This is a genomic window from Oceanospirillum sediminis (genome assembly GCF_014164585.1).
Lineage (GTDB): Bacteria > Pseudomonadota > Gammaproteobacteria > Pseudomonadales > Halomonadaceae > Oceanospirillum > Oceanospirillum sediminis.
Map to the genome: position 1 here is coordinate 1 of NZ_JACJFM010000005.1, position 57671 is coordinate 57671.

At 46.9% G+C, this 57671-nt stretch carries 53 protein-coding genes and 1 pseudogene (1 of these 54 running past the window's edge); 26 read left to right on the top strand and 28 right to left on the bottom strand.

Features of this window, described 5'->3' with window-relative positions:
• Positions 1 to 378: transposase (locus H4O21_RS05355; protein WP_182807819.1), on the top strand; the 378-nt coding region annotated here is incomplete at its 5' end.
• Positions 379 to 494: 116 nt separating this feature from the next.
• Here H4O21_RS05355 and H4O21_RS05360 read toward each other — a convergent pair.
• Positions 495 to 701, bottom strand: a pseudogene (locus tag H4O21_RS05360) (transposase); the annotation flags it as partial.
• A 470-nt stretch (positions 702 to 1171) separates the two neighbouring features.
• Between H4O21_RS05360 and H4O21_RS05365 the strand changes: the two are divergent.
• Positions 1172 to 1660 carry a thioesterase family protein gene (locus tag H4O21_RS05365; RefSeq protein WP_182807820.1) on the top strand — a complete coding sequence of 163 codons (489 nt, stop codon included), beginning with the start codon at positions 1172 to 1174 and terminating at the stop codon, positions 1658 to 1660.
• 28 nt (positions 1661 to 1688) lie between these two features.
• Here H4O21_RS05365 and H4O21_RS05370 read toward each other — a convergent pair whose 3' ends face one another.
• Positions 1689 to 2573, bottom strand: a complete 885-nt coding sequence (locus H4O21_RS05370; RefSeq protein ID WP_182807821.1) for a LysR family transcriptional regulator — start codon at positions 2571 to 2573, stop codon at positions 1689 to 1691.
• Positions 2574 to 2676: 103 nt separating this feature from the next.
• Here H4O21_RS05370 and H4O21_RS05375 point away from each other — a divergent pair, with 103 nt between their 5' ends.
• The gene (locus H4O21_RS05375; protein ID WP_182807822.1) at positions 2677 to 3261 is read left to right on the top strand and encodes a 2-hydroxychromene-2-carboxylate isomerase; all 585 of its coding nucleotides are present in this window, start codon (positions 2677 to 2679) and stop codon (positions 3259 to 3261) included.
• A gap of 137 nt (positions 3262 to 3398) precedes the next feature.
• On the opposite strand, the gene H4O21_RS05380 is transcribed toward H4O21_RS05375, so the two are convergent.
• A complete protein-coding gene (locus H4O21_RS05380) occupies positions 3399 to 4538 on the bottom strand; it encodes a glycerate kinase (RefSeq protein ID WP_182807823.1) in 1140 nt (379 codons plus the stop codon).
• A gap of 172 nt (positions 4539 to 4710) precedes the next feature.
• Positions 4711 to 5394 (bottom strand): hypothetical protein, encoded by a 684-nt coding sequence (locus H4O21_RS05385; RefSeq protein ID WP_182807824.1) that lies wholly within the window; start codon positions 5392 to 5394, stop codon positions 4711 to 4713.
• A 185-nt stretch (positions 5395 to 5579) separates the two neighbouring features.
• Here H4O21_RS05385 and H4O21_RS05390 point away from each other — a divergent pair, with 185 nt between their 5' ends.
• Positions 5580 to 6281 (top strand): MOSC domain-containing protein, encoded by a 702-nt coding sequence (locus tag H4O21_RS05390; RefSeq protein ID WP_182807993.1) that lies wholly within the window; start codon positions 5580 to 5582, stop codon positions 6279 to 6281.
• Positions 6282 to 6310: 29 nt separating this feature from the next.
• Here the strand turns inward: H4O21_RS05390 and gcvA are convergent, their stop codons facing one another.
• Positions 6311 to 7201, bottom strand: a complete 891-nt coding sequence (gene gcvA, locus H4O21_RS05395; protein WP_182807994.1) for a transcriptional regulator GcvA — start codon at positions 7199 to 7201, stop codon at positions 6311 to 6313.
• A 128-nt stretch (positions 7202 to 7329) separates the two neighbouring features.
• On the opposite strand from gcvA, the gene H4O21_RS05400 reads away from it, so the two are divergent.
• Positions 7330 to 7515 carry a hypothetical protein gene (locus H4O21_RS05400; RefSeq protein WP_182807825.1) on the top strand — a complete coding sequence of 62 codons (186 nt, stop codon included), beginning with the start codon at positions 7330 to 7332 and terminating at the stop codon, positions 7513 to 7515.
• Positions 7516 to 8316: 801 nt separating this feature from the next.
• Positions 8317 to 8616, top strand: coding sequence for a DUF6482 family protein (locus H4O21_RS05405; RefSeq protein ID WP_182807826.1), 300 nt, complete (start codon positions 8317 to 8319; stop codon positions 8614 to 8616).
• A gap of 20 nt (positions 8617 to 8636) precedes the next feature.
• Here the strand turns inward: H4O21_RS05405 and H4O21_RS05410 are convergent, their stop codons facing one another.
• Positions 8637 to 9524 carry an HDOD domain-containing protein gene (locus H4O21_RS05410; RefSeq protein WP_182807827.1) on the bottom strand — a complete coding sequence of 296 codons (888 nt, stop codon included), beginning with the start codon at positions 9522 to 9524 and terminating at the stop codon, positions 8637 to 8639.
• 391 nt (positions 9525 to 9915) lie between these two features.
• Between H4O21_RS05410 and H4O21_RS05415 the strand changes: the two genes are divergently transcribed.
• The 3 genes from H4O21_RS05415 (at position 9916) to H4O21_RS05425 (ending at position 13050) form a co-directional block, all read left to right on the top strand.
• Entirely contained in the window at positions 9916 to 11007 is a 1092-nt protein-coding gene (locus tag H4O21_RS05415; RefSeq protein WP_220495521.1) for a TRAP transporter substrate-binding protein, read from the top strand.
• 198 nt (positions 11008 to 11205) lie between these two features.
• Positions 11206 to 11757, top strand: coding sequence for a TRAP transporter small permease subunit (locus tag H4O21_RS05420; protein ID WP_220495522.1), 552 nt, complete (start codon positions 11206 to 11208; stop codon positions 11755 to 11757).
• Positions 11758 to 11766: 9 nt separating this feature from the next.
• Positions 11767 to 13050 (top strand): TRAP transporter large permease, encoded by a 1284-nt coding sequence (locus H4O21_RS05425; RefSeq protein ID WP_182807828.1) that lies wholly within the window; start codon positions 11767 to 11769, stop codon positions 13048 to 13050.
• A gap of 161 nt (positions 13051 to 13211) precedes the next feature.
• Here the strand turns inward: H4O21_RS05425 and H4O21_RS05430 are convergent, their stop codons facing one another.
• Complete coding sequence (locus tag H4O21_RS05430) at positions 13212 to 14564, bottom strand: MATE family efflux transporter (protein ID WP_182807829.1); 1353 nt, start codon at positions 14562 to 14564, stop codon at positions 13212 to 13214.
• A 66-nt stretch (positions 14565 to 14630) separates the two neighbouring features.
• Complete coding sequence (locus H4O21_RS05435; protein WP_182807830.1) at positions 14631 to 15041, bottom strand: MarR family winged helix-turn-helix transcriptional regulator; 411 nt, start codon at positions 15039 to 15041, stop codon at positions 14631 to 14633.
• Between the two features lie 319 nt (positions 15042 to 15360).
• On the opposite strand from H4O21_RS05435, the gene H4O21_RS05440 reads away from it, so the two are divergent.
• From H4O21_RS05440 to H4O21_RS05450, 3 genes are all read left to right on the top strand, one after another.
• Entirely contained in the window at positions 15361 to 16752 is a 1392-nt protein-coding gene (locus H4O21_RS05440) for a cache domain-containing protein (protein WP_182807831.1), read from the top strand.
• Between the two features lie 42 nt (positions 16753 to 16794).
• Positions 16795 to 17427 carry a response regulator gene (locus H4O21_RS05445; protein ID WP_220495523.1) on the top strand — a complete coding sequence of 211 codons (633 nt, stop codon included), beginning with the start codon at positions 16795 to 16797 and terminating at the stop codon, positions 17425 to 17427.
• A 537-nt stretch (positions 17428 to 17964) separates the two neighbouring features.
• The gene (locus tag H4O21_RS05450; protein ID WP_182807832.1) at positions 17965 to 18399 is read left to right on the top strand and encodes a GNAT family N-acetyltransferase; all 435 of its coding nucleotides are present in this window, start codon (positions 17965 to 17967) and stop codon (positions 18397 to 18399) included.
• 18 nt (positions 18400 to 18417) lie between these two features.
• Here H4O21_RS05450 and H4O21_RS05455 read toward each other — a convergent pair whose 3' ends face one another.
• The 3 genes from H4O21_RS05455 to bamJ all read right to left on the bottom strand — a co-directional run bounded on the left by H4O21_RS05455 (position 18418) and on the right by bamJ (position 21805).
• Complete coding sequence (locus tag H4O21_RS05455) at positions 18418 to 19704, bottom strand: cytochrome P450 (RefSeq protein WP_182807833.1); 1287 nt, start codon at positions 19702 to 19704, stop codon at positions 18418 to 18420.
• A gap of 175 nt (positions 19705 to 19879) precedes the next feature.
• Entirely contained in the window at positions 19880 to 20809 is a 930-nt protein-coding gene (locus tag H4O21_RS05460) for a DMT family transporter (protein ID WP_220495524.1), read from the bottom strand.
• A 348-nt stretch (positions 20810 to 21157) separates the two neighbouring features.
• Positions 21158 to 21805 carry a BamJ family beta-barrel-assembly machinery protein gene (bamJ, locus tag H4O21_RS05465; protein ID WP_440590221.1) on the bottom strand — a complete coding sequence of 216 codons (648 nt, stop codon included), beginning with the start codon at positions 21803 to 21805 and terminating at the stop codon, positions 21158 to 21160.
• A 395-nt stretch (positions 21806 to 22200) separates the two neighbouring features.
• On the opposite strand from bamJ, the gene H4O21_RS05470 reads away from it, so the two are divergent.
• The 4 genes from H4O21_RS05470 (at position 22201) to H4O21_RS05485 (ending at position 27913) form a co-directional block, all read left to right on the top strand.
• Positions 22201 to 23391 (top strand): thiamine pyrophosphate-dependent dehydrogenase E1 component subunit alpha, encoded by a 1191-nt coding sequence (locus tag H4O21_RS05470; protein WP_182807834.1) that lies wholly within the window; start codon positions 22201 to 22203, stop codon positions 23389 to 23391.
• Entirely contained in the window at positions 23384 to 24361 is a 978-nt protein-coding gene (locus H4O21_RS05475) for an alpha-ketoacid dehydrogenase subunit beta (protein WP_182807835.1), read from the top strand. The genes H4O21_RS05470 and H4O21_RS05475 overlap by 8 nt, the downstream gene beginning before the upstream one ends.
• 18 nt (positions 24362 to 24379) lie before the next feature.
• Entirely contained in the window at positions 24380 to 26002 is a 1623-nt protein-coding gene (locus H4O21_RS05480; RefSeq protein WP_182807836.1) for a dihydrolipoyllysine-residue acetyltransferase, read from the top strand.
• 72 nt (positions 26003 to 26074) lie between these two features.
• On the top strand, positions 26075 to 27913 hold the full coding sequence (locus H4O21_RS05485) for a protein kinase domain-containing protein (protein ID WP_182807837.1): 1839 nt from the start codon (positions 26075 to 26077) through the stop codon (positions 27911 to 27913).
• 143 nt (positions 27914 to 28056) lie between these two features.
• Here the strand turns inward: H4O21_RS05485 and H4O21_RS05490 are convergent, their stop codons facing one another.
• The 4 genes from H4O21_RS05490 to H4O21_RS05505 all read right to left on the bottom strand — a co-directional run bounded on the left by H4O21_RS05490 (position 28057) and on the right by H4O21_RS05505 (position 32350).
• Positions 28057 to 28518, bottom strand: a complete 462-nt coding sequence (locus H4O21_RS05490; RefSeq protein WP_182807838.1) for a hypothetical protein — start codon at positions 28516 to 28518, stop codon at positions 28057 to 28059.
• Between the two features lie 377 nt (positions 28519 to 28895).
• Positions 28896 to 29606 (bottom strand): hypothetical protein, encoded by a 711-nt coding sequence (locus H4O21_RS05495; RefSeq protein WP_182807839.1) that lies wholly within the window; start codon positions 29604 to 29606, stop codon positions 28896 to 28898.
• Between the two features lie 273 nt (positions 29607 to 29879).
• A complete protein-coding gene (locus H4O21_RS05500) occupies positions 29880 to 30965 on the bottom strand; it encodes a DUF3080 family protein (RefSeq protein WP_182807840.1) in 1086 nt (361 codons plus the stop codon).
• Positions 30935 to 32350 carry an MATE family efflux transporter gene (locus H4O21_RS05505; protein ID WP_182807841.1) on the bottom strand — a complete coding sequence of 472 codons (1416 nt, stop codon included), beginning with the start codon at positions 32348 to 32350 and terminating at the stop codon, positions 30935 to 30937. The genes H4O21_RS05500 and H4O21_RS05505 overlap by 31 nt, the downstream gene beginning before the upstream one ends.
• Positions 32351 to 32546: 196 nt before the next feature.
• On the opposite strand from H4O21_RS05505, the gene H4O21_RS05510 reads away from it, so the two are divergent.
• From H4O21_RS05510 to H4O21_RS05520, 3 genes are all read left to right on the top strand, one after another.
• A complete protein-coding gene (locus H4O21_RS05510) occupies positions 32547 to 33122 on the top strand; it encodes an elongation factor P hydroxylase (RefSeq protein WP_182807842.1) in 576 nt (191 codons plus the stop codon).
• Between the two features lie 139 nt (positions 33123 to 33261).
• Positions 33262 to 34290 (top strand): Fe(3+) ABC transporter substrate-binding protein, encoded by a 1029-nt coding sequence (locus H4O21_RS05515; protein WP_220495525.1) that lies wholly within the window; start codon positions 33262 to 33264, stop codon positions 34288 to 34290.
• Positions 34291 to 34403: 113 nt separating this feature from the next.
• Complete coding sequence (locus H4O21_RS05520; RefSeq protein WP_182807843.1) at positions 34404 to 36134, top strand: ABC transporter permease; 1731 nt, start codon at positions 34404 to 34406, stop codon at positions 36132 to 36134.
• Positions 36135 to 36233: 99 nt separating this feature from the next.
• Here the strand turns inward: H4O21_RS05520 and H4O21_RS05525 are convergent, their stop codons facing one another.
• Together H4O21_RS05525 and H4O21_RS05530 are read right to left on the bottom strand one after the other, a co-directional pair.
• Entirely contained in the window at positions 36234 to 36725 is a 492-nt protein-coding gene (locus H4O21_RS05525) for a hypothetical protein (protein WP_182807844.1), read from the bottom strand.
• Positions 36694 to 37587 carry a TatD family hydrolase gene (locus H4O21_RS05530; RefSeq protein ID WP_182807845.1) on the bottom strand — a complete coding sequence of 298 codons (894 nt, stop codon included), beginning with the start codon at positions 37585 to 37587 and terminating at the stop codon, positions 36694 to 36696. The genes H4O21_RS05525 and H4O21_RS05530 overlap by 32 nt, the downstream gene beginning before the upstream one ends.
• 114 nt (positions 37588 to 37701) lie before the next feature.
• Between H4O21_RS05530 and H4O21_RS05535 the strand changes: the two genes are divergently transcribed.
• Positions 37702 to 38655 carry a chemotaxis protein CheV gene (locus H4O21_RS05535; RefSeq protein ID WP_182807846.1) on the top strand — a complete coding sequence of 318 codons (954 nt, stop codon included), beginning with the start codon at positions 37702 to 37704 and terminating at the stop codon, positions 38653 to 38655.
• Positions 38656 to 38925: 270 nt separating this feature from the next.
• Here the strand turns inward: H4O21_RS05535 and H4O21_RS05540 are convergent, their stop codons facing one another.
• The 3 genes from H4O21_RS05540 to H4O21_RS05550 all read right to left on the bottom strand — a co-directional run bounded on the left by H4O21_RS05540 (position 38926) and on the right by H4O21_RS05550 (position 42177).
• A complete protein-coding gene (locus tag H4O21_RS05540; RefSeq protein ID WP_182807847.1) occupies positions 38926 to 40494 on the bottom strand; it encodes a choice-of-anchor I family protein in 1569 nt (522 codons plus the stop codon).
• Positions 40495 to 40765: 271 nt separating this feature from the next.
• Positions 40766 to 41464 carry a hypothetical protein gene (locus H4O21_RS05545; RefSeq protein WP_182807848.1) on the bottom strand — a complete coding sequence of 233 codons (699 nt, stop codon included), beginning with the start codon at positions 41462 to 41464 and terminating at the stop codon, positions 40766 to 40768.
• A gap of 194 nt (positions 41465 to 41658) precedes the next feature.
• Positions 41659 to 42177, bottom strand: a complete 519-nt coding sequence (locus H4O21_RS05550; protein WP_182807849.1) for a GNAT family N-acetyltransferase — start codon at positions 42175 to 42177, stop codon at positions 41659 to 41661.
• A 304-nt stretch (positions 42178 to 42481) separates the two neighbouring features.
• Between H4O21_RS05550 and H4O21_RS05555 the strand changes: the two genes are divergently transcribed.
• The gene (locus H4O21_RS05555; RefSeq protein WP_182807850.1) at positions 42482 to 42643 is read left to right on the top strand and encodes a hypothetical protein; all 162 of its coding nucleotides are present in this window, start codon (positions 42482 to 42484) and stop codon (positions 42641 to 42643) included.
• Positions 42644 to 42790: 147 nt separating this feature from the next.
• Here H4O21_RS05555 and H4O21_RS05560 read toward each other — a convergent pair whose 3' ends face one another.
• The 4 genes from H4O21_RS05560 to H4O21_RS05575 all read right to left on the bottom strand — a co-directional run bounded on the left by H4O21_RS05560 (position 42791) and on the right by H4O21_RS05575 (position 45096).
• Positions 42791 to 43120, bottom strand: a complete 330-nt coding sequence (locus tag H4O21_RS05560; RefSeq protein ID WP_182807851.1) for a hypothetical protein — start codon at positions 43118 to 43120, stop codon at positions 42791 to 42793.
• Positions 43121 to 43284: 164 nt separating this feature from the next.
• Entirely contained in the window at positions 43285 to 43833 is a 549-nt protein-coding gene (locus tag H4O21_RS05565) for a hypothetical protein (protein WP_182807852.1), read from the bottom strand.
• A 102-nt stretch (positions 43834 to 43935) separates the two neighbouring features.
• Entirely contained in the window at positions 43936 to 44556 is a 621-nt protein-coding gene (locus H4O21_RS05570; RefSeq protein ID WP_182807853.1) for a LysE family translocator, read from the bottom strand.
• A 33-nt stretch (positions 44557 to 44589) separates the two neighbouring features.
• Positions 44590 to 45096 carry an NlpC/P60 family protein gene (locus tag H4O21_RS05575; RefSeq protein ID WP_182807854.1) on the bottom strand — a complete coding sequence of 169 codons (507 nt, stop codon included), beginning with the start codon at positions 45094 to 45096 and terminating at the stop codon, positions 44590 to 44592.
• A gap of 584 nt (positions 45097 to 45680) precedes the next feature.
• Here H4O21_RS05575 and gorA point away from each other — a divergent pair.
• Complete coding sequence (gorA, locus tag H4O21_RS05580) at positions 45681 to 47042, top strand: glutathione-disulfide reductase (protein ID WP_182807855.1); 1362 nt, start codon at positions 45681 to 45683, stop codon at positions 47040 to 47042.
• A gap of 205 nt (positions 47043 to 47247) precedes the next feature.
• Here gorA and H4O21_RS05585 read toward each other — a convergent pair whose 3' ends face one another.
• Together H4O21_RS05585 and H4O21_RS05590 are read right to left on the bottom strand one after the other, a co-directional pair.
• The gene (locus H4O21_RS05585) at positions 47248 to 48153 is read right to left on the bottom strand and encodes a LysR substrate-binding domain-containing protein (protein WP_182807856.1); all 906 of its coding nucleotides are present in this window, start codon (positions 48151 to 48153) and stop codon (positions 47248 to 47250) included.
• A 198-nt stretch (positions 48154 to 48351) separates the two neighbouring features.
• Positions 48352 to 50181, bottom strand: coding sequence for an ABC transporter ATP-binding protein (locus H4O21_RS05590; protein ID WP_182807857.1), 1830 nt, complete (start codon positions 50179 to 50181; stop codon positions 48352 to 48354).
• A 484-nt stretch (positions 50182 to 50665) separates the two neighbouring features.
• On the opposite strand from H4O21_RS05590, the gene H4O21_RS05595 reads away from it, so the two are divergent.
• Both H4O21_RS05595 and H4O21_RS05600 read left to right on the top strand, forming a co-directional pair.
• Positions 50666 to 51673, top strand: coding sequence for an AraC family transcriptional regulator (locus H4O21_RS05595; RefSeq protein WP_182807858.1), 1008 nt, complete (start codon positions 50666 to 50668; stop codon positions 51671 to 51673).
• 401 nt (positions 51674 to 52074) lie between these two features.
• A complete protein-coding gene (locus H4O21_RS05600) occupies positions 52075 to 53061 on the top strand; it encodes a sensor domain-containing diguanylate cyclase (protein ID WP_182807859.1) in 987 nt (328 codons plus the stop codon).
• Between the two features lie 60 nt (positions 53062 to 53121).
• Here H4O21_RS05600 and H4O21_RS05605 read toward each other — a convergent pair whose 3' ends face one another.
• Entirely contained in the window at positions 53122 to 53502 is a 381-nt protein-coding gene (locus tag H4O21_RS05605) for a rhodanese-like domain-containing protein (RefSeq protein ID WP_182807860.1), read from the bottom strand.
• A gap of 220 nt (positions 53503 to 53722) precedes the next feature.
• Between H4O21_RS05605 and H4O21_RS05610 the strand changes: the two genes are divergently transcribed.
• A complete protein-coding gene (locus tag H4O21_RS05610) occupies positions 53723 to 55105 on the top strand; it encodes a sodium:proline symporter (RefSeq protein ID WP_182807861.1) in 1383 nt (460 codons plus the stop codon).
• Between the two features lie 20 nt (positions 55106 to 55125).
• Positions 55126 to 56058, top strand: coding sequence for a metallophosphoesterase family protein (locus H4O21_RS05615; RefSeq protein ID WP_182807862.1), 933 nt, complete (start codon positions 55126 to 55128; stop codon positions 56056 to 56058).
• Between the two features lie 119 nt (positions 56059 to 56177).
• Here the strand turns inward: H4O21_RS05615 and H4O21_RS05620 are convergent, their stop codons facing one another.
• Positions 56178 to 57671: the 3' portion of an exoribonuclease II gene (locus tag H4O21_RS05620; RefSeq protein ID WP_182807863.1), read on the bottom strand. It continues 480 nt past the right edge of the window; 1494 of the gene's 1974 nt are visible here — the last part of the coding sequence; the start codon falls outside the window, past its right edge — the gene reads right to left on this strand; the stop codon is at positions 56178 to 56180.

A 57671-nucleotide genomic window follows, 5' to 3' on the forward strand; every position in this document is an offset into this window, starting at 1 on the left:
ATTGAAGCGGCAGTGGTTGATCGGGGGTATCGAGGTTCAAAGCGCACGGTTGATGCCGAAGTTATTTTGCCTGGCCCACCGTTGAAAAGAGACAGCGAACAAGAGAGGAATCGAAAGAGGACGCTCTGTAGGAGGCGATCAGCGATTGAACCCATCATAGGGCATCTGAAACAGGATTATCGACTTTCCAGGAACTGGCTGAAAGGTAGCGAAGGTGATGCAATAAACCTGTTAATGGCGGCTTGTGCCTGGAATTTGAGGAAATGGATGAGCCTTTTCTTTTTGTTTGAATACAAGGGTGTCATTCAGGCTTTGGTTATCGTACAAACTGCAGGTGGGGAGCAGAAAATCAGTTGGCTTTATTTCCTGGAGCAATAAAGCCAACCGATGCTCGGTTAGATAGAAACCTGACTTTTTCAGGGCTGACTAATTACATCAAAAAGGGAGAAAAGAGGGATATGACGTGGTCAAGCAAATACTACCAGTCCAGTTAAGCGGATTTCCAGCTGTTCATCTGTTAGCTTACCATTGCCCCGAAAGGCCTGTTCATCCTGAGCCTGATGCTCTTTAATCCAGCGTCTGAGTATATTGTCATTGATCTCAAGGCTTCTGGCTGCTTCAGCGGCTTTATAATCCTGTTCGGGTACCAATGAAATGGCATCCAGCTTAAATTCTTTGGTGTAACTTTTTCTGGTCATTATTTTCTCTCCAGTTAAGAGGATTATCCTTAACTGGGCTGGCTACATCTATTAGACCACCTCAGTTTGCGCTGGTTTGAAGAGCTTGCTGTCGCAGCCTGGATTAGGCAGTATTCCGTAGTGAAATACCTGAATAATACCAATCCCGATAAGTTGCTATAGGTCGGAAAAGCCGTAGGCGCCTTCCGACAATAATCAGGTATCCAGGTCAGTGTCGGATGGCGCTTCGCTTATCCAACCTACCTGAATATCAAAGAATTTATCAGTAATGGTATAAAGTCTCTGATCAATCAGAAACCGTGAAGCAAAATGCCAGACCGGGCAAGACCTGTCTATCTGGCATCCTGAGTAGAGCTGATCGGGGTAAGATTGTTTCGTGTTGTATTTTACAATCTCAGGCCAGAGCCATCAGAAGGCTTTTGTTCCGGTGTAACTTATTCAGATTAATATGTTTTTACCAGGGAGTCTAAAGTATGAGTAATAGAGCACCAGTGATATACCAGACCTCAATCCAACCAGAATGGCTTGATTATAACGACCATATGAATGTGGCTTACTACGTTCTGATTTTTGATCATGCCGGTGAAGAAGTTGTCAAAAGTCTCGGCCTGGGCGCAGAGGTTAGTCAGGAAACAGGGATTTCCTGGATGGTGCTGGAAAACCATATCACCTACAACAATGAGGTCGTGCTGGATCAGCCGGTAGAGGTCAGAATGCAACTGCTGGATCATGACAGTAAACGTCTGCACTTCTATTTCGAAATGTATGCTAAAAATGAAGATGGTAGTGAATATCTGGCCTCGACACTGGAACAGATGGCTATGTGTGTGGATCTGAATGCACGCAAAAGCAGTGTATTCCCGGAAGCGATTATGGCTAATATTGAACGGTTAGCGGCTGAGCAACAAGATCTTCCCAGGCCAGAGAATATCGGGCGTACGATAGGTATTCGGCGAAAATAATTGCCCCTGCCAGGCTCTTTTTGCGGTTTCACTGCCTGCTTTGTCCCCAGCGGGCTGTGGCCGAAAATTCAATAAACGGGCTGACCTGATCACTATTTTCCCCGTCTCCCCATTCGAAGCCGATTACTCTCTGTGTACTGATTTCCTGTATCGCGCAGGTCACAATGTCGGGAGCCTGATAGCACTCGGGCACAATGGCTATTCCGATACCTGCTTTGATCAGAGCCATCGCTCTATCGTCCTGATTTGTCACATAGGCAATATTTAACCGAATCTCTCTCGACTTGAGAATCCCCTGAATAATCTTCCGGTGCTCGCAATGGGAACGAATCACAAAGGGTTCATTCTCCAGGTCATTAAAACTGACAACCGGGGACTGACTGAGATGGTGGTCTGCCGGAACGGCCAGACGATAGCTTTCCCTGAACAGTTCTCTGGCACGTGTAAAACGCCGCTGGCCCGATGGCTTATCCTGTAGCAGTGTTAATGCCATATCAATACGATCTTCCTGCTCCAGTTGTTCAAGGTCTTTATTGCTGGCATCAATCACGCTGAGAGTTATTCCGGGGTGATCCCGTCGATACTGTTCGATCAGACGTGCTACCAGAGTAATGGGCAAGGTATTGACCACACCCAATCGGAGCAGACTCTGAATATTGTGTCGCTTTAGTTCATCCTTTGCCCTTGAGCATTCTCCGACAATGACTCTGGCCCGCTTAACCAGAGTTCTCCCTGCGGGAGTCAGCACTACATTGCGTTTATTCCGGGTAAAAAGTCTTACCCCCATTTCAGCTTCCAGTTTGGATATGGATGCAGACAGAGCAGGCTGAGATACAAAAGCCCTTTCTGCTCCACGGGTGAAACTTTCTGCTTCTGCTGCGGCTAAAAACAGGCGTAGTTGCTGTAATTCCATATCATAAACACCATTTATTATTAGCATTTATATAATCGATTTTATCTATTGCTGAGGACAGCATACACTCTATTCGGACAAAATAGTAATGGAGGATAAGCAGATGAGTAAAAGCGTTGATTTCTATTATGATTATATCAGCCCGGCATCTTACCTGGCCTGGACACAGCTGGAAGCCATTTGTGAAAAAACAGGCGCAAGTATTCATTATCATCCAGTGCTTCTGGGTGGTCTGTTCAAAAACAACGGCAATACCAGTCCGGCTACGATTCCTGCTAAATGGCAATGGATGCAGAAAGATTTTGCCCGGCATGCGGAGTATTACGGCGTACCCTACCAGATGAATCCTCACTTTATTTTCAGCACAGTGACAGCCATGCGTGGTGCAATCTGGGCTGCCAGTAATGGTAAGCTGGAAGAGTATAATAAAGCTATGTTTACTGCCGCCTGGGCGGAAGGTAAAGATCTGTCATCACCAGAGACACTGGTTGATGTTCTGCAACAGGCTGATCTGCCCTGCGAAGAGATCATGGCCGCTGTATCTCAGCCCGAAATTAAACAGGCCTTGATTCAGGCTACAGAAGCCGCCACGGCGCGAGGCGTTTTTGGGGCCCCCACCTTTTTTGTCGAAGATGAGATCTATTTTGGTCAGGACAGGCTGGGTTGGGTGGAACGGGCATTATCCTGAGGCAAACAATAACGCACTAATCTCTGTAAACAGGTCCGCAGGAGCCAACGGCCGGACCTGCACAGAGAGTGTCTTACAGCCAGATAGCCAACAAGCTGCGATAGATGTCGGTTATCTGAATAACCGGGGGGCAGCATTCAATGGCCTGACTGCATTTTCCAGACTGCCGCAACATTGCGGGCGCAAGTCACCAGATTCTGTTCCGCATCCGCCAGTGCCTGTTCCAGTGCCTGAGCACCCGGTACCACACTGAACAGAGCATCAATACCGTGCTCATAAACAACATCAGCATCATTGGCTACAGCGCCCGCCAGGGCAATGACCGGGCATCCACGGGCTTTAGCCCGTCTGGCCACACCTATCGGAGTTTTGCCGTGAATCGTCTGGCTGTCGATCCGGCCTTCACCGGTAATTACCAGATCAGCATTTTCCAGTTGAGTGTCGATATCAACGGCATCCAGTACAATATCAATCCCACTGTTCATTCGGGCGTTGGCCAGGGCAAACAATACTATGCCTAAGCCTCCTGCGGCACCTGCTCCGGGTATATTCCGAATACTTTTGCCACAGGCTTTTTCCAGATGGTCTGCAAAATGGGCCAGTGCAGAATCCAGTTCAGCAACCATTGTTTCAGAGGCGCCTTTTTGAGGGCCAAATACTGCCGAAGCTCCTTCTGGGCCTGTCAGGGGATTATCCACATCACAGGCCAGCAGGATCTCTGTTTCTGCCAGTCTGGAGTCGAGTTTACTCAGGTCCAGTGTTTTCAGTCGGGACAGATCCCCTCCTCCGGCGGTTAATGGCTGATGATCAGCATCCAGCAGTTCAGCGCCTAAAGCCACTAATAGCCCGCTACCACCATCATTGGTGGCACTGCCGCCCAGACCGAGAATAATCCGGCGAACGCCCTTGTTCAGTGCCTCCTGAATGAGCTCTCCCGTTCCATAGGTCGTCGCAAGTAAAGGGTTTCGTTCATCTGCAGTTAACAGGTCCAGGCCAGATGCTGCCGCCGTTTCAACGACGGCAGTAGCGCCATCTCCCAGTATTCCCCAATGGGCTTCTGTTTTGCGTCCCAGAGGATCGGAAACCAGAGCCGTATATATCTGGCCACCTGTTGCATCTACCAGAGCCTGAGTGGTTCCTTCACCACCGTCAGCTACAGGGATAAGGTGATAATCTGCATCGGGAAAATGCTGATTAAAACCTGTAGCAATTGCTCTGGCAACATCAATGGCGCTCAGGCTCTCCTTAAAAGAATCCGGTGCAATAACAATTTTCATAATGGCTCCTGACCAATCTATACACCTGAAAAAAATTTTCGATCAAAGATTACCGTATTCTCCTGCCCGTGGCTTTCAAATACCGGAATACTTTGTTCAGGTGTGTATCTCTGCAGAGTTCCGATAAAGCCAGAAGTCCTGCACGCTGATTTTTGGGGTAATCCAGACCGGGTCACCAGTTTGAGCACCGGGTCTGGCTTCTGATATAAGCCGCTCGGCTATCGATTTCCTGGTGAGCCTGCTGTCGCTCTACTTGCACAGGTCGGTAAAGCTCTTTCAGTTTGACGGCAATCAAAGCTTTTAGTCGTTCATTGGCCTGACTGGCTGACTCTGACACGACAGGCATCAAAGATTCTGCAAACAGTGTCAGTGACCGTAGTATTCTGTCGTTATGGCTGAGTAATGTATTCTGGTTAATACTGACATGGGTTTGCTCGTGCTGGCGAATAACCTGATATTCACAGGAGCCGGGATGATATCGGCGAGCGATATAAACGGCCATGACTTTAAAACCCAGGGTCACATCCAGCTGATCAATCACCGTACATAACTGACCATTGGGTTGTCTGGCTGATCGCGTTGTCAGGCTGAACTCAGTGGTTTCAGTTCCATGAGTCAGGCCAGTCTGTTTCCAGCCAGGAGCGCGGCTATGCAACCCTCCTGAAATACGAGCAATACCTTCTGAATCCAGTCGTTCAGAATAGTGAATCTCAGGTGTTCTCAGTTGTAATGAAACATCTGGTGAGTGTTCATTCAGAGTGCACTGAGCTTTGTCGGCCGCATACAAATGACTGGCAGACAGCAACAAGAAGACTGCTGCATAATGCGTCATGATCTTAATGGGACTGAATAACACTCTTTCACCTCACCCGGAACAATCAAGTTTATTGGTATTGAAGGGTGTTACCATAGTGTAACTGGCTGAAAAAAATCAATTTTTAAGTTCTGATAAAACTGAAAATTAATGTGTGAAAATATTATGCTGTCTGAGATACCTGATATCAGCCGCACCTGGCTATCAGAAAAAGGAGCCTGTCTGTGATGATCTCTGAACAATCGGTCTGTCCTCTGGCCGTTTTTACCGGTAAAACAGAACAGAAATATGGTTTGCAAACGGCAATCGATAAAAAAACGGTGACCGGAAAAATATACTTATCTGAAACCGGACTTGAAGGCGATGAATGCGCCGACCACAAACACCACGGAGGCCCTGAGCGGGCATTACATCAATACCCGGCAGAACATTACCGGTACTGGGCCGAAAAGTACTCAGAACAAAGTCATGCGGATGACTGGTGTGCACCGGGCATGGGAGAAAATCTGAGCACTCAGGGCATGCTGGAAAATAATGTCTGCATTGGCGATCGTTATCAGTGGGGCGAGGCTATTATTGAAATCAGCCAGCCCAGATCACCTTGTTTTAAGTTAAACCGTCGCTGGGATATTGATCACTTTTCTGTTGATATGCAGGAAATCAGTCGTTGTGGCTGGCTTTACCGGGTGATTCAGGCCGGATTGGTCAGCGAACAGGATGCTCTGAAACTGATCCATCGGCCTGATAATGCTATGACAGTTCATCAGGTCTGTGCAATATTTTTTGGTGATCCGCTGAACAGAACCGGCTTGTTACGGTTACAGCAACAAGCCGTCCTGTCAGCCAGCTGGATGAGTAAAGTTGAGCAACGACTGGAGCATAATACGGTCGAAAACTGGAACTTTCGTTTATTGGGCCGGACAGAGTAAACCGTTAACAGGGCCTTTGATTTGTCAGATCAAAGGCCGTCCTGCATCTCTTCAATCATCCAGTCTTTAAACACCTGCATACCGTAGGATAACGGGCGATTTTTCTGATAGACCAGATAGAAAGACTTATGAGTATCCAGCTGAATATCGAACGGCATGATCAGACGTCCTTCTTCAATTTCTCTGGATGTCAGGGTGCTGTCGGCCAGAGCCACTCCCAGCCCTTCCTGTGCGGCACCCGTTGCCAGTTGCCCACTGGATAGCTGTAGCCCCCGACGAAAGCCTTTGTATTCTATCCCTGCCAGTTGCAGCCATTCAGGCCACTCATGCAGACGTTTGCTCACGTGAATCAGAGTATGTTTTTTCAGATCCTCAGGGCTATCCAGTGCTTCCTTACTATTCATCAGCGAAGGCGCGCAGACAGGAACCAGAAGTACGTTGCGCAGGAAGTGAACTTCAATATCATGCCAGTCACCATGACCATAATACACGGCCATATCGGTATTCTGTTTATTGAAATCAATCAGACCTGATGATGCACTGATCTGAAGCTCAACATCCGGGTATTTTTCCTGAAAACGGTTCATTCTTGGCATCAGCCATCGAATCAGAAAATTAGGTGCCACACTGATGGTGACTGTGTCCCGTTCCGGGTTTGAAGTGATTCGGTAGGTCGCCGCTTCAATCTCATCCAGAGCCTGACGTACTGATTGCAGGTATACCATTCCCACGGGAGTAAGTTCTACTTTGCGCTTGTTTCTTCTGAAAAGAGATAAGCCCAGATACTGCTCCAGACCCTTAATCTGATGACTGACAGCAGAAGCGGTAATAAACAGCTCATCTGCTGCTGCTGCAAAGCTTTCGTTCCTGGCGGCAGCCTCAAACACTCTCAGGGAGTTCATTGGGGGAAGTTTACGGATAACTCACCTCACAAATGATTAGATTTTCTCATCATTCTGATCAAAAAACGTCTCTTTTACAATAGGCGCCTTAGGCTTAACATACACACATCTGAACAAGACACCACTCGACAAATGGAGTAACTAAAATGAATAATGACATTAAATTTGATCAACACGGCAATATCGACGTAGATTATTACATCGTTGCAGCAAAACGTGAGCGTGACGCTTACCTGTCAGAAATGTTTGCAGACATGAAAAAATCTATCGCTAAGAAATTATCTTTGCGTCTGCCGAAAATCTCTGTTGAACTGCGCCGTCCTGCCCACTAAATCAGGACTATATCGGTCTGAAGTGACTGATTGATACGTAGTACCATAACAAGCATAAGAGGAAATCAGGAATTTAACCCCTGATGGGGGGTCTCTGAGTCAGCGCAGTAAAGCCCGTTTTTGTTTGCCTGAAGAGTAAACTCACGGTTCAATCTGCACTGAATAAGTAAGCCCGGATATATTGCATCCGCTCAGAATATAGAGGCACCCGCTTTTCTCTGCTGTTTATCTTTATGATCTGCCCTGGCTTTATTCTTAAGTTTTATCGTATTGAGTGCGTTTTATAACAATACGAAATCAACAGTCTTGTTATACTTTCCGCTAACACCCTGATTTTATATCCTGCCCACTACAGATAATCAATCTGATTTTTGCTATTTCGTATCAACATATGCTGCATTCTTTATAGAACCAAGGTTTTCTTTACCAGAAGAGGTTCAAAAAACACAGTATGTTTCTTTGACATGTTGAAAGAAATGCGTTATGTATTTAAAGCATGACAGAAATATGTCTCACCTGATTTCCTCAGTAATACCGGGAATTCATTCTGTTTTCTGGTTGTTGTGCATATCGGAACAGCAGAGGTAGCCCTTTTTTACAGAGAGGCTTTTTGTTCTGATGCCTGTCTAAGCGTTCTGCAGGCTGGCTGTATATCAGCCAGAAATACAATATTTTGTCAGATATAAAGCAGAATTAAAATTAACTACCCACTACGGGATTTGTGGAACTGAATACAGAACTGCTGGTCCTCTATAAAAGGTATATGAGACAACGAAAATACAGATAACAAGGAGAAAAGGAATGAAAATAAAAGAAATCAGACAGCTTACTAAAAGCCATAAGGATATCCGTTCAAAAGTTCTCGCTCATGTGACACACAACCAGTATGAAGTGCGCATTCTGCTGAATGGGCAGGAGCACTCACTGACAAACTGGCGAGATAAACCGCTGATTTTCAGAAGCCTGGATCAGGCATTTGATGCCCTGAAAAAATCCGGATTTACTGAAACAGTGATCTCTCAGGATAACGAGCCTGATAAAATCATCATACTGGAGACTAAAGAGACACTATCGGTAATGCATACACCGCTTTCAGCATAGGGTGTAAGCAGGGCTATGGGTCAGCCCTGTTGTTGTGAGTTACTGTCATTAAGATCTTTCTGAACCATATATCCCAGAAAATCTTCTCTGAGATCCAGATATTCTATATCCGGCACCCCTATGTACTTCAGTACTTCTTTGAGCTCTGGCAAAGGGTCTGTAGTATCGTAAATTCGCCAGAAACGACGATAGATACTACTGATGTCTTTTGCCAGAATCAGAATACTTAACAGAGTTCTTGCTTCGTCTGAACATTCAATATCTGATGTCAGGACCTGATCATAATGTGCCTGCAGGCGAATAGCATCGCAAATATACTCAGGCATATACCACTTTTCAGCAATATCGGCCCCCAGAGCAAAGTGATCGATACCAAAACGTTCCTGTTCTGCAATACTTACTGATGTCAGATCATTACCATTCACGGTTCTCAGAAAAGCTTTATATTCAGGCTGGCTTTCCAGCATTAGCGGTATACCGCAGTCATGCATCATCCCCAGGGTATAAGCTTTATGGCTATCGGCATCCGTCAGCTTTTTTGCCAGACTGGCTGACAGCTCCGCCACTTCCGTCGCACTATCCCAAAAGCGATCAAGACGCCCTGTTTTACTCAGGCTGTTTTTAAGTGCAGCCAGACGTACAATAGCAAACAGTTTGTCCACTCCCAGTAAAGTGATCGCATGCGACAGGTCGGTAATTTTTTTACACAGTCCGGTATGAGGGGTATTCACCGCAGCCAGGACACTGGCATACAGGTAGACATCTTTCTTCAGTATCTCTGCAATTTCCCCGGCATCCGGATCACCGGTTTTCATCAACTCTACTATGGTAATCAGGGCTTCAGGGCGAGCTGGTATCACATAGGGTTTATTATCACTGGCAACCTTCTTATTTTTATCCTTGTACATATGCTCAACCCTGCTGAATTTATTCCCGCTATTTTAAGTCTTAGTCCATAAATTTAAAGCGGTTTTAGTTGTCTGAATAAGTGCCGCTTGATATCAGTCAACCGGCAATCGGAGAATATGATCGCTTGTTACGCAACAGTGTGGTTCAGGTGCTGAGTTACTCACTTCTGAGCGTCATACTCAGTATAAATATCTCTGTTAATTACCTACGTAGTTTCTCGTAGTATCGCTACGTAGTTTCAGCTGTCTCCGTGCGTATTCATCCCAATACAGCGACAAACAGAGCTCTGACATTATTTCAGCGCTTGAATTTAATCTCTGCCGACCAGCAGAGACGTCTTTTCCCGATATAAAGAAAAGATCAACAAAAACGCTTAGGATGATAAAAATAATGTTTAGCGCACTGAAAAAACTCTCTTTTGGTAAGAAGGCTCTGGCTGCGGCTACCTGTCTGGGCTTGCTGGCCTCTCCTGTTATGGCCGAAGATAAAGTCTATCGCCTGAAAATGGCTGAGGGCTGGCCGACAAACTTCCCTATCTTTGGCGATGCACCGCGTAATATGGCTGCGATGGCAGAGAAAATGTCCAATGGACGCTTGAAGATCACTATTGATTCTTCTAATAAGCATAAAGCTCCACTGGCGATCTTTGATATGGTTAAAGGTGGTCAGTATGATATGGGCCATACCGCATCCTATTACTGGAAAGGTAAAGATCCGAATACACTGTTTTTCACCACGATGCCATTTGGTATGACAGCGCCGGAACAGTATGGCTGGTTCTACTTTGGCGGCGGTATGGAGCTGATGGAGAAGGTCTATAAGCGTCATCGCCTGATGTCTTTCCCAGGTGGTAATACCGGTGTTCAGATGGGTGGCTGGTTCAAGAAAGAGATCAACAGTGTTGAAGACCTGAAAGGTCTGAAAATGCGTATTCCGGGCTTTGCCGGTGAAGTACTGGCAGAGCTGGGCGCTAAACCGACTAATATCGCAACCGGTGAACTGTACACCTCTCTGGAGCGTCGTACTATTGATGCCCTGGAATGGGTAGGCCCATCTCTGGATCTGCGCATGGGCTTCCACAAAATTGCCCCTTATTACTACACAGGCTGGCATGAGCCTGCTACAGAGCTGCAGTTCCTGATCAACCAGCGTAGCTGGAAGAAACTGCCTGAAGATCTGCAGGAAATCCTGCGTGTTGCCATGCGTACTGCTGCATACGATATGTATATCCAGTCCACGCATGCCTCTGGCGAGAACTGGGCCACTATGAAGCAGGAATATCCGAATATTGAAGTTAAACGCTTCCCGGCTGAAGTCATTGAAGCGATGCGTAGTGCAAACGATAAGTTGCTGGCGGAAAAAGCGGCTTCAAATCCTGTTGCTAAAGAGATTATCGAATCTCAGGCGGCATACCTGAAACAGGTACGTGGCTGGACCAATATTGCTGACAAGCAGTATCTGGATTCTATTGCGGGTGAATAACCATCAGCAAAACAGATCCGGACAGGTATAGCTGTTTACAGACTAAACCTTAACCGGACAGAAGCAGGGAAAGTGCACATCGCACTTTTTCTGCTTCAGGCTGACATCCTGGCTCTGTGAGTAATGTCAGAGCAACCCCGAAACACCCTGAATTACATCTGCAACCACGCCTGAACCTATACCCGAAAGGAAAAGCATATGTCTGCGACATCTGTGCCTGCTCTGGTACGGCTGGAAAATATCCTTAACTGGATTTCCGACCGACTGGGCACCTTCTCCGCCCTGATTTTTCTAGCGATGCTGATCAACGTCTTTTACGACGTACTGGCTCGCTATCTTCTGAATGATGTCTCCATCGCTCTGCAGGAGCTGGAATGGCACCTGTTCGCCGCCACTTTTCTGTTTGGTGTGCCTTTTACCCTGAGAGCTGGAGGTCACGTACGTGTTGACCTGATTTATGAGCGTTTGTCTGCTAATGGCCGGGCATGGATCGATCTGTTCGGCACGATTGTTTTCCTGCTGCCCTTTTGTGGTCTGGTCACCTGGTTTGGTATCGACTTTGTGAAGGAAGCCTATGAACTGGGCGAAAGCAGTGGTGATCCGGGCGGCCTGTCCCATCGCTGGATTATTAAAGCTGCAATCCCTGTCTCTTTTGCCTTTATGGCCGTTAGCGGACTGGGCCTGTTACTGAACTCAGTTAACACCCTGCTGGGGCATCACAAATCTGTTTATCACAAGACCGAGCTATAGGAGGCCAGCATGATTGGTATTTTAATGTTTGCAACCGCGCTGGTTTTGCTGCTGCTGGGCTTTCCGGTAGCCTTCACCTTTGGTGGTGTGGCACTGATCTTTGGCGTATTTGCCGAAGGCATCGATATGTTTGCCTTTATGCCGTTCCGTATTATGAGCATTATGCAGAATACGGTGATGATGGCGATTCCGTTATTTATTTTTATGGGTCTGGTGCTGCAGAAAACCCGTCTGGCAGAACAGCTGCTGGAATCTATGGGCACCCTATTTGGTCAGGTACGTGGTGGTATTGCTATCTCGACCATCCTGGTAGGTGCTTTGCTGGCTGCTTCTACCGGTGTTGTTGGTGCTTCAGTTGTTGCTATGGGACTGATCTCATTGCCCGTCATGCTGAAATATCAGTATGACAAACGTCTGGCCTGCGGCACTATCTGCGCATCTGGGACCTTAGGACAGATTATTCCGCCATCGATTATTCTGATTATTCTGGGTGATGTGATGGGCATCCCGGTGGGTGATCTGTTCCAGGCTGCTGTTGGCCCCGGTTTCCTGCTGATTGCGATTTATATCATCTATATTCTGGTTTACACCTGGCTGAAGCCTGAGGTTGCTCCGGCGATGCCAATGGACGACAGCATTGATCGCAAGGCTCTGTATTTTAAAGCGATCAAAGCTATTGTACCGCCACTGGCACTAATCCTGGTGGTACTGGGCTCTATCTTTGCCGGTGTTGCTACTCCGACTGAATCCGCGGCTCTGGGTGGTGTTGGTGCCGTAGTTCTGGCGATATTTTACCGCCAGTTCAGCTGGAAAATGATCATGGACAGCGGTATCGAAACCGTGAAAGTCACTGCTATGGTATTCGCTATTCTGCTGGGAGCAACCGCTTTCTCAATGGCATTTTCTTATACCGGCGGTGAAGAGATTGTTGAAGAAGTACTGTTAAGCCTGCCGGGCGAAAAGTGGGGCTTTCTGGTGCTGTCTATGATGGTGATCCTGATTCTGGGCTTCTTTATCGACTTTGTTGAGATCTCCTTTATCATCGTGCCAATTCTGGTGCCTATTGCTGAAATGCTGGGCATCAATATGACCTGGTTTGCGATCCTTATCGCGATGAACCTGCAAACATCCTTCCTGACTCCGCCCTTTGGGTTCAGCCTCTTCTACCTGAAAGGGGTCGCCCCGGATGGCGTCTCGACTATGGATATTTATAAAGGTGTTATGCCCTTTATTGCTCTGCAGGTGCTGGTGCTGGCCCTGCTGCTATTCTTCCCGGAATACATGGGATTCTGATCCTTACCGGAATGCATATACTTCCGATTTTTGCCCGGTTCGTCAGAGCTGCTCTGATTAGCCGGGTGGATTCCCTTTGGTATCCACCTCTTTATGTTGTTGTCCACTCCATAGAAGATTCTGATACAGCCTCCTTGCGGAGGCCTTTTTCAGTATTTTGCTCAACAGGCTTCCATCTCAGACTTTATCGCATCAGAAGCTGACACCGGGTTTCGAAAATCACGCCACAGCATTATCAGCACCATTGCGGCAATAACAATATTCGATACCGGATACGCCAGCCACACCCCGATCACATCAAAGAAAACAGGCAAAATCATCAGGAATGGAAACTGTACTACCATATTGCTCACGGTAATCAGCATCGCTTTTTTGCTTTGCCCTATAGATTGATAATACGCTGCAGCAACCACCATAAGACCATCCAGAAACAGAGCAAACATATGCCAGCGAATTCCTGCAACCGCACCATCAATCAGCTCAGCATCACTGTTGTTAAACACACTAACAATCTGAACGGGCCAGGTGTTCATTACCAGCACAAATAACACACCGATTAATATGGCTGAGCCCATTGCCACTTTCAGTAGCTTAACAATATTGTCATGACGCTGAGCGCCATAGTTATAACTGGCCAGAGGCTGCATACCATTGGCGATACCTTCTGCCAGCAGATAGTAGATCATGATGATATAGCCTATCACCGCATAGGCTCCGACCAGAATGGGGGTACCATATTGAATCAGCATGGCATTGTGCAGCGCCACCATCACAGAGCCATAGATATACATGAAAAAGCTGGAAGCTCCCAGACTGAGTACCTGAGGAAAGCGTCTGACATCAATCTGCCAGTTGTGCAGACTCAAATACAACTCGGTTCTGGAGGAGAAAAAGTAAGCCACACCAATCAGTGTTACGACAAACTGTGCTAATCCGGTGGCAATAGCGGCACCCTGTAACTCCCAGTTCAACCAGGCTATAAACAGATAATCCAGCACAAAATTCAGTACTGCGCCCACAACCATCAACAATGTTGCCAGGTTCGGGCTGTTGTCATTACGCAGCAAAAATGGCAGAGCAACACCGCCCAGTGTAAACAAACAGCTGAAAACCTGGATTTGCAGATACTCCAGAGCCAGATCAGCCACTCGCCCTTCCGCTCCCTGCCATTGCATAAACAGATCAGCCCAGCGGTTCAGAGCAAGTGCCAGCAATGGAGCCAGAATCAATAGCAGACTCAAACCAGTGGTTAATGCCTGCCTGGCATCCGGGATATTATTTTCTCCCTGACGGATAGACACCAGAATACCGGTGCCGACACCCACCATCATGCCAATTCCTACCAGAAAGCCGATTACAGGCCAGGCCATATTGATCGCAGCCAGCCCTTCACCGCCCACATAATGGCCAATAAAGATGCCATCAATGACCTGATACAGACCATTGACCAGCATCGCAGCGACGGTAGGCAGGGTATAACGCCAGAATTGAGAATAAATTGAGATTGCGTTCATCGCTCACTTTACCTGTTAGTGTTTACAGGGTAATTTAGTTAGTTATGCTAACTAAATGATTAAAAATTATTTCAATGCTTTTGTCAGTAAAATATCCAGAAAAGCCGCTTCTTCTGTGGATAGTTTCTCTGCGATCTCACTGGCCATCTCGCGGTATACCACCGCTTCTGATTTCAGGTGGTGCAGTGCATTTTCAGAGGGAATCAATCGCTGAGCCCGGCCATCTTCCGAACAAGGAATTCGGTTAACCAGCTCCTTTCTCTCAAGGCGTTTAACCATATTGCTTGCCGATGGCTTGGAGACTCCCAGCTCGGAAGCCAGATCAGTCAGACGAATGGGTTCTTTGGCCACCTGAATCACTTTCAGATAGTCATATTCCGTGAAGCTGAGCTGTGAAATAGGATCTTCTTTATTGTGCTCCCGCCAGATTCTGGCGGCTAAACGCTCCAGCTTTTCCAGATTAACTTCCAGAGCCATTGATATCTCCGCTTAAACTCTTTACTTTATTTAGTTAGCAACTATAACTAAATGGGTCGATTAACTCAACAGGAGAGCACTTAACCACTCCCATCACGGTCAAAGGCTTTAATTGAAATCCAGCTCAGTAATATTACGCAGACCTTCCCGAAAACTACTTAAAAGCCCTGACTTTCCACTGGAGTAACTTGCTGTAAACACCGTGAATACCGACAATGATAAAAGAAGCATCGGAATAAACTTGTCATGACAGACTGGTTTAACTCGGTATAGGCATTCATGTTTTCCTGGTTTATCAGCCAGAAGCAGCCGGAACACTATGAGTCTCAGAACCAAAATACTATTACTGGCACTGGTCCCTTTGATGCTGGTCACCACCAGTATTACTCTGATCAGCGTTCAGCAGGTCAGAAGCCTGAGTGAAACAGAGATTGCTATTTTTGAGCACAATCTGCTGGAATCGAAAAGAACCGAGCTACAGCACTACGTTAGTCTGGCCTTGTCCAGTATCAGCCCTATTGTATCGGCTCATTCGGTGGATGATTATCAGGCCCGTGCTCAGGTAAAACAGATTCTGGACGCCATCACCTACGGTTCAGATGGCTACTTCTTTGTTTACGATCAGCAGGGTAATAATCTGGTACACCCCGCCCAACCAGAGCTGGTAGGTAAAAACCTGATGGATATGCAAGATACCAGAGGTAACTTTGTCATCCGTAGTCTACTTGAACTGTCCGGGCAAGGTGGCGGTTATCATCACTATATGTGGAATAAACCATCGACCGGGATGGAGTCAGAAAAAATCAGTTACGTGATTGATCTGCCGGAATGGGGATGGATGCTGGGAACAGGTCTGTACATTGATGATATTGCCAGAGAAGTCGCCAAAATCCGCCAGGAAGTTGGTAAAAATATACGTAATACCTTTTTCACTGTCCTGGCCATCACCTCTGTCACAGTCGCTTTAATTGTGGTGTTTGTGATTCTGTTTAATGTCCATGAGCATCGACTGGCCGATTCCCGCCTTAAGGAACTGGTCCATAAAACCGTTCAGTTTCAGGAGTCAGAGCGGCGGCGTTTTTCCAGAGAGTTACACGATGGCATTAATCAGCTGATGGTTTCTGCCAAGTTCAGAATAGAGCTAGGTGCCAGTAAAGCCGCTAAACTCACAGATGATGCTGAGGAAGATCTGGCCAAAGCCACGGATGTTCTCAATGAAGCGATCCAGGAAGTACGACGTATTTCCAGGGATCTTCGTCCCAGTGTGCTGGATGATCTTGGGCTTATACCTGCTATGACAGCTCTGCTGGAAGAGTTCAGACTACGCACTGAGATCCGGGTGCTACAAAAAACACCACCATGTCGTATGCGACTGCCAGAACAGATAGAAACGACGTTGTATCGTATCACCCAGGAGGCCCTGACCAATATTGAACGCCATGCGGATGCCAGTGAGATCACTGTAGCCACGGGCTGGAATGGCAATACTTTCTGGTTGTCCGTGGCGGATAACGGCAACGGTTTTAATGTCCGGGAGGTCATGGCAGGCCGGGGGATTGGCCTGCGAAATATGCAGGAGCGCACCGAGTTTCTGGCCGGAGAATTTATTATTGATTCCGCCCCTCGTGGCGGCACTCGCATAAAAGCAATCTTTCCCATGCATAGCTGGGAACCCTTATTAAAACAACAAACTGAACAGGCCAGCACCTGAATGACTTCAGGTTAGCCGGAGATAACAGAGATAAAGCAGAACATGATTAATGTATTACTTGTTGATGATCATCCTCTGGTAAGAGATGGCATCAGAGCCCGTCTGGAATCAGAACAGGGTATTTATATTGCTGGTGAAGCTCAGAACGGACAGGAAGCTCTGGACTTTGCCCGACAACAATTGCCCGATGTGGTGCTGATGGATGTCAGTATGCCGGTCATGAATGGTCTTGAAGCCACCCGGATATTCAAAGAGACCTGGCCGGATCTGCGTATTCTGATCCTGAGTATGCATGACAACCGGGAATATATTATGCAGCTTATCCAGGGAGGTGCCTCTGGCTATATCTTAAAAGATGTCGGCTCAGATGAACTGATTAAAGCGATTGAAACTGTGCATCAGGGAGGCACTTATTTTAGCTCAGGTGCTTCACAAAGCCTGTTCAGAGCAGAAACTGTTATACCTCCAGCCCAACCGGATAGTGGATTAACACCCAGAGAATCAACTGTACTGAAGCACCTGGCGGAGGGGCAAAGTAATAAAGAGATTGCCCGTATTCTGGATATCAGTGTGCGAACGGTTGAAACCCACCGTCAGAACATTAAACAAAAGCTTAATATCCATACGGCTGCAGGGCTGGCACGATATGCTATAGAAAACGGCCTGATCGATTAATTGACATATCCTGTCCGGCATCAGTGACCGTAGACCTTTTCTATGGCGGGCAGATATTCTGCTGGGTATCTGTCAGCCTCTTTTCTTTTACCTGGATAAAAAAACGGGCGCAAAGGCCCGGTGACAGTCTGTCTGAAAAACATAACGATTGAAAAAGAAAGAAAAGTGCTCTGTTCATTACTGCAAAGTCGCAGTCGGCTTACCTCCAACATAGTAAATACTGGTCTTTTCCTTAAACCCGGAACAAAAAACAGTCATGTTAAAAAACAGCTGTTAACGTGTATCCGTGATCTGATTTTTGATACACATAATCAGAAGCATGCGCCTGATCACTGAAAACCAGTTTAGGGAAAACTGGCAAAATGGAATATGTCCGTTTATATCCTGGTATGTTGCCGCAGGTACAAAGATGTATTCTGGCTGTATTAAAATCTTTTTTCTGATACAGAGTTTTACTGATAACCTATGGAGAAATATCATTTCTGTTGATAAATAGCTGAATCCTTTTCTTCTCACTACTCATTATGGAACATGATTATGCCAACAGGACGACTAAGACCGGCTACACCTGATGATGCCGCTCAGATCCTGCAACTATCCGCAGCATTGGGTTACTCTCTATGCAGTGAAGCGGAGCAAAGACAACGATTAGTCACTTTACAGCATTCAGACCGGGATCAGATCTGGGTATATGAGACAGAAAGCAGGTTACAGGGCTGGATTCATTTCTTTCAGGCATTGAGAGTCGCTTCTGATAGTTTTATTGAAATAGGCGGTCTGGTGGTCAGTGAAGACTCTCGTCGTCAGGGAATCGGTCAGAAACTGGTTCAGCAGGCTGCTGAGGAAGCCCATAAGCAACAGACTACCCTGAGAGTGCGGTGTAACGATAAACGTAAAGCCACCCACCAGTTTTACCTGAGTTGTGGCTTTTCGGCAGATAAAGTTCAGCAGGTGTTCCGATTAACTATCTGAATATACTCTTATTGGTTATCAGGCATATTCCACACCGCGACACTGATATCCTGAGGCAGATTCTGTTTTCCAGCGGATATCAAACTGCTCGGGGAAGGGACCGTCTTTGTAATCAATACAGCCATCAACCTGCACATCATTCAGTAAGAAGATCTGGCGTACTATTTCAGGAATCATGACGCGTCCGATATGAATCCCCAGACATTCATGCATGCCGTAACCAAAATGGAAGGTATTGGTTTCTGAGCGGCCAGGCAAAAACTCATCATGACGGGCAAAGATCGTCTCATCGAACATAGCAGAGCCGACCAGAGCAATGACGATGGTGCCGGGTTCTACCTGAGTCGCAAATTCAGTACCCTCTGCCAGAACAGTCTGCTGCTCACACATTCTGAACAGGTACGGGAAGGCCGGATTAAAACGCAGAGCTTCAAAAACATAGTGGTCAAACTCTGCTGTATCCTCTTGCTGTGCCAGTTGATGCAGCTGTTGGTGAATATCTTTTCTGTTCAGAAGTTCAGAAATAGCATTTACCACGGTATTGGATGTGGTTTCTACGGTTCCAATCAGCAGGCCACCGACATTCTGGGCAACACGGGTCAGGTCAAAGTCCAGCGCTCCGGTCAGAGACAGTTTAATCAGTCGGGATGCAGGGTCATCCAGTTGCTCTCCTGCTTTCAGATCGGCAATACGACGCTGTAACAGGGCTCCCAGATAGGTTGCCATCTCTTCACTGCCTTTAATCCGGTTAGCGCTTACCAGTGCCGGGTCTTTGACATCTGAGGCATTGAAAGGCTGATTATGGAAAGCATCGTACTGGCTCCAGAAGGACCAGTTTAACAGCTCTTCTTCAGTGATGCCGTCAAAGCCAAAAAAGTCCTGCACCAATCTGACCGGAATAGCACGGGACAGGCCGCTGACCACATCAACTGAACCATCTGCCTCTTGTAGCACTTTCGCTGCCTGGCTGGCGACAAAACCCCGGATATCCGGCAGCTGCTCAAAATCCAGAATGGAGCGCATAACAGACTTTTCCCGCCAGTGTCTGGCTGTATCGTCCTGAGCCATCCAGTATTCGCCCTGCTTGGGTTTATACAGGGCCACAGTAAAAATATCATGCTGACGCAATACCGTCGTACAGTCTGAAAACCGACTGACGACAGTAACTCCTGGTAATTGAAGGACCGGGCACTCATGTCTGAGTTCGTGATATAACACCTGCGGATCTTTTTGTATCCATTGATACAGTGTTGACCATTGCTGATCACAAGGTACAGCACTGAGTTTTGATAGATAGTGGCCCATGATTCTCTCCTGATTCTTGTTTGGATTTCCTTGCGAGCCACCATATTAACCATTTGAATGAATTTTATTTATTACACTCTAATACAGCCTGGATTTGTGAAAACTGTTGTTATCTCATACCTGCCACCCAGGTATATATGTAACCCGTTTTGGCAGAAAAGCTCTTAAACATTAATCAGATGTGTTTTCCGGACCTTAGTCGATTAAAGTTAACCAGGGCAATGACGACCCCGGATAAAATCAACCCCATACTGAACAGGTGTACCGTCGTAATGTTTTCTCCTAACAGCAGCCAGGCCAGCAAACCACTGAAGACTGGCAGGGTGTAATACACCAGAGATGATCGTACCGGTCCAAGAATGGCAATCGCTCGTCCCCATACCAGATAGGCCAGAAACGATGCCATCACTCCGACATAAAATATAGCTCCCCAGGCCCCGGTATTAATGCTCATCACGGAAAATGACTGCTGATACAGTTCATACAGACAAAATGGCAGCAGCATCAGTAATCCGGGAACAAAAGAAGCGAACTGCAAAGACCAGCCACTGATACCTTTCGGAGAAAATTTCATCATCAAGCTATAACCGGCAAAACAGATCGCCGCCAGTAACATCCAGCCATCTCCCGCAGATAAAGTCAGCGAAGCCAGCCTCTGCCAGTCACCTCCTGAAACCAGTACCACCACGCCGATAATCACCAGCACAATACCCGCCAGTTTATTAAAGCCGATGGCTTCTTTAAGAAATATCCGGGCCAGAACAATCACAAACACAGGAAAGGTAATCGCAATCAGGGAAAGATTCATCGCAGTGGTTGTATGACTGGCCACGTAAATCAGAGTGTTAAACAAGGCCACACCGGGTACAGACAGAGCGAGAATAAAGCCTTTATGCTGCCAGACCAGAGGCCACTCCCGCTGTATCGGTTTAATCGCAAATGGCAGAAAAACAGCCGTGGCTACCAGCCAGCGGAGGAAAGCCAGTGTGATTGGCGGAACCTGATCCATAAGCCCACGGGCCACCACAAAATTGCCAGACCAGATGATGGTGGCCGCCAGGGCACACAGGAAGCCAATCAATAAAGGCTGATGCTGATGAGTCAAAATACACTCTCCGGTATAATCTCTGTATTATTGCTACTGAAAGCCATACAGAGACTATACCGACAGCAAAGTGCGCAACAAAGCCAGATAATTGATCGATGCATGAATCATTAGCGTCATTACCTATACTTATAACATCCGGAAAACAACGAGCGCACTTTTTTGGTCTTTCGTTATAATATTGATGGCACATGAGATTCATGTGGAGCAGACCAGGCATTTTACCGATTGGCGTAAACGGGTAGTTTCTGCCAGAAATCAGCAGACATAAAAAAACCGGCCATAAGACCGGTTTTTTCAGCATCTGTCTGTTTTCAGATAGATGATTTTACTGTCAGCAGCCTGTTATTACAGGATGTCCAGCAGCTCAACCTCAAATACCAGCACAGAGTATGGAGGGATAGAGCCCGCACCACGCTCGCCATACGCCAGGTCCTGAGGAATAGTCAGGCGCCATTTAGAACCTGCTGGCATCAGCTGCAGAGCTTCAACCCAGCCTTTAATTACGCCATTTACCGGGAATTCTGCTGGCTGACCGCGTTGTACAGAGCTGTCAAATACTTCACCACTGATCAGTTCACCGTGGTAGTGAACACGAACTTTATCGGTTGCGGCAGGCTTTTCACCTTCACCAACTGCCAGTACTTCGTACTGCAGGCCGGATTCAGTGACAGTAACGCCTTCTTTTTTAGCGTTATCTTCCAGGTAAGCGTTACCTGCATCAATTTCTACCTGATGCTGAGCTTTCTGCTTTTCAGCCAGGCGCTGCTGAATTACTTCAAAAGCTTCGTGCAGCTCCATGTCTGTCAGACGGCTGTCAGCGCCTTCAAACGCTTCACGCAGGCCAGCAGCAACGTGATCCAGTTCCAGACCATCGATACCACTGCTTGCCAGCTGCTCGCCCATCTGACGACCAATGCCATAACTTACTTTTGCTTCTACTGTTGCCAGTTCGCTCATTATTTCACTACCAATTGATTTTAAAAGAAAAAGCATTTTACCAATCTGAGTCAACATTACCAGCGTGTACTCAGATAGCAATAAAGCCTGCTTTATTTTAGTGCGCAGGAAAATCCACTATTCATGGCAAAATAAGCAGATTTTTAAACCATATCTGGTTTACTTTTACGTAAACGTTTCATATAGTCTGATGTGTAGGAACGTGACTTTGCCAGGTTTTCTGTCTATAGCTTTCTATAGAACAAAGACGTTCCACGGCATAAATAGAAGACGTTTTACTGTCCGGGGAACCCGGCAATGTTCGTTTCAGAGTTCAGATCGCTGTCACCGTAAACGCATCAGTTTACAGTAACAGAGGCAGACACAATCCGCTCAGATCTGCACCTCTGACACAATCAGATGGCTTAAGACAAGAACAATAAGGGAAGCTTATGAGTAACTCAAAGCAGTCCGAAGCCCAGGTTGTACACGCACCTGTTTTTATCAGTGGCGATGACCTGGAAACCCCAACGCTGAAAATTCTGCGTCAGGATGGCACCACTTATGAAGGTGCTGAACTGCCAGAAATCGATCAGGCACTGGCGCTGAAGATATACGATACTTTCCTGTTTATCCGCGCGCTGGACGAACGTATGGTCGCTGCTCAGCGTCAGGGCCGTATCAGCTTCTACATGACCGAAATCGGTGAGGAAGCTGCTGATATCGGCAGTACTGCTGCCCTTGATCCTGAAGATATGATCATGGCTCAGTACCGTGAACAGGGTGCTCTGGCATTCAGAGGTTTCCCTCTGGAGCAGTTTATGCATCAGTTGTTCAGTAACGAAAACGACCTGGGTAAAGGTCGTCAGATGCCGATTCACTACGGATCAAATGAACTACACTACATGACCATCTCTTCTCCGCTGGCCACTCAGCTGCCACAAGCAGCCGGCTATGCGTACGGTCTGAAGCTGGAAGAGAAGCAGAACTGTGTGATCTGTTACTTTGGTGAAGGGGCCGCCTCTGAAGGTGACTTCCACGCTGCGATTAATATGGCAGGTGTTTACAAAGTACCCGCAATCTACTTCTGCCGTAATAACGGTTATGCCATTTCAACCCCATCCAGCGAGCAGTTCGCCGGTGATGGTATTGCGCCCCGTGCCGTTGCCTATGGTCTGAAAGCGATTCGTGTTGATGGCAATGATGTACTGGCCGTACTGAAAGCCACTCAGGAAGCCCGTCGTCTGGCAGTAGAAGAAAATCAGCCAGTGCTGATTGAGGCCATGACCTATCGTCTGGGCGCTCACTCAACATCTGATGACCCATCCGGCTACCGTAGCAAGAAAGAAGAAGAGAAATGGCGCGAAAAAGATCCTGTCGCTCGCTTTAAGAACTGGCTGATTGCCCAGGGCTGGTGGAGCGAAGAACAGGATGCCGCTGAAATGGCACAGAAACGTCAGAACGTTCTGGATGCTATGAAGAAAGCGGAAACTGTTCCATCGCCTAAAGTCGATGAACTGATTACTGATGTCTACGATGTCCCTCCACAGCATCTTCAGGATCAGCTGGATGAGCTGAAAGCTCATATCCGCCAGTACCCTGAAGCCTATCCGAAAACTGCTGGGAGATTAGACGATGAGTAATATGAATCTGCTCCAGGCGATCAATAACGCCCTGGATATCGCCATGGGCAAAGACAACAAGGTCGTGTGTTTCGGTGAAGATGTTGGTCACTTTGGTGGGGTATTCCGTGCGACCAGTCATCTGCAGGATAAATACGGCAAAAGCCGCTGCTTTAATACTCCGCTGACAGAACAGGGGATTATCGGTTTTGCTAATGGCCTGGCTTCAGGCGGCCATAAACCGGTTGCTGAGATCCAGTTTGCCGATTATATCTTCCCGGCATTTGACCAGATTGTGAACGAAGCCGCTAAGTTCCGTTACCGTTCTGGTGACCAGTTCAGCGTAGGCGGCCTGACAATTCGCTCTCCTTACGGTGGTGGTATTCACGGTGGCCTGTATCACTCTCAGTCTCCGGAAGCTTACTTTACTGGTACGCCAGGTCTGAAAGTGGTGATTCCCCGTAACCCTTATCAGGCAAAAGGTCTGCTGTTAGCGTCTATTCGTGACGATAACCCGGTGATTTTCTTTGAGCCTAAACGTCTTTACCGTGCATCCACAGGTGAAGTGCCGGAAGAAGATTACGAGATCGAACTGGGTAAAGCCGAAGTGGTTCAGCAAGGTACGGATATTACCGTACTGGGCTGGGGCGCTCAGATGGAAGTACTGGAAAAAGCCGTTGAAATGGCAGCCAAAGACGGTATCTCCTGTGAACTGATCGACCTGCGTACTCTGCTGCCATGGGATGTAGACACTGTAGCAGAATCGGTTAAGAAAACCGGTCGCCTGCTGATCAGCCACGAAGCGCCTAAGACCGGTGGTTTTGCTGGTGAAATTGCGACAGAGATTCAACAAAAATGCTTCCTGTATCTGGAATCTCCTATCGAACGTGTCACCGGTCTGGATACTCCATTCCCGCTGGCACACGATAAAGAATATATGCCTGATCATCTGAAGAACTACGAAGCGATCAAGCGCAGCGTTAATTTCTGATAAAGGTAGGAGTAACTCATGATTCAAGAATTTATCCTGCCGGATATCGGTGAAGGCATCGTTGAGTGCGAACTGGTGGAGTGGCTGGTTAAAGAAGGCGATATCATCTCTGAAGATCAGCCAGTGGCTGATGTGATGACCGATAAAGCCCTGGTTCAGATTCCGGCCATGCACCACGGTAAAGTGGTAAAACTGCATTATAAACAGGGTGAAATCGCTAAGGTTCACGCTCCGCTGTTTGCGGTAGAAGTCGAAGGTGACTACGCAGAAGAAACGGCTGCGGAAACAGCCACTGAAGCCGCACCGGTCGCAGAAGCCACGGAAACGACAGCAGCACCAGCGGCCACTGGCGGAAAAATCGTTAAAGACTTTATCCTGCCAGATATTGGTGAAGGTATTGTTGAATGCGAACTGACGGAATGGCTGGTTCAGGAAGGCGATGCGGTCGTTGAAGATCAGCCAGTGGCTGATGTGATGACCGATAAAGCCCTGGTTCAGATCCCCTGCATGGACCATGGCCGCATCGTTAAGCTGTACTATAAACAGGGCGAAATCGCTAAGGTTCACGCCCCTCTGTTTGCCATTGAAGTCGATTCTGACGAAGCTGCACCGGCGGTTGCTCAGTCAGCAGCAGAAACCGTTGCAGAACCTGCTCCGGCAGCAGCGTCTGTCGCTCCGGCTGAAACCGCAACCGATACTCGTCCGGGCAAAGCCCTGGCCAGTCCAGCAGTACGCCGCATCGCCCGTGAACATAACGTCGATATCAGCCTGGTGACAGGCTCCGGTAAAGATGGCCGGGTGCTGAAAGGCGATATTATGGCCTTTGTGGAGAATGGCGGAAGTTCTGCTAAAGCTGCACCAGTCGTTGCTACACCAGAAACAACAACTGCAAGCCAAAGCGCATCGGCTGTTCAATCTGTGCCTGTTGCAGCAGGAGAAGACCGTGTTGAGCCAATTCGTGGTATTAAAGCCGCGATGGCACGTCAGATGGTCAGTTCCGTATCCACTATTCCGCACTTTACCTACGCGGAAGAGATGGATATCACAGCACTGGTTGCCCTGCGCAAACAGCTGAAACCGCGTATGGAAGCGGACGGGATCAAACTGACTCTGATGCCATTCTTTATGAAAGCACTGGCATTAGCGGTACAGGAATATCCGGTACTGAACAGCCGCGTTAACGATGATTGCACCGAACTGACCTACCTGGCCAGCTGCAATATCGGTATGGCCGTTGATACGCCAATCGGCCTGCTGGTGCCAAACGTGAAAAACGTTCAGGCACTGAGCATCCGTGAAATTGCTGTTGAGATTAACCGACTGATCGAAGCGGCTCGTGCCGGTCGTGTCAGTCAGGAAGATCTGAAGGGTGGTACGATCAGCATCTCTAACATTGGCGCTCTGGGTGGTACGGTGGCAACACCTATTATCAACAAACCTGAGACCGCCATTGTAGCCCTGGGTCGAACTCAGTCCCTGCCACGTTTTGACGCAGCAGGCAATGTCACGGCGCGCGACATTATGCAGGTTAGCTGGTCCGGCGATCACAGAGTGATTGATGGCGGCACCATCGCCCGCTTCTGCAATCTGTGGAAACAGTGCCTGGAAGATCCCACCAGCATGCTGGTCGATCTGAGATAATTCAGGTAATTAAAGGCGTAGCCATCTGGCTGCGCCTTTTCCGTTCAGCCATTGTGATAAGAATAAAAAAGCATGTCTCATAACTATCCTTCTCGTTTACAGCACTTCTATATCAACGAAGAACAGTCCATCTATCTGATGAGCCATCAGGATGCTCAGAAGATTAAAGACTGGGTTAGCCTGTGTGAGGAGCAGTTAAATCAACATGGTTTTTCCAATATCGAATTTATCGGTAAAGGCGCTTATGGCTTTGTGTTTGGTGGTAACTCCGAATCCGGTACCCCCTATGTGTTCAAATTCTCCCGCATTAATCTGCCTCAGCATATTCAGGACCGGTTAGAAGAAGAAGCCTGGATGCAGCAGCATATCGATCACCCGAATATTCCTATGGTGAACGAGTACACCCGGATCGGTCGTCAGTCCGTGCTGATTATGGAACGGGCCAGAGGCATGGATCTGGAACAGTACAGTATCGAAAATGGTCCATTACCCCCTCGGCTGGTGGTAAAAATTGCTGCTCAGATGCGGGATGTACTGGTTGCCATGAGGGAGTTTGAAGAACGGGGCAGCGCCAAACCCATTGTGCATGGTGATATCAAACCTTCCAATATCGTCATCGACCCGGAGACCGAAACCGTTAAACTGATCGACTGGGGCTCCAGCGTTTTTGCTCAGGTGGATACCAAAGGCCAGGCGGTAGGGGATTCCGGTATCAGTATGATGAGTGCGGATCATCAGAACACTAACGCTAAGCTGGGCGATGTTTACTTTATTGGTGAAGAGCAGCTTAACGGCGCTCTGTCCTCTCCTCGTTTTGATGAACAGGGTGTAGCAGGCACACTGTATGCTCTGGCTTCCGGGCAATCCTGCCGTTACGGCACCAAAGCCATTCCACCCACTTCGCTGGGCCTGCCGATTGAATTTGCCCGTACTCTGCAGGCTATGCTGGATGATGATATTCAGAAACAACGTGTGGCGGGTGATTACTTTATTAAACAGATGCAAAACATGCGGCATCTGGTATTCGCAGAAGATGTCTGGCCCGATTATAAACCCCTGGTACCGGTCTGGAATCATGAAAACCATCAGGCGATTGATACTGTGGTGTACAGCTCGCGCAAAACCTTCCTGCGAGAAGAGCAGATGGAGCACTATCTGGTTGATGTGGATGATATTGAATTAGAAAAATACTACAAAAACTTTATGCATGGCATGGGGAAAACCGAGCGTGCTTTGCTGGCCAGTATCAGTCGTCTGGGCAAGTACCCGATTGTAGGCGGTCTGGCAGTGCACTGGGATGAAAAAGGCGTGCATATCGACTCCAGCCTGAACCTGCATAACCCGGAACTGCTACGCTCTTTTACTGCTTCAGTGAACAATATTGTTAATCTGGCTCGTTCTGTTCAGCGTGTGGGCATCTTCAAATGCTGTATGTTTAACGCCAGGGTGACCCTGCATATTGAACGGGAAGATGAGAATGTACCTTTCGTAGTACCAGAAAACACCCGAATTCCGTTTGATGTGATGCCTGCCCCTCCTGTAGAAGAGCCCAGCCGGAATCACTCCTACTTTGAAGACGGCGAAGACCCGGATGAACAACTGGAACTGCCGTCGGTAATCCGCCACGAAATTGAAAAGCTGAATGATATCCGCCATACCGGTTGTATCATTTTTGAGAGTCTGCCCACTCACCTGAAGATACACAGTTACTACGTACTGCTGGATGAGCATAAAAAACAGGAATTTGCGGATTCACTGGATATTATTCTGGCAAATGTACACCTGATTGATGGGCTGGGGATTTCAGGTTTCATGAAGTTGCCTTATAAAAACACCCGGACCTTTACTCACCTGGCACATCAGCCGGATCACTTTTATCCGAAGAACCCGCTGGTAAATCCCGTTGGATAAGAGATGAATCAACGGGTAAATCGTGCACTCTGAACTAATATTATAGTCAGAGTGCACTATCGACAGCCCGGAAAACCTCCCCGGTCTGCGTTTCTCTTTTTGATGTTCTTGTATCAATAAAATACTGTGTGGTACTTAACGCTTTATGCCTGAACAGAGAGCAAAGAGCCTGTTTGCTCTTCTGGCATATTTTCCTGCAGGGCTGCCATTAAGGCGTCGAAATCCAGATCTCCGTCTTCATTAAAAAATCCGGCAGTCGTTTCTTCACCAAACATTTCTGTCAGTTTGCTTTGCAAATCTCCCTCTTCAGGCGGTGGTGGAGGGGGAGGCATCATACCACCTTGTCCCTGGCCTTGCGGTGAAGGCCCACCCTGTGGTGCCTGGCTGGCGAATAACTCTTTCATGCTCTCAATATCGACGCTGCCATCTTCTGAGACAATACCGTCTGCATCTTCACCAAAACGATGTGTCAGTTTTTCCTGCAGTTTGTCGGTATCGATATCACCGCTTTCAATTTTCTCTACCAGATTGTTCAGACGCTCTTCCGGGCTGAGTTCCTGGCCTCTCATTGGCCCCTGACCTGACTGGATACCTGAAATATTCATATGCTTAAGCTCCATTATGTTGTTAAACACTCCGTACAGAGCAAAGCATATTCCTTTCAATGCCTTCTTTTTGGTACTTTACCGCTTCTTTGCTATCTCTTGACGACTTATTTACAAAAGGGTGTTAGTTGGGGATTCATAGCCGCAATAGTATTGTTTGCAGTCAGATGAAATATAAACATCTGGCAATAATAAGCTCTGAAGCGCGGAAAATATTTGCCGGTTTAGTTGCTGGAGCGGCCAAAAAGCTCCGGCCACCTTTAAAACGCTGGATGGAGGTGATCAGATAAATCAGACTTTTTAAGTGACCTCCAGGCCCGTCAAGCGGGCCTGGGTTCCGTTGGTGTGGGGTATCCTGATATGGCTGAAGGCCAGTGTCAGGCGATTCCGGTTTTATGCATCATGCGTAGCAGAGCCTGCATCGCTTCAGGCTCCCTTCGTTTAATCTGATTAGCAATCTGATACTGAAAATAGTAGCTGATCTGTTTAACGTCACTGACTGGATACAGGCAGTCATCTCCCGGCAGAACTGGCGTATTCGTGACTTTGTCTTCATCTACCAGCATCGCCTCTATACTGCCATCACTATACAGGCTCCAGCTATGCACTTCTGCCAGCTGGAAGCTACGCTCCTCTTCCATCAGGCTGACAATATGAGTGCCAGTGATATCCGGAACAGCCTGCATGACGTAGCGTTCTTCATCAGGAATAAACTCATAGACCTCAATTGATTTTTCCAGCTCAGCAATCTTGTGCTCAGGAGGTTCACTGAATACAGTCTCTGATTCATAGTCGTAGTACCCCTGCCACTGACCGCCTTTCGGATCACAGGCATCTTCTGCAGAGATCACTTCCTGAAGCCAGGGAACGATACCGGTTATTCTGCCATTTTTTTGCATGCCCCAGCCAATCAGACGCAGGGAAAAAAGGGTGGATGGGTCACTTGGGTGACTGTAAACCATCGCCAGACCATCCAGCTCGGGAGCGATGCGGATAAATTTTTTTTCATCCGGATCAGTACGCACCTGACGGCTGAACAGATCAATGACATTGTTAACAGTACCGGACTGTGCAGGTGAGGTATTCATAGCATCCCTCCTGTCCCTGTTAACAGGGAATCAGTGTTGCGGTACAGCATTTCCTGTTTCACAAATACTATTCGATTAATTCTGAATCGCAGTGATAGGAAACGAGAAAGCCTGATAAATCAGACACCTGTATGTTCAGCATAGTTCATTCTGAATCAGGTGCCAGCTTTTCCGACTATTTTGCCAGGGATTATACTGGTAGTAACGGTGAGGTATAAACCGGTTCTGATATTACTATGTGTACTCCTGATAGCGCATGATTATCCGGGGAGTTCAGTTCTGACGGGGAAACAGTCCACAGCTTCTCAGGATCTGATTCCAGATGCTGGTATGCTTCTGGTTTGCTGTCAGATATGCCTGCCAGAGTCCCTTTTGCTCCTGATCCAGCCAGTTTTTTCTAAAGGTTTCCATTGCCTGATTGCTGGTGCTGAACAGAAACAGCTGATTGATTCTGGGCAATAGCTGGCTGGCTATTCTGTTATGGTGCGCCAGCTCGGGCTGTATTGCTTGCAGATAAAACTTTTGTAACACGTTAAACAGTTTTTTTGCTCTGGGTGTTGGGCGTCCTGTCAGACACAAAGGACGCTGGTTAAATTTCTGTTCCAGCATAGCGCTGGTCTGGTTCAGCTCGGAAGTACTGAGTTGCAGGGTTTTTAATACAGATTGCAACAGCGGCTGCTGGTACAACGACTGAAGGTTCTGCTCCAGCATGGCGCCATCAACATCCGCTGTCAGAGGATTATCACTGATCTTTAGCAGGTGATCCATCGCAGTGGTCAGTGAGAGATATTCCGGAGTCTGTCCTGGAGTGAGAACAGGCTGGGTATTGGCAAACTGATTCTCCAGTTCCGGGCCAGAAAACAGCATCTGCTGAAAAACCAGTGGCATAATTTGCTGTTTGTGCTGATGCAGTTGTTCAAGTCTCTGAACAAAGTCATTATCTTCCAGTCGCCACTGCTCCCGTTTTTCATAGCAGGGGCTGAGTTTTTGCCAGAACTTATTCTCGTAGATAAAACGCTGAGAAGCGGGCATTACCTTACCCAGATTGCTGTTGCGCTTATTGATCAGCTCCATCAGTTCACAACGGCTGAAGTCCCAGACTTCTACCAGACCTTGCTCAAATTCCGGAATAGATTGTAAACGCATACGTTTTTCAGGATAGCGTATGCTATCAAGAGGCTGGTTTTCTGGCTCAGGGATATCCAGAATATTGGCCAGACGGGCCTGATAGTCATCAAACCTGTATTGCAGGCTGTCCCCTTTAGAACAGGCTGCCAGTACAACAGATGTCACCAGAAGCAAACCGCTTCTGGTGATCAGGGTAACAATTAGCTTGCTGTTTTTCTCAGACGCCAGCATAACAGTATCGCCGCACAACTCAGACCTGCAATCAGGCCATACCAGAACCCTGACACACCTTGTGCCGGAACAATAATATCAGTTAAAGCCAGTACGTAACCCAGGCCCATTCCGATCACCCAATAGGATACCAGGGTGATTGGCATAATGATTTTAGTATCTTTATAACCTCTTAAGGCACCACTGGCGCTGACCTGAAGGGCATCCGATAACTGAAAAACGGCTGCCAGATGCAGCAGGGTTACCGCCAGGGCAATAACCTCTGTATCTGCAGTATACAAGCGTGCAATAGATTCCGGCAGAAAGAACATAATACTGGCAGTAAACCCGGAGGCGATCACTGTGCAGATAATACCGGTTATGGCAACAAAGCGCGTGATCCTGCGAGAGACGTAAACTGCCTCAGGCGCAGTGTCATCGGTATGTTTGCGTTTTTGTTCACCAAGACTATGACCCACTCTGACTGTTAAAGCCATTGCCAGACTCAGAGGTATCATAAAGGTCACAGACGTGACATTCAGTGCAATCTGGTGTGCCGCTACCTGAGTTGTGCCCAGGTGGGCAATAAACAGGGCAATGGTAGTGAATAGTCCAACTTCGAAAAAGATAGCTACGCCAATAGGTAGTCCCGTTTGCAGAATCGTATTCAGTATACGGGGCTCCGGCAATGAAAAATGTTGAAAAGGCGTTGTTTGCTGATAGCGTGAACGATAGCGGATATTCAGCCACATCATAATAACAGAAGACCAGACTGCAATGGCTGTGGCAATACCGCAACCCAGCACACCTAAAGCGGGAATCGGCCCCCAGCCAAAAATCAACACGGCGTTAGCCAGTATATTAATTAACAGAGCGATAACACTGATGATCAGTACCGGTTTTGTCAGGCCAAGGCCTTCGGTATAACTGCGCATAGTCTGATAAAGACCGATTGCCGGAAAGGCCAGCATAATCCCCAGAAGATAGTCTGATACCAGATCATACAGGTGTACCGGAGCCGACATCAGATCCAACACATAGGTATGGAAAGAGATCAGAATAATACTGATCAGTGACATAGCCAGCCCCAGCCAGAACCCCTGAAATGTAAAAGGTCCGGTCTTTTCCGGTTTGTTTTCCCCTTGCCACTGAGCAACAAATGGCGTCAGACCAAGCATCACACCCGCCATGAACAGAAACAAAGGTGTCCAGATGCTGGCTCCCAGAGCCACCGCAGCCAGTGCATCGGCGCCAAGACGGCCTGTCATAAGCGTATCAGCAACAGCCATACCCGACTGAGCCAGCTGGGCGCCCATTATAGGAAGTGCAATGATAAGCAGTTTGTAGACTTCGGTACGAAAGTCTGTACCGTTTTCTGTATTATCCGGTAGAAAAGAGGATGACATAACAACCTGAAAATTAGATAAAAAAAGAAAATGAACTGATTCGGAAGGACATCATAAAAGCAGCTTATTCTAGCGATCAGAGTAAAGCTTGTCTGTAACGGTTTGCTCAGTGTCAAAAAAACAGGATGATTTTCTGAAAAGCTACTCCATCTCAGTATAATGCTGACTGCATTTATTTGACTGGCTGAGGTTAGCTGTGAGTGATCTTCATCATTGTGATGATCTGATTCGAATTTTTAATGATCTTTTTCTGATCAGTGAGAACACCCGTCTGGTTCGTGGAGATGATGAGCCAATATATCTGCCTGCATCTATGACCGGCAGTGAGCATCAGGTTATTTTTGCCCATGGTTTTTATGCCAGTGCTATGCATGAAATTGCCCACTGGTGCGTTGCCGGGGCTAAGCGCCGTTTACTGGAAGATTATGGCTACTGGTATGAACCTGATGGCCGGACAGAGCAGCAACAGCGGCTATTTGAGACCGTTGAAGTGGTTCCTCAAGCAATGGAAAAGTGTTTTTGCAGCGCGGCAGGGTTTCCCTTTCGGGTCAGTGTCGATAACCTGAATGGATCTCCCGGAGATACCTCAGGCTTTTCTCATAACGTCGATCTCAAAGCTCAGAAATATCTGAATCATGGATTGCCCGGTCGGGCCCAACGCTTTTTTGACGCCTTAGCAGACTATTATCAGACCGGATCTGTTACGGTATTAAGTCCTGATGTACGTCATTTATCGGATAAAAAAGTATCAATAATGTTGGCAGAATGTTGATTATCAACTATTTTTTAATAGCATTATGAATGCTAATGATTCGCATAAAACCTTGTTTTTATGATTGATCTGGGTTTAAATAAAATTATTCTCATTTTTATTAGATATTTTATTTTTAACGATTTAATCGGTGCAGAATATGACAAGACTGAGTACTCTGAAAAAAGTGGTTGCTGGTATGGTGCTGGCTACAGGGGCATCTGTTGCTTTCAGTGCAAATGCCGCTGAAATCAATATCTATTCAGACCGACAGGCATTTCTGTTGAAGCCTATTCTGGATGCCTTCACAAAAGAGACGGGTATTAAAGTAAAAGTTGTATTTGCAAAGAAAGGGATTATTCAGCGACTGAAGAGCGAGGGTAAAAACAGCCCGGCAGATCTGTTGTTAACGTCTAATGTCAGCAACCTGAACAGGGCCGTTGATGCGGGCGTCACTCAGGCTGTTAACGACAGTGTGATTAATGCCAATGTTCCGGCTCAGTATCGTGACCCGGATGGCCACTGGTTTGGTCTGACTACACGGGCTCGTATTATCTATGCTTCGAAAGATCGTATTGAACCGGGTAGTGTGACTCGCTATGAAGATCTGGCGAAGCCTGAGTTTGAAGGCCGTGTATGTACGCGTAAAGGTGATCATACTTACAATATTGCTCTGATTGGCTCCATGATTGCCGCACACGGTGAAGCAGAAGCCAAAGCCTGGCTGGAAGGCGTGAAAAATAATCTGGCCCGTAAGCCGCAGGGCAATGACAGAGCCCAGGTCAAAGCGGTTAAAGAGGGCGTATGTGATATCGCCGTGGGCAACAGCTACTACTATGGCAAAATGCTGAATAATGAAGAGCAACGTGCCTGGGCCGAGTCTGTGAATCTGATTTATCCTAATCAGGATGATCGTGGTACCCATGTGAATATCAGTGGTATGACCATGACGAAAAGTGCGCCTCACCGTGATAGTGCGATTAAGCTGATGCGTTTCCTGACAGAAGATACTGCTCAGAGGATTTATGCAGAGCAGAACTTTGAGTTTCCGGTTAAGCCAGGTGTTACGCAGAACAAACTGATCGAAGGCTGGGGACAGTTTAAAGCGGATCAGGTTTCTCTGGCAGAAGTGGATAAGCACCGTAAACGTGCTGCTATGATGGTTAATGAAGTGGGTTATAACCAGTAAGTCATCTGTGTTAAACATATGATTTGGCTTGAAAAACCTTTAAAAACAGAGGAGTATAACTCCTCTGAATTCGGGGTGGCTTTAACGGCTGCCCCTTTGCATATCTGACTTATATGAATTTTCAGCCACAGTTATCCGATAAAAATAAAAAGAGCTTTCTGAAAGCCCTTTTTTCTGACAGAACACCTGCTCCACCCGGAACAGGTTATTGGCAGTGGACGGTGTGGGCCATTGCGGCCATCGTGCTTTTGCCCGTTCTGTCTGTCATCTGGCTATCGATGTTCCCTGAAGAGAATATCTGGCCCCATCTGTTTGATACCGTATTGCCCGATTACGTTAAGACAACGTTGTTGCTGATGCTGGGCGTTGGTGGGCTATCTGCACTGACAGGCGTCTCCACGGCCTGGGTAACGACCATGTATGATTTCCCCGGACGGCGAATTTTTGAATGGGCTTTACTGCTGCCTTTTGCTGTCCCGGCCTATGTTATCGCTTATGTTTATACCGATATGCTGGAGTATTCCGGTTGGTTACAGGGTGGGCTAAGAGAGCTGTTTGGCTGGCAAACAGCCAGAGATTACTGGTTTCCTGAGATCCGCAGTCTCGGTGGTGCTGTGTTGATGATGGGGCTGGTGCTGTATCCCTATGTTTTTATGATGGTCAGGGCGACGTTTATTGAGCAGTCGGCCTCATTGAGAGATGCGGCGCGAACCCTGGGCTGCACACAGCGTCAGGTTTTCTGGCGAATTTCTTTACCCACGGCACGCCCGGCACTGGCTGTAGGGCTGGCACTGGTATTGATGGAAGCTTTGAATGATTTCGGAACCGTGGATTACTTTGCTGTTCGCACGCTGACGGCAGGTATTTATGATGTCTGGATGAATATGGGCAATATCGGAGGTGCTGCTCAGCTAGCCAGTGTCATGATGTTGTTTATTCTGGCTCTGATCGGTATGGAGCGTTTTTCCCGGCGGCGTCAGAAGCAATTCTCCAGAGGGGATCGTTTTAAAGCATTTAACAGACAGAAATTAACCGGTAAGAAAGCTTTTTTCAGCTGGCTGATCTGTTTTATTCCGCTCTTGCTGGGCTTTATTGTTCCTGTACTGTCTTTGTCCCGCCACGCGATGGTGTACTTCGATGTATCCTGGACGCCAGAGTTTTTCAGCATGAGCTGGAACAGCTTTATGCTGTCGGCTTCTGCAGCTTTTGGAACTGTGTTACTGGGGCTTGTACTGGCTTATGGTAAGCGTCTGGTAAACCGGAAATCGGTGCAGAGAGCTGTTGCTGTGTCAGGATTGGGGTATGCGATGCCTGGCGCGGTTCTGGCGGTGGGCGTTATTATTCCTCTGGCCGCTTTTGATAATAGCATTGATGCGCTGTTTGAAAGCTGGTTTGGTGTTTCCACTGGATTGCTACTCAGCGGCACTTTATTTGCGGTTATTTTTGCTTATATGGTACGTTTTCTGGCGGTATCTGCAGGCAGTATTGAATCCAGTCTGGAAAAGGTCACGCCCAGTATGGATATGGCGGCACGTTCAATGGGATATAGCACGCTGGAAACTCTGCTGAAGGTCCATGTGCCCATTATTAAACCCGGCGTTCTGACAGCGGCTCTGGTTGTTTTCGTCGATTGTATGAAAGAGTTACCTGCTACTCTGGTTCTCAGGCCTTTTGATTTTGATACCCTGGCAACGCATGTTTATCAGTTTGCCTCTGATGAACTGCTGGAAGAGTCTGCGTTGTCTGCTCTGGTTATTGTGCTGGTTGGAATTATTCCGGTGATTTTGCTCAGCCGCTCGATCATTGCTTCCAGAAATGAAAAACGAGAGGCCAGCGCTGAATAGGCTGTTCTTATCACTGGTTAATATAAAATATAAAAAACGGGGACTTTTCAGTCCCCGTTCTGTTGACAGACATAGCACTTATGCACAGTGAAACCCGTTTCAGCGATGCAGTTCTTTCAGTTGCTGATGCAAGTTCAGCATCGCCACCACATTGGCTTCTGACTGATAATTATCCAGCCCCTGGTCTTCGAGCCACTGTTGTTTATTCTCCTGCCAGTGCTCGTATTCTATGTTGTACAGTAAAGGGGCTGCGGTAATATGGAAAGAAGCTTCATTTCCATAGGCAGAAAACATCATTTCCAGCCAGTGTTCATCCTCTCCCAGTCCGTCGCTGTAAACCGTATCGGTATCAATATCTGACTGCATTTCCCGAATGACTTCCAGCGGGCTGACGCCATGCATCATAAGGTCATCCAGACTGATTCTTTCATCATCAAACAGATAACTTTGTCCCTGTAGCCAGTGATCTTCAGGGATAATCAGAGTACTTTTTACCTGGCCGTCGGGCAGTGACCAGCAAACGGCAATGGGGAAGCCATCATCATCGGGACTACTACACTCAAAGTCGATAAAAATCGGAAACCGGGTCATGTATTTTCTCTTTTGTCTGATCGTTCAGGGATTCAGGGGGCAGATTAAAAAAGTAAGCGCTATTTTCGCGTGTTCTTCTTGCCAGTTCCAGTGCTTCTTTCTGATAGCACTGGCTGATTTGAAGCAAAATCCAGGGCAGAAATGCGGGACGATTGGTTCTGTCCTTTGGTTTTTTGGTCATATTCCTGGGCAGTAAATAGGGGGCATCTGTCTCTATCATCAGCCGATCCAGAGGAATATTATGTACCAGCTCCTGTAGCTCAGTACCACGTCTTTCATCGCATACCCAGCCTGTTATGCCGATATAAAGATCCAGATCGAGATAGCCAAACAGAGACTTTTTATCTCCGGTAAAACAGTGGATTACGGCATCTTTCAATTGATCCCGATAATACCTCAGCATTTCATGCTGGCGTTCAAATGCTTCTCTTTCATGCAGAAACATCGGCTTTCCGGTTTCAATAGCCAGCTCAATCTGTGCTTCAAAAGCGCTGATCTGTTGTTCTGATGTTGAAAAGTTGCGATTAAAATCAAGACCTGCTTCGCCAATAGCGACGCAGGCTGTTTCCATCGCCAGATCTTTCAGGGCTGCTGGTGTGCTTTTGTCGAACTGACTGGCATCATGAGGGTGTACGCCTGCGGTGAACCAGAGATTCTCCGGATATTGCTGGCAGAGTGTACTGGCGGCTTCTGATTCCTTAACGGATGTACCTGTCAGTATCATACGGGTTATGCCAGAAGAGACAGCTTGTTCTATAATTTCATTACGGCAATTATCAAAGCGATTGCTGGTCAGGTTTACACCAATATCTGTTAACGGCTCAGGTGCCTGCAACAGATTATTTCCTTCAGTTGCGGTCATTTACTTGGAATCCCGATAGAAAAAAACTATAAATTTAACTAATATTGGGTTCTCGCCGGGAGGTGAGCATCCTCGAGAACGATTTAAAGATAACATCACAAAGTGGAGTGACCCATGGCAGGGGTATTAGCAAGTGTAGATTCCCGTACTCAGCTTGTCGGTGAAAACCGTCTGGAGCTGCTTATGTTCCGGCTGTTAACCGGACAGCTGTTTGCCATCAATGTGTTTAAAATCCAGGAAGTGATGCGTTTGCCTGCACTTTCTAATCTGCCTCACCACCATCCTTACGTCGTGGGTGTAACTCATCTTCGTGGTCAAACTGTGACTGTGATTAATCTGAGTCAGGCAATTGGTATGCCTGCTTTACAGCCAACAGCAGACAGCAACCTTATTGTAACTGAATATAATAATTCTATTCAGGCTTTTCTGGTGGGTGGTGTTGATCGCATTATTAACATGAACTGGGATCAGATTATGCCTCCGCCCAGAACTACTGGACGTTCGCATTACCTGACTGCTATCACTCGTGTTGAAGAACAGATTGTTGAGATCATTGACGTAGAAAAAGTTCTTGCAGAGATCTCCCCATACCTGATTGATGTGGATACTGAGAGCCTGGATAATGAACTGCGTGAAGCGGCTCATGGGATGGAAATTCTCATGGTGGATGACTCCTCTACCGCCAGGTCTCAGGTCCAGGAAACAGTCGGTAAGCTGGGCATTACTATTCATCAGGCCTGTGATGGGCGCGAAGGGCTGGATCAGTTACGTGCCTGGGCAGATGCCGGAGAAGATGTGCCCAATAAGCTCCTGATGCTGATTACGGATGCTGAGATGCCAGAAATGGATGGTTATCGTCTGACCAAAGAAATTCGCGATGACCCTCGCCTTAAAGATATGTTTATTGTCCTGCATACCTCATTGAGCGGCAGCTTTAACAAGGCAATGGTGCAAAAAGTTGGCTGCGATGACTTTTTGTCGAAGTTTCAGCCGCATCAGTTGATTGATATTGTACTGAAGCGTGTTGCACAGGTAAAAGGCTTGCCTGAACCAGAACCAACCAGTTGAATCCCGATAATAAATACACTCCATATCAGGCAGCGAGTCAATAAGCTCGCTGTTTTATCAATAGCTTGCCAGAATATGCATTGTTAACTTTATGGTGATCATGTTCTGGAAGTGCCTTATTTCTAGCACTATTTATGTTCCTGAGGTGTCATGCTTACTGCTATTGACTTTTACTGAGTTAAGGTAAAAGCTTTCAGTCAGGCCCTGAGAAGGGCCTGATCTTTACTGGCGCTGATCCAGAGCACCAATCAGTTTGACTTATCCTGATGGTTAATCCCGTCGACTCACTGCAATAGCTACGACACCATCTTTGACAGAAACGCTCTGTAGATCATCGGCGTGCTCAGAGAAGTCGATAAAGCCAGAGATGCTGATTGCTTCTGGGTCACTGGTGCTGACCATATCCACACGCTTCAGTTCACCATTGGTGACATACAGCATCTGATTCTCAGGGTTGTAATCAATAATCTCCGCGGCACCTTCATCAAAGTTGCCAAGGGAAACAGAGCTAAGCTTGTTCAAGCGACCATCCGCCCCCAGTTGATACAGACTGACTGTTGCACTCATTTCATTAGCAACGGCCAGATAGGGAACTCCATTCTGCTCGAAGGTCACCATGCCTTCCGGCTCCAGGTCTCCGGCATTTTCTGGTTTCTGCTCGTAGTTAATATCATTAAAGTACTCAACCTGGCGAGGTTGATAAGGGTTCGTGATATCGTAGACAAAAATACCACCCTGTTTTTCCAGACCAATATATGCGAAATGGCGAGTGCCGATTTCTGCCAGTGCCAGAGCTTCGGGTTCCGCTCCTTTTTTCAGGCTTCTGGCATCAATTCCTTCGAAGAAGAAGCCTTCTTCATCGCCATCCACCCGGGAGTTAAATTGTTGAGGCAGAATACTCGCCAGTGTCTGCTCGAATTCTGAACCACTGTCAAAAATCAGTTCTCCGTTCATATCACGAATAGAGAAAGAGCGAGTACCTGCCATATACAACTGACGATATACACCGTCGTTATCCTGGCCCATATCACGGAATACTCTCAAAGATTCACTTTTCTGGGCTGATAGTTGCTGCTGCAGCTCTGCAGACAGTGCTGAACCACCCTGACTGTTTTTCAGCTTCTTGGCTTTGATGTAATCTTCCCAGCCATCGTATTCCCGATCATCACCTTCATTTGCGGTAACGAGATAATCCTTACCATTCACACGATAAGAGGCGATAGTATCTGGCTGATACAGAGCATAAATATTTTCCGGGTTGCTTTGCACAGGCTGAGCTTTACCATCATCAGACAGATCTACTGCCTGCCCACGCCAGCGTACTTCCCCCAGACCTTTCACCTCGGTAATCTTTTCTGCGTTCAGATCAATCAGACCGATGGCATTATTTTCCTGCAGCGATACCCAGGCCCGACTACCATCTTTGTTGACAGCAATATATTCAGGTTCCAGATCCTCTTTCAGTGTGCTGCCCGGTTTGATACGTACCCGTCCAGAAACCGGTACGTTAGCAAACCCCTGAGTGCTTACCTGAGCCACTTTTTTATCGTCAGACAGGGTGATAAAGCTGACGGAACCCTCCGGGTCCAGACGGTAATCATCTGAAGGCTCGCCTTCATTCGCCACTACCAGCTTGCTGGCACTGACAAAACGCACCATATCCGGTAAATGCCCGACATTAGCGGCATCAATAAACTGACCGTCAGCGCTGTACAGCAACACCTGGCCACCACCAATATCTGGATTAACCACCGTCTGAGCTGTTTGAGTCGTCTGGCAACCGGTTAAAAGTACCGATGAGACAGCGCCAGCCAGTGCTGTCAGTGCTAACTTTTTCATGTCGTCTGTTTATCCTTGTGTTGTCTTGTTTGATGTGAAATATGTTGAGCAGGTAAGTATGAAAAAATTCAATGTCATCCACGTGACAGCATGATGGGTCCGACAGGTATCGCTCTTTCGCAGCAGGTTAAGCCCCGATCTGATAATACTGGATTTTTATTTTCAGGATGTGACCGATTACTCCTGCCGGGAGCAGAGAGGTTCAGTGTGCTGTATGCTAGTAAATGTAATTGTTATTCTTTTTATGCCGACTTTATAAGAGGTGTTAACGCTATAATAGCTCTGGAGGCCAGTTATTACGCCAGTGTCCAGCAATATATTGCAATTGATCCAGCCAGCTGTCAGGTAAACTATTAGCATCAGCCATAGCTTTTAATGCCTTAATCTTTTTTTCAGCGGCCAGAACATCATCCATTACCTTTGTTGTAAGGTTATTTGCTGCAGCTGCTTTGCTGGCAATTTTCTGTACAACAACGGCTACCGTCACCCCGCCACGGTTTGCCAGCTTCTGAATCATGGGCACAGGTGTCGTATTATCTTCCAGCCAGGCTGCAGCTTCAGCCTGCTGTCTGGCCCAGACTTTACCGCCATTTGCCGCACAGGCTGTTTCAATACGAGATAAAGCGACATCTCTCTGATATCTGATATGACGTCGTAAGTCTTTCAGTGTCTCGCTAAATGTCATAGGAGAGTGTCTACACTCTCTGGTAATTCTCATACTGCTCTTATCAAGAGTCCAGGCGGAATAGCTGGTTGCAAAACCAATATCAGCCGGAGGCAAATTAAATTTTTCTTCGGCAGGCCACAGATGAAAAAGACGCCCTTCCCGTTCTAGCGTGATTTCACCAGATAGTGGAGGGCTGGTATCGGATACCGGCGCCCCCTTCTGCTTAGCAATATTCAGTAACTGAGAATGGTCTGAAATTGGTTCGCAGATGATCTGGTCATTGATGACAAGTCCGTATTTCATACTTCTCCTGATTACGGCTTTTGCAAACGGAAAGTTAAGATGTAAATCATTTATTTGTCAAAGGTGTATTATACATCTTCTGATATGCCTTACCTGGATAAAATATCGGCTTCCCATAAAAAATGGCTGTTGCAGAAGATTACTCAAGTATTGTCCTGATCAGCATAACGGCTTGTTTCATATATGAATACTGTTCAGGCCGCATCATCGTACAGCTCAAGTCTCATGGGCTGGGCTGTCAGTTCTGTGCCCTCTCTGAGTTCAGTCCGTTCACCGTTCGGCTGAAACCCTGCTGCTCTGTAAAAATGCATTGTTCCGGGGTTAGATGTTGGCACCGACAGAACAATGGCATCCAGAGCCAGGTCTTTGGCCCAGTCAATCACCCGAAGCATCAGTTTGTGACCTATACCCATTCCTCTGGCGCTGGGGGATACCCACATTTGATTCAGGCATGCCTGCTGGTCATTCTGATCAGCCACAACACCCCACGCCAGGCCAATTGCAATACCATTTAGCTCTGCGATTAATGGTAACTGCAATGCGGCACCTTCTTTGCTGGTAAAGCCTGAACGCCATATATCATCTGGCCATTGCTCTTCTTCTTCGTAAGTTGAGTCGAATGCATCAGGAGAATCCTGCAATGACCATAAGCGTAGCTCACGGTAAGTTCTCCAGTCTGATTCCATTAACTCCCTTATGGTAAGTTTACTCATATATACTCCTTTTAGCCCAATATAATGCAATAGCGCAGTGCTTCAGGCTTATCCTTAGTATGGCGTACTTTTCTCAGTTCTATGTAGTCTGAATCATGGTCGTTTTCGAGATAGTTGACTAAATAGCCCTGAGGCATGACATTTCGGCACCTGCAAGGCCTGGGAAAATAGGGTCACTGGCATCAGAGGCTTTTGATGATTGCAAAAAATATTAAGCCTGATAGGAAAAATTAATCAAAGTGTCATTTTTTAGTCTATGGTTAAGTGATAACAAAAAAGAGCCAGTACGAATAAGGAATGTCCTATGAATGAGTTGAAGTTATTTGATGCTAACGAATCCCTGGATAATGAAGAAATGATTGCTGAATATCTGACTGCCGTACTGGAAGATGACAACATTACTGCATTTCTGCAGCTACTGAGTATCGCAACCCATACGAAAGAGCTGCCCGCTACAGCTGAATAACTTGTCATTTCTATAGCTATTGACGGGTTTTACTGTTCTTACTCACTAACTTTTCACCTTAAAATAACGAACATCGGTTGGAAGGAAAAAAGCATTTAAACGGCTGAAGGATAAGCCGTCCAGGTATTCTGTTACAGGCACAACAAATTACTCAGACAGCTGTTTAGCTGGTGCTGGCTCAGATGAGGGGGAGTAGCCTTTACTATGCATACACTCCTGAAAGGCCTGTTCTTGCTCATAAAGATTGATCGTTCCAGAAGGCGTATTCTGAATAAACTCACCGGTAATGCCTGTATTAAAGGAGTGCTGAACGGGAATATACAGTTCATCAAGTTCATGTGAAGACATCAGCTTGCAGGTAGAACGATCAGAGTAATATTGCTCAGGACTGGCTGTTGGGTGCTGCCAGGCAATCCCGGTAGTTGCACAGCCCTGTAAGATAATCCCCGCTACCAGTAAATATAATATCCTGCTCATCCCGTACTCCTTAAAATCGGATCTTTGTCCGGGTTCCCTTTGATGATGGTGCTCCGGGCCTGAAATATGCATTTATACATATCTGAACAACAGTATTTTGATATTATCCAGCTGCTGTCCAGGTGCTTATTTGTATGCAATAGATTAATGACTCCTGATCCGTATCAATGGCTGGTCTGGCGATCTTCGACTACAACTGCTCCCAGAGTCTCAACCACACGACGGAAGAAACCAGCCGCACTGCATTCCCCGCCAAATCCCAGATTAATACGGCCTCGCTCAGGTAAGAGTTGTGCCAGTATCATTTCATCAGAGTCCATTGTTGGTTCCTGCACAAACACAATAGGCTCTTCAGCAAATGCATCGTCATAAACAACACAAAAAAACGATGGCACAATCAGAGGCGTATTTTCATCTACTCTGAATACTCCTGCATACTCGCTGACATTAAAACACAGCATAGAATGACCTTCGTCCAGTTTGTAGAAATCGGCTTTAATATCGGCAATATCATCTAACTCCAGGTCTGAACCCTGAGTAATCATGGCGATACCGGACAATCTGGCTTTTAATGCTGATAATGGATCTGCTCGATATGTGCCAATAAAACTGCGAGGATCAGCATAAGCTGTATCGACCATTCTCAAATAACAGTATGCGACAATCGCTTTCCCGATATTGACCGACAAGCCTTTGGAGATAGGTAGCGCCATAAATAATCCCTTAAATTCATTATTATATACTGGTCTTTGCAGACACGAATCATCAAGGTTCCGGATGAAGTAATCCTGGGATAACAATAGTTCGCCCCGTTTTTAAGCCTTTTCTGTCAATGCCAGTTTTAACCCTAGAGCAGCAAAACTTCCTGCAAAAACTTTTTGTATTACCTCACTGATTTTTTCAGAATGGATGATATATTCCCTTACGCTATTTGCCAGCATTCCGTACAGAATAAAGACCAACAGCGTCATCAGCATGAAAATACCACCCAGAATGACCATCTGTTCAACCGGCTGATTAGCCTGAGATGGTAAAAACTGAGGCAGAAACGCCAGAAAGAAAACACTTAGTTTCGGGTTAAGAATATTGATCAGACAGCCTCTGATTGCTACCGATACCATGCTCTGTTGCTCTGCTTTTTTCTCTCCTAATTGTAAAGCTCCGGATGAGCGCCACATAGACCAGGCAAGATAGAGCAAATAAATCACGCCAACATACTTAATTATCTGAAATGCCAGTGCACTGGTGTGAAAAATCAGTGCCACCCCGAATACACTGGCCAGTAGTGAAGGTACAATGCCTATAGTGCAACCGATAGCAGCTGCAATAGCAGCCCGCCAGCCCATAAATAAACCTGAGGCTACGGTATACAGAACTCCAGTGCCGGGAATCAGTACAACGACAAGTGAAGTAATCAAAAATTCAACAGATATCATTAAAGTTGCATCCTGCGATGATAAAAAATCAGTTTAAAAAGAAACTCTTCTGGAATGCCAGTATTTCTCTTTCCAGTAGGGGTTATCCAGTGTTGATAGCATGACACCTTTCGAGGTCGATGCGTGTAGAAACTGATTACCTTCTACATAAATACCAACATGCCGGGCTTTAGATTCTGTTTTAAAAAAGACCAGGTCACCTGGACGAAGTTCGCTGCGTTTAATCCATTGTCCAGCCTTTGACTGATAAAGGGTTGTGCGAGGCAGCTCAATTCCAAACTGTTTCTTGTAGACCATATACGTTAGACCTGAGCAGTCAATTCCTCTTCGATTCATACCACCTAAGGCATACCGGGTACCCTTCCAATGCTGGTATTCACTGTATAAAGCCGCTTTAACGGCTTTAGTATCAGAAAAATCAGCTGCTTTACCATTTCGTACAATATGGCCTGCAGATGTCGATCTCTCTGGAGCAGGACTACATGCCACGATAAGAAATGGAAGCAGCGATAAGGTAGCAATAGATAAAAATCTGTTCATGGTGATTCCCCCTGCGAAATCAACCTGCAACTTTTACAGCATAGCGAATAAAAGCTTGTTCCTGAATACCCGGACAATAACTTATTGGCTTTAAGGTTATTTTATAAAGACCTTTTTATCCGTTATTGATGGTGTGTTCTATTACTCCGCAGTGCGTAGTTCTGACGACTATGGGTTATACACAACAGGTTGCTTCCGTAGTCATCAGGGAGCAGAACAGTTCTGCTTGATCCGCAGTTACCCCACATCATGCCGTAAACAATCTGTATCAGCTAGTGATGCTTTAACTCTGCTATTCTGCGGGCAACTACCTGATATTTTTTGATCAGACAGCTGAATAGTTACTTGGGATGTACTAAAGTTTTTTCTGTTCCCGCTGCAGATGCGTCTTATCGCTATTCAGAGTGTCTTACAGCCGTAATGTTGCAAAAAGTTGAATCTATTACGTTGTCTGGTGCGTTAAACAGATTAACTGTAATCTAACAAAGCCATTGTTTTCTGGTTTCTTTTCTCGTTACTTATTCGTACAGGAACCGCATGTGTTAGACTGCTATAAAAACCAGGTTGTATTGTAAGGAATTTTCATGAGTAATTTTGATTTTGACCTGTTTGTCATCGGCGCCGGGTCTGGTGGGGTGCGTGCAGCGCGTGTTGCGGCAGGAAAAGGAAAAAAAGTTGCTGTTGCTGAAGGGCGATTTCTGGGCGGCACCTGCGTCAATATTGGTTGCGTGCCTAAAAAACTGTTTTCTTACGGTTCTCACTTCCATGAAGAGTTTGAACAGGCAGCCGGATTTGGCTGGAATGTCACAGCCAGTGACTTTGACTGGCCAACTCTGAGAGACAATAAGACTAAAGAAATTGAACGCCTGAACGGTATCTATCATAACCTGCTGATGAACTCTGGTGTTGAGCTGATTGAAGGTTATGCCACTTTACAGGCAGAACATGAAGTGGTCGTTAATGGTGAAGTATACACAGCTGAAACCATTCTGGTGGCTACCGGTGCCAAGCCATTTATGCCAGAGTTTCCTGGCAACGAACATGCCGTATGCTCTGATGAGGTTTTCTATCTGGAGACGTTCCCGAAACGCACCCTGGTACTGGGCGGTGGTTATATTGCCGTTGAGTTTGCCGGTATTTTCCAGGGGCTGGGAGCTGAGAGCCATCTGGTCTACCGTGGTGATTTACCACTGCGAGGGTTTGACGAAGAAGTGCGTCAGTTTGCCTGTGACGAAATTCGCAAAAAGGGTGTGCAGTTCCATCTTGGCGTTAATATCAAAGAGATCACTAAACAGGACAGTGGATTATTAGTCACCCTGACGGATGATTCTCAGTTGGAAGTCGATCTGGTGTTATGCGCTACAGGTCGTATTCCTAATACTGAAGGTCTGGGGCTGGAAACCGTCGGCGTTAAAACAGCCGTCGGTGGTTCTATTATGGTGGATGATGGTTTCCAGACCAATATCCCATCCATTTACGCTCTGGGTGATGTGATCAACCGGATGCAGCTGACACCAGTGGCACTGGCTGAAGCGATGGTACTGGTGCATAACCTGTATGAGAAAGATCAGCCTGCACGTAAGATGGATTACACCAATATTCCTACTGCAGTATTCTGTCATCCGAATATCGCAACTGTGGGCCTGACCGAAGAGCAGGCCAGAGAGCAGGTCGGTGAAGTGGCCATTTACAGTGCTTCTTTCCGCCCGCTTAAGCATACGCTGTCTGGCTCAGAAGAACGTCATCTGATGAAACTGGTGGTGGATGCTGCAACAGATGTGGTTCTGGGGGCCCATATGGTTGGCCAGGATGCCGGTGAAGTGATGCAGGGTATTGGTATCGCAATCAAGGCTGGCGCAACAAAAGAGATCTTTGACAGTACTATAGGTATCCATCCTACTGGTGCAGAAGAGTTCGTCACCATGAGAACTGTTACGCGTAACTGATCTTTGAGTGAAATCCGGGGGAATCATCCATGCTCCGGCAGTTACGGATGCAGATATGTCGCTCCCACAGGGATTTGAGTTGCAGTAGTATTTTTGTTGTTTTCATTGTATTAGTTCAGCGCCAATCTGGTGCCTTTCGAAAGCCTTCAGCAGCTGTCATGCTTTATATACTCTGTATGACAACTGTTGCAGGCTTTTTCCTGCTTTATGTCTTCATCGGCAGTTTCAGTTCATATTTCAGCCAGTCACTGAATGCGCGTACTTTCGCGGATAAAGGCTTATTGGGCAAAACCAGATAGTGAGCACCTGTTGAAGGCAGAGTGAAATCATGGGCCTGTATCAACCGCTTGTCTTCCAGCAGACTACTGACATGAAAGCTGCGAGTCAGTAACAGACCTGCATGATTACATGCCGCTTCCATTGCCATTGTGCTGGTGTCACTTTCCAGCAATGGCATAGGCATCAGACCGCCATAACCCTGTTTTCTGAACCACTGCTGCCAGTTCTCCCGATCACCGATAGTACTGATCAGCGGCAGCTGTATAATTTTCAGTGCATCATTATCAACCGGGTACTTTTCCAGAAACTCCGGGCTGGCAACCACAACCCAGTGCTCTTTTGTCAGTCGTTCAACCTTCATACCGGTCCAGTCGCCAAAACCATTGGATATTTCCAGGTCGGCTTCTTCCACTTCGTTCTGAGATGGCCAGACCGATGACATCAACCGGATACGAATCCCCGGATTATTCTTGTAAAAACGGGCCAGCCTTGGCACCAGCCAGCGATGAATAAAGCTGGTTCCGCATTTTATCGTCAGCAGAGCCCGGTGATCTGTACCAAACAGCTCATCAGTACTGGCTTGCAGGTTATTGAATGCTTCAGTCAGTACTGGCAGATAGGCACGGGCAGCATCTGTCAGCTCCAGCTTCCGTGGTTTACGGATAAACAGCTGAGTATTCAGATACTCTTCCAACAGTTTAACCTGCTGGCTGACGGCTCCCTGAGTGACGTGTAGCTCTTCAGCGGCTCTGGTCAGACTTTTAAGACGGGCTGCGGCTTCAAACGCTTTCATCGCATTCAGAGGAGGGAGCGGTTTTCTGTTTAGTTTCATGGTGTTCTGCTGATCAGATCGTTTAAATCAGGTGCTTAATCTTGCTATACCTGACTGATTTTTATGAACTTTGATAACAGCTTAATATTGCGTTTTTATGTCAGAAGCAGTGAAGAGAGCAAAAGGCCTGAGCTTTGCCAGGCCTTTTGATGGGTATAGCAATGAGAAATAGAAAGGCAATAAAGATATTTCCAGATTTTAATCTTCGCCCAGGAAGCCTCCGGTCTGGTGTGACCAGAGCTGAGAGTAGATACCATCCTGCTTTATCAGCTCGCCATGAGTGCCTTGTTCAACGATATTACCCTGATCCAGTACCACCAGACGATCCAGAGCGGCAATGGTTGATAGCCGGTGAGCAATAGCGATAACCGTTTTGCCTTCCATCAGCTTGTAGAGACTGTTCTGAATAGCGGCTTCGACTTCTGAATCAAGTGCTGATGTCGCCTCATCCAGAATCAGAATAGGGGCGTCTTTCAGCAGCACTCTGGCAATGGCAATACGCTGTCTCTGGCCTCCGGAGAGCTTAACGCCTCGTTCCCCCACATGAGCGTCATACCCCGCCCGGCCCTGGGGATCAGTCAGGCTAAGGATAAAGTCATGGGCTTCAGCCTGTTTCGCCGCATTGATCATCTCATCCTCTGTGGCATCCGGACGGCCGTAGAGAATATTGTCCCTGACAGAGCGGTGTAACAGAGAGGTATCCTGAGTCACCATACCTATCTGAGCACGCAGAGAATCCTGACGTACCTCTCTGATATCCTGGCCATCTACCCGGATAGCACCCGACTCCACATCAAAAAAGCGCATCAACAGATTGACCAGAGTGGATTTACCCGCACCAGAGCGTCCCACCAGGCCAATTTTTTCACCGGGTCGGATTTTCAGATCCATATGGTCAATCACACCTTTGCTTTCACCGTAGTGAAAACCAACGCCATCAAAGTGAATCTTCCCTTCGGAAACGTCTATATTACGAGCACCGGATTGATCCTGCACCTGCAGAGGCTGGGACAAGGTGCTCATGCCATCAGCAACCGTACCTATATTTTCAAATAGTGCGCTGACTTCCCACATAATCCAGTGAGCCATACCATTCAGTCGCAGTGCCAGTGAGATGGCAATAGCAATAGCACCAATGCTGATCAGGCTATCAGTCCATAACCAGATAGATACTGCCGCGACACTGAATGTCAGTAGATGATTAATACTCTGAACGCACATATTCAGTAGCGTGACCAGACGCATCTGTTTATGGACTGTCCCCATAAACTCATCCATACCTTCTTTAGCGTATTCTGCTTCCCGGTCGGTATGTGAAAAAAGCTTAACGGTGGCAATATTGGAATAGGAATCAACAATACGTCCACTCATCATCGCTCTGGCGTCGGCCTGCTCGGTTGATATCCGCTTTAACCGAGGCACAAAGTAGACCTGGATCACCACATAACAGGCCAGCCAGACCAGCATAGGGATGACCAGACGCCAGTCAGCCTGAGCGATCAGTACCATCATAGAGGTGAAATAAACCAGGATGTAAACCAGTACATCCAACAATTTCATCACGCTTTCTCTCACCGCCAGCGAGGTTTGCATCACCTTGGTTGAGATGCGTCCGGCAAAATCATTGGCATAGAAAGACACACTCTGCTTCAGCAGATAGCGGTGTGCCAACCAGCGAATCGACATCGGGTAATTACCCAGCAATGTCTGATGAGTCAGCAAGGAGTGCAGAAATCCGGCCACAGGCAAAGCAACCAGAGGAATCAGTGCCATCCAGAAAAGCGTACCACTTTCTTCTGCCAGCAGGGTTTCCGGATTTTTTTCTGTCAGCCAGTCCACTAACTGGCCCATAAAGCTGAACAGAGTGACTTCAAGAATGGCAACTGTTGCGGTCAGAAATGACATTAGCAGCAGAGGTTTCTCCACACCTTTAGAGTAGTGTCGACAGAACTGATAAATTCCTTTTGGGGGCTGATCCGGATCAGCGGCAGGAAAGGCAGGAATCAGCCTTTCAAAAAACGCAAACATGAGAAGATCCTGTTTAAGAGAAGGCCTTGTCAGAAGAATGTATCTGAGAGAGTGAAGTAAAGGCCTGTTGTTCTGAGGAAGTGACATACTAGAGCAGGATGAGGTGTATCGCTACCGGATAATTGTGTCTTTATGGTTAAAATTGTCTTGCCGTTGGTATTGTGTGTGGTGGGCATTAATTACTCATAGGCAAGCAGACGTCATGGCCAGAGAACGATTTGGTGTTTGCAATCGTGCCAATTGTGCTGGAAGGAGAATAACAGGCGCAGGGCCTTGTTGATTAAGAGGGGAGATCACTGTTTTTATACAAACCATCTATCAGGAGGTGATTTGAATGATAAACTTATCCTGAAGCATAACTGATTGTTATCGGGCTGTTTTGCAGTGAAATTAACTTATATGATGATTGCTATGCTGTTTCGATCAGTTTTAAACCCGCAGATCGCTTAGTTATACCCACCAGTGAGAACATACGACAATAGCTATGGCAACCGTTGATATCCACTATTTTAAAGCGGCACTCAACTGTGCCGAACGGAAAGGTATTTCCACACAAGGTTTACTGCAGGAGATCGGGATTGCTCGGATGCAACTGGAACAATCTGATGGTCAGATTCAGGGAGATCAATATATCCGACTGATTCAGTTAGTGTGGGCTGAGCTGGAAGATGAGTTTATGGGCTGTACCCAGACTCCTTGTAAGCAAGGTGCTTTCGCTTTTATGGCTCGTCATGTGATGCACTATAAATCACTGGAAGCAGTGCTTGAGCAGGGTATTTTGTTTTATAACCTGTTTACCTCTGATATTCAGATGAGACTGGTACGACAGCAAAAGATAATCAGTATAGAGATTGAATTTGCCCGCCCGGAGCTGGACCCGGACCATTTCTATCAGGAGTTCTGGATGGTGATCTGGCATCGTTTTGCCAGCTGGATTATTAACAAAAGGATCACTCTTACCCAGGTTTACTTTCCTTATGCTAAACCTTCACATCATAATCAATTAAAACGCTTGTTCCCTTGTCAGCATTATTTCAACCGTCCAGTAATGAAATTCAGTTTCAGCAGTGAATTTCTGACATTGCCACCAGCACGTACACAGCGGGATCTGTCTCAGTTTTTACGCCACTCTCCCGCTGATCTGATCACCATTCCTGGTGAAGAACAGAGTTACCGGGGGCGTATTCGTTTACTGCTGCTGAATCAGGAAAGTGATGTACTGCAATGTCCATCATTTGAGCAGTTAGCAGAATCTTTTAATATGAGCGCACAGACACTCAGACGTCGCCTGAAGCGGGAGAATACTTCATATCCGATTATTAAAGATGAAATTCGCAAGGACCTGGCCATTGAAAAGCTGATCTCACAGAGACGTAGCGTATCAGAAGTGGCTTTTCTACTGGGATATACCGAGCCACGTTCGTTATCCCGTGCTTTTAAGGGGTGGACAGGACTAACGCCATCCCAATATATTCAGCGCAGGGCGAAATAGCCTGTGAATGCCTGATAATCAGCCAAGTGGAGTCTATTTAACTTATCAATGCTAATTCTGATACTGTACTCCATTCTTAGGCTCCTCGACGTTAGGTGTGGATTTATTGAAATGTATCTGCCCGTCATCGTCGCCTCGCAAAGCCAATTTTCCACATAAGCGAGGAAGCAGGCCTGGAGGAACACAGGGCTGAAAGCCCGAGTAGTCCTTGCCTGAGCCCGAGAGTTGCGGAAACTGAGTGTGAAGCGTGGCAGAGAGACGGGGCAGAATCTGCCTTGATTCCGAGCTGAGCAAATAATCAGCCCGCAAATCAAATCCACACGCAACGTCGAAGAACCCATTCTTATTGCTTGTCTTTTTGCTAAAATAACAAAAGATAATAATAAAAATGGAGTGCCTGCATGAGATTGAACGAAGAATGGCTCACGCCTGAAAATCAGGAACTGGTGCCTTTATCCCGCTGGCAGAATACCGTCAACCTGATGGCAGATTTGTTCAGAGCTCCCGCTGCTTTTATTGTTCAGCATGGGGCTGGTGGTTTCAGGGTAACGATTGCCAGTGAGCAAGAGGAAAACCCTTATCCTTCCGGTGGTATCATTCCTTCGGATACCAATATTTTCTGCAGAAAAATCGTTGAAACCTGTAAACCGCTGTATGTTAACCATGCAACAGCAGATCCTGAATGGGAAACCAACCCTGAAGTTTCTCAGGACGGTTTTAACTCTTATCTTGGGTTGCCTATCTTCTGGCCTGATGGTCTGCCATTCGGCACTATCTGTGTTATGGACTTTAGTGTGACCCATTATGATGATACTTATATTCAGCTCATTAAACAGTTCAGAGATCTGGTACAGACAGACCTGCTGCTAGTGCAGCAGTTTGAGCAAATCAGAGCGATGGCGTTGAATGATGAGTTAACGCATCTTTTTAACCGAAGAGGCTTTATCACGGTTGCGGAACAGCGCGTTCAACTGGCCAGAAGGAATAATAACGGCCTGGCACTGGTCTTTATGGATGTCGATGGGTTGAAGGGGCTGAATGACAATCTGGGACATGAGACTGGAGACTTTGCATTAAAGGCACTAGCGCGCTGTATGAAAAACAATGTGCGGGGAAGTGATATCTGTGCGCGTCTGGGGGGAGATGAATTTATTATACTGGCAGAAACTGACCAGACAGATGCACTGAAAAATATCTGCCAGCGAATTGAACATGATTTCTGTGAAGCTATGCCGGACAATGCTCCTGAACGAACAGGCGTCAGCTATGGCATCGTACAGATTAACGATATGAGTGTATCCCTTGAGTGCTGGATGGAGAAAGCTGATAAGCTGATGTACAGTCAGAAATACTTTAAAAGGGCAGTGGTCAGGCCAGCTCCGGATTAAAATATGTCAAGTTTGTAACCGGGCTGAGTTTATTGTTCGGCCCGGCTTTTCCCTGATTAATTAATCCCACTCGGATGGGGCTTTTTCTGTTTTATGGCCACCTTCTGTCCAGGATGCAAAACCTCCCAGAATATTGGTCACGTTTGTATATCCCATTAGCTGCAGTGTATGAGTAGCCAGCGCGCCACGCCCTCCTGCCTGACAATATACTAATACTTCTCTTGTTTTGTCCTGCAGTTCAGGGTGAGCCTCTGCTTTAAATTCAATAACACCTCTGGGTAATTCGATAGCTCCCGGAATGTGTCCGATCATATATTCCTGGGGTTCCCGGACATCAAGTACAAGTGCTCCATTCTCTATTCGATCTGATGCCTGAGCCGTATTGCATTCCTGGATTTCCTGTTTGGCCAGAGAAACGAAATCCTGAGTCGTCATTGGCATATCAAATCCTCTCTTTTCATAAGTTTATTCTTATATTTTATAGGGCAATAGATCTGAGATCAACGGAGCAGATAGAAGCCTCATATTTTGCTCTTATCAAGCGATAGAAATCATTTTGTTATTGAATCTATTATCAGCTGCACTTCGTAAGTCTCCAGAATATGGGAGCTTTTTATTTTCCCGAATCCTGCAATGACAGAATAAGTATCGGAGTCAGTTTATGGATTATCAGTTATCACTGATTATTGGGTTTATTGCCCTGATTTCAGTTTTACTTTCCCCACAAGCGAAAGGAGCCAATGCTTTTTTCCGAGGAGAGTCAAAAGATGGTCAGCAGCCGGGCCTGTTGATTTTGACGTTTTCTCAGGTGACGACCTGGATTTTTGCCCGTTCACTTATGAATGCAGCGATCCTGGGGTTTTATTATGGGATATGGGGCACTCTGGCATATGCGGCTTATTACCTGTCGTTTCTGACCGGGGCCAGAATTATTGATCATCTCAGATTTGAACAGGGCTATGATAGCATCCAGTCGTTCCTGGGGGATCGTTTTGGTCAATGGGGAACCCGATGCTATAACCTGGTGATTGGTGTCCGCCTGGTCAGTGAGGTCTTTGCTAACTTATTAGTCATCGGCATTCTGTTCGGAGCGGCAGGAAGCGGAGCTTATACTCTGGCTGTACTGGGGCTGGCATTGATTACTCTGGTCTATTCCATGATGGGGGGGCTGCATGCTTCTTTGAGAACGGATCTTTTCCAGATGTTTGTGTTTCTTGGTGTACTGGCGCTACTGCTGGTTATGGCGCTGAGTTCAGGACATCTGAATACTGAAGCATTGATGTTTAAAGCTTTTGATATTTCTGAGCCTGGACCTGTATTGCTATTGGTGGCATTCCTGCAGGTGTGGAGTTATCCGATGCATGATCCTGTGATGATGGACCGTGGATTTCTGGCAGATAGAGAGACAACGCGTAAAAGCTTTCTGCATGCAGGCTGGATCAGTGTGCTGTGTATTATTACATTCGGAGCACTGGGAGTGATGGCTGGTGCACATGCGGTGACCGGGGAGAACATGAATCAGGCGCTGACACGTTTGTTGGGTGAGTGGCCTATGCTGATGTTCAGTGCTGCACTGGTTATTTCTGCAATGTCGACCCTTGATAGTACCTTATCCAGTTCTTCTAAGCTGATTGTTGTCGATATGAAAATGACGCAGGCAACCGTTTTTAATGGCCGTATGGCAATGGCGGTATTCATGTTGCTGGGTGTGTTATGTGTTTTCTGGGGAAATAAAGATTTATTCAGTGCAGTCGCGGTCAGCGGGACGGCGTCTATGTATCTGACTCCGGTCATCTTCTTCTCATTGTGGGGTAATAATACCAATATTCCGGTCTGGAGTTATCTGGTCTCATTTATACTGGCTGTGGGCGGTGCGGTCCTGTATTTCACGGAGTCGTCAGGTTACAGTGCTTTGCTTGGGGATGTTCACAAGTACACTAAACTACTCTGGATCTCTTTAACTGTACTGATTGCCGGATGTGCTGCTTTCTGGGTTGGTGATAAGTTGAATCAGCCAAAAAGTAAAAGCGTAACGGCAGAGTAAAACAGATTATGAAGGAAACCATGATCGCATCAGTGTTAAGCAAAGCTTCTGATTCAGAGCTGTCAAAACCTTTGTTCAGAAAGTTACAGTTATCTGAGCCTGATTGTCCGGTTCTGATTTTTGGCGGGCCTTATAGCAACCTGCAGGCAACAGAAGCGCTAATGGCTGAAGCCCGGCTACTAGGGGTAGCTGCTGACAGAGTGATATGCACAGGCGATATTGTTGCCTATTGTGCACAACCTTCTGAAACGACTCAACTGATCAGAGAGTGGGGAATTCCTGTTGTCATGGGGAATTGTGAGCAGTCTCTGGCGAATAGTGCAATGGACTGCGGTTGTGGGTTTGAAGAAAACTCCAGTTGCTCATTGTTATCCGTGACCTGGTATCGATTTACTGATCAGGCGATAAACCAGGAACAGAGGCAGTGGATGAATACTCTGCCTGAGATCATTTGCTTTGCTCTGGCGGGTAAACAAATTGCCGTTGTTCATGGTAGCGCAGAGTCCATTAATCAGTTTATCTTTCCATCAACTCCCGAGCAGGAGAAGATAAAACAATTTGAATTGATCAAAACACTCACAGGCATTTACCCGGATATTATTATCGGTGGACACTGTGGTGTTCCTTTTGCTGATCAGTTGACTCTGGCAGATAATCGTCAGGTATTCTGGCTGAATGCCGGTGTTATAGGTATGCCTGCTAATGATGGCACATCGGATGGCTGGTATATGTTGCTTGAACCGGATTCAAAGCAAAGCCAGCTTAATGTCCGCTTTAATCGTCTGGCTTACGATACAGATACAGCTCAGAGAACAATGTCTGACAGGGGGCTGAATACACCATATCAATCAGCTTTAAGGTCGGGGTTATGGCCGAGCACCAATATTCTGCCAGAAAAAGAAACGGCAGATACAGGAAAACCATTACAGCTGTCCCCGGTATTTATTTCCTGAACTCAGGACAGAATGCGACAAGGGGATAAAGCAGAAAAGGATTGTATTTGAAAAAGCCCGCAGGTTTTGTTCTGCGGGCTTTTATTGTGCTGGGTTGCAGAGTTAGCAGAACTCAGTTATCAATCAGAGACTGCTTCATCTTTCTGAGCTGATTCCTTTACGGGGGTTGCCAGCAAACTACGTCTTTGGGTGTCAGCTTTAATCAGCTGTACCTGGATGATATCCCCCAGACGGTAGCAGACCTCTCCTTTAATAAAGACCTGGCCAGAGTTATTGTCCAGTGTCATCTCTTTACGTTCTTTATGGATCATGCTGCCGGGAATAAAAGGAGCCGCGCCATTTTCCTGTAAGCGGACACGCATTCCTCCGCGGCTGATATCGAAGATTTCACCCTCAAAAACGGTTTTCTCCTCAACGGCGCCCTGCAGGAATTCACTGTACAGCCACTGATTAGTATCCCGTTCTGCTAATCGGTTATAAAGCTTCTGTTGATCCAGTTGCTCACCCCGTTCAGCCGTCATAGCCTGTTGGAGTGCCGTGAGATCCGGCGCTTCTGTAAGCAGTTGTTTTATTAATCGATGATTCAGCAGATCACTGTATTTACGGATAGGGGAAGTCCAGGTGGCATAGCCTTCCAGTCCCATACCATAGTGAGACTCGGGTTCATTACGAGTCAGTACATAGCTCTGGTAGCGTCTCAGGCGAGCTTCCAGCCAAAGGTTATTTTCACTGATCAGCTGGCGACGGAATTTAGCGTAGCCTGAAAGTGTTGCCAGTTCTTCAGCACTAACCTCATACCCCTGCTCAGTGATAACGGTAACCGCTTCTTCCAGTTTTTCAGCGTCAAAACCTGCATGAGTGTTAAACATGCCTATGCCGTGGGGTTTAAGGAAGCTGGCGGCACTGATATTGGCAATCACCATCGCTTCTTCTACCATTTTGTGGGCGATACGGCGCTGATCTGCAATAATTGCAAACACTTTACCCTCAGAATCCAGCTTGAAGCGATAATCCGGGCGATCAGGGTACACAATACTGTTTTCCTGGCGCCAGTTCAGACTCTGTTCTGCCAGGTCTTTCAGTGCACTGAGCGCATTCAGTACCGGCTCTGGACGCTGAAGAGGTTCCCCCTGTTCCAGCCAGTTTGAAACTTCTTCATATGTCAGCCGGGCGGCAGAGGTTATCCAGGCTGTGAAGAAAGTCGCATCTGATGCAATCGCCCCATCCGGATTAATATCGATCTGACAGCATAATGCCGGGCGTTTTTGTCCTTCTTGCAAGGAGCATAGTTCATCACTGAGCTGGCGTGGCAGCATAGGGATGTTTCTGCCTGGCAGATAGGTTGTATAGCCTCTTTGAGCGGCTTCCTGATCGGTTTCACTATTCAGAGCAATATAAGCCGAAGGGTCTGCAATAGCGACTGTCAGCGTCCAGCCACCTTCATTTCGTGCAGATACGTACAGGGCATCATCCATATCCCGGGTGCTGGCACTGTCAATGGTAAACAGAGGTAACTCTGAAAGATCTCTTCTTTCTGTTGTTTCTTCCTGTAACTGGAAGTCCTGATCAGTTTCCGGGGCTTCTGATGGCAGAGAGTGTCTGGCCAGAGAAAT

Excerpts from the sequence above, each read along its gene's own strand:
- H4O21_RS05400 (WP_182807825.1), top strand. The coding sequence starts at position 7,330 with ATGAATAATGACATTAAATTTGATCAACACGGCAATATCGACGTAGAT.
- H4O21_RS05550 (WP_182807849.1), bottom strand. The coding sequence starts at position 42,177 with ATGAGTAAACTTACCATAAGGGAGTTAATGGAATCAGACTGGAGAACT.
- H4O21_RS05515 (WP_220495525.1), top strand. The coding sequence starts at position 33,262 with ATGACAAGACTGAGTACTCTGAAAAAAGTGGTTGCTGGTATGGTGCTG.
- H4O21_RS05410 (WP_182807827.1), bottom strand. The coding sequence starts at position 9,524 with ATGTACAAGGATAAAAATAAGAAGGTTGCCAGTGATAATAAACCCTAT.
- H4O21_RS05435 (WP_182807830.1), bottom strand. The coding sequence starts at position 15,041 with ATGGCTCTGGAAGTTAATCTGGAAAAGCTGGAGCGTTTAGCCGCCAGA.
- H4O21_RS05390 (WP_182807993.1), top strand. The coding sequence starts at position 5,580 with ATGATCTCTGAACAATCGGTCTGTCCTCTGGCCGTTTTTACCGGTAAA.
- H4O21_RS05365 (WP_182807820.1), top strand. The coding sequence starts at position 1,172 with ATGAGTAATAGAGCACCAGTGATATACCAGACCTCAATCCAACCAGAA.
- H4O21_RS05430 (WP_182807829.1), bottom strand. The coding sequence starts at position 14,564 with ATGAACGCAATCTCAATTTATTCTCAATTCTGGCGTTATACCCTGCCT.
- H4O21_RS05535 (WP_182807846.1), top strand. The coding sequence starts at position 37,702 with ATGGCAGGGGTATTAGCAAGTGTAGATTCCCGTACTCAGCTTGTCGGT.
- bamJ (WP_440590221.1), bottom strand. The coding sequence starts at position 21,805 with ATGCTTTTTCTTTTAAAATCAATTGGTAGTGAAATAATGAGCGAACTG.
- H4O21_RS05420 (WP_220495522.1), top strand. The coding sequence starts at position 11,206 with ATGTCTGCGACATCTGTGCCTGCTCTGGTACGGCTGGAAAATATCCTT.
- H4O21_RS05595 (WP_182807858.1), top strand. The coding sequence starts at position 50,666 with ATGGCAACCGTTGATATCCACTATTTTAAAGCGGCACTCAACTGTGCC.
- H4O21_RS05615 (WP_182807862.1), top strand. The coding sequence starts at position 55,126 with ATGATCGCATCAGTGTTAAGCAAAGCTTCTGATTCAGAGCTGTCAAAA.
- H4O21_RS05565 (WP_182807852.1), bottom strand. The coding sequence starts at position 43,833 with ATGGCGCTACCTATCTCCAAAGGCTTGTCGGTCAATATCGGGAAAGCG.
- H4O21_RS05475 (WP_182807835.1), top strand. The coding sequence starts at position 23,384 with ATGAGTAATATGAATCTGCTCCAGGCGATCAATAACGCCCTGGATATC.
- H4O21_RS05415 (WP_220495521.1), top strand. The coding sequence starts at position 9,916 with ATGTTTAGCGCACTGAAAAAACTCTCTTTTGGTAAGAAGGCTCTGGCT.
- H4O21_RS05425 (WP_182807828.1), top strand. The coding sequence starts at position 11,767 with ATGATTGGTATTTTAATGTTTGCAACCGCGCTGGTTTTGCTGCTGCTG.
- H4O21_RS05500 (WP_182807840.1), bottom strand. The coding sequence starts at position 30,965 with ATGCTGGCGTCTGAGAAAAACAGCAAGCTAATTGTTACCCTGATCACC.
- H4O21_RS05405 (WP_182807826.1), top strand. The coding sequence starts at position 8,317 with ATGAAAATAAAAGAAATCAGACAGCTTACTAAAAGCCATAAGGATATC.
- H4O21_RS05520 (WP_182807843.1), top strand. The coding sequence starts at position 34,404 with ATGAATTTTCAGCCACAGTTATCCGATAAAAATAAAAAGAGCTTTCTG.
- H4O21_RS05470 (WP_182807834.1), top strand. The coding sequence starts at position 22,201 with ATGAGTAACTCAAAGCAGTCCGAAGCCCAGGTTGTACACGCACCTGTT.
- H4O21_RS05530 (WP_182807845.1), bottom strand. The coding sequence starts at position 37,587 with ATGACCGCAACTGAAGGAAATAATCTGTTGCAGGCACCTGAGCCGTTA.
- H4O21_RS05545 (WP_182807848.1), bottom strand. The coding sequence starts at position 41,464 with ATGAAATACGGACTTGTCATCAATGACCAGATCATCTGCGAACCAATT.
- H4O21_RS05455 (WP_182807833.1), bottom strand. The coding sequence starts at position 19,704 with ATGGGCCACTATCTATCAAAACTCAGTGCTGTACCTTGTGATCAGCAA.
- H4O21_RS05445 (WP_220495523.1), top strand. The coding sequence starts at position 16,795 with ATGATTAATGTATTACTTGTTGATGATCATCCTCTGGTAAGAGATGGC.
- H4O21_RS05540 (WP_182807847.1), bottom strand. The coding sequence starts at position 40,494 with ATGAAAAAGTTAGCACTGACAGCACTGGCTGGCGCTGTCTCATCGGTA.
- H4O21_RS05555 (WP_182807850.1), top strand. The coding sequence starts at position 42,482 with ATGAATGAGTTGAAGTTATTTGATGCTAACGAATCCCTGGATAATGAA.
- H4O21_RS05570 (WP_182807853.1), bottom strand. The coding sequence starts at position 44,556 with ATGATATCTGTTGAATTTTTGATTACTTCACTTGTCGTTGTACTGATT.
- H4O21_RS05480 (WP_182807836.1), top strand. The coding sequence starts at position 24,380 with ATGATTCAAGAATTTATCCTGCCGGATATCGGTGAAGGCATCGTTGAG.
- H4O21_RS05505 (WP_182807841.1), bottom strand. The coding sequence starts at position 32,350 with ATGTCATCCTCTTTTCTACCGGATAATACAGAAAACGGTACAGACTTT.
- H4O21_RS05490 (WP_182807838.1), bottom strand. The coding sequence starts at position 28,518 with ATGAATATTTCAGGTATCCAGTCAGGTCAGGGGCCAATGAGAGGCCAG.
- H4O21_RS05380 (WP_182807823.1), bottom strand. The coding sequence starts at position 4,538 with ATGAAAATTGTTATTGCACCGGATTCTTTTAAGGAGAGCCTGAGCGCC.
- H4O21_RS05575 (WP_182807854.1), bottom strand. The coding sequence starts at position 45,096 with ATGAACAGATTTTTATCTATTGCTACCTTATCGCTGCTTCCATTTCTT.
- H4O21_RS05560 (WP_182807851.1), bottom strand. The coding sequence starts at position 43,120 with ATGAGCAGGATATTATATTTACTGGTAGCGGGGATTATCTTACAGGGC.
- H4O21_RS05440 (WP_182807831.1), top strand. The coding sequence starts at position 15,361 with ATGAGTCTCAGAACCAAAATACTATTACTGGCACTGGTCCCTTTGATG.
- H4O21_RS05610 (WP_182807861.1), top strand. The coding sequence starts at position 53,723 with ATGGATTATCAGTTATCACTGATTATTGGGTTTATTGCCCTGATTTCA.
- H4O21_RS05370 (WP_182807821.1), bottom strand. The coding sequence starts at position 2,573 with ATGGAATTACAGCAACTACGCCTGTTTTTAGCCGCAGCAGAAGCAGAA.
- H4O21_RS05375 (WP_182807822.1), top strand. The coding sequence starts at position 2,677 with ATGAGTAAAAGCGTTGATTTCTATTATGATTATATCAGCCCGGCATCT.
- H4O21_RS05450 (WP_182807832.1), top strand. The coding sequence starts at position 17,965 with ATGCCAACAGGACGACTAAGACCGGCTACACCTGATGATGCCGCTCAG.
- gorA (WP_182807855.1), top strand. The coding sequence starts at position 45,681 with ATGAGTAATTTTGATTTTGACCTGTTTGTCATCGGCGCCGGGTCTGGT.
- H4O21_RS05525 (WP_182807844.1), bottom strand. The coding sequence starts at position 36,725 with ATGACCCGGTTTCCGATTTTTATCGACTTTGAGTGTAGTAGTCCCGAT.
- H4O21_RS05600 (WP_182807859.1), top strand. The coding sequence starts at position 52,075 with ATGAGATTGAACGAAGAATGGCTCACGCCTGAAAATCAGGAACTGGTG.
- H4O21_RS05590 (WP_182807857.1), bottom strand. The coding sequence starts at position 50,181 with ATGTTTGCGTTTTTTGAAAGGCTGATTCCTGCCTTTCCTGCCGCTGAT.
- H4O21_RS05495 (WP_182807839.1), bottom strand. The coding sequence starts at position 29,606 with ATGAATACCTCACCTGCACAGTCCGGTACTGTTAACAATGTCATTGAT.
- H4O21_RS05585 (WP_182807856.1), bottom strand. The coding sequence starts at position 48,153 with ATGAAACTAAACAGAAAACCGCTCCCTCCTCTGAATGCGATGAAAGCG.
- H4O21_RS05605 (WP_182807860.1), bottom strand. The coding sequence starts at position 53,502 with ATGCCAATGACGACTCAGGATTTCGTTTCTCTGGCCAAACAGGAAATC.
- H4O21_RS05485 (WP_182807837.1), top strand. The coding sequence starts at position 26,075 with ATGTCTCATAACTATCCTTCTCGTTTACAGCACTTCTATATCAACGAA.